54 protein-coding genes, 1 tRNA gene and 1 pseudogene (1 of these 56 running past the window's edge) are annotated in these 56,522 nt (G+C 67.5%); 16 read left to right on the top strand and 40 right to left on the bottom strand.

The window, feature by feature from the left end; genetic code table 11:
• Window positions 1–207: the final stretch of a histidinol-phosphatase gene (hisN, locus tag QQS52_RS09870; RefSeq protein WP_472773691.1), read on the top strand. The gene continues 576 nt to the left of window position 1, outside the view; the window shows 207 of its 783 coding nt (coding positions 577–783); its start codon lies beyond the left edge, outside the window; it ends in the stop codon at window positions 205–207.
• 126 nt (window positions 208–333) lie between these two features.
• Here the strand turns inward: hisN and QQS52_RS09865 are convergent, their stop codons facing one another.
• The 3 genes from QQS52_RS09865 to QQS52_RS09855 all read right to left on the bottom strand — a co-directional run bounded on the left by QQS52_RS09865 (window position 334) and on the right by QQS52_RS09855 (window position 2,968).
• Window positions 334–1,479 (bottom strand): S1 family peptidase, encoded by a 1,146-nt coding sequence (locus QQS52_RS09865; RefSeq protein WP_472773690.1) that lies wholly within the window; start codon window positions 1,477–1,479, stop codon window positions 334–336.
• 154 nt (window positions 1,480–1,633) lie between these two features.
• Window positions 1,634–2,518 carry a hypothetical protein gene (locus tag QQS52_RS09860; protein ID WP_472773689.1) on the bottom strand — a complete coding sequence of 295 codons (885 nt, stop codon included), beginning with the start codon at window positions 2,516–2,518 and terminating at the stop codon, window positions 1,634–1,636.
• The gene (locus QQS52_RS09855) at window positions 2,519–2,968 is read right to left on the bottom strand and encodes a hypothetical protein (RefSeq protein WP_472773688.1); all 450 of its coding nucleotides are present in this window, start codon (window positions 2,966–2,968) and stop codon (window positions 2,519–2,521) included.
• Between the two features lie 110 nt (window positions 2,969–3,078).
• Here QQS52_RS09855 and QQS52_RS09850 point away from each other — a divergent pair, with 110 nt between their 5' ends.
• Entirely contained in the window at window positions 3,079–3,597 is a 519-nt protein-coding gene (locus tag QQS52_RS09850; protein ID WP_472773687.1) for a M20/M25/M40 family metallo-hydrolase, read from the top strand.
• A gap of 30 nt (window positions 3,598–3,627) precedes the next feature.
• Entirely contained in the window at window positions 3,628–3,963 is a 336-nt protein-coding gene (locus QQS52_RS09845; RefSeq protein ID WP_472773686.1) for a hypothetical protein, read from the top strand.
• Here the strand turns inward: QQS52_RS09845 and galK are convergent.
• From galK to QQS52_RS09800, 9 genes and pseudogenes are all read right to left on the bottom strand, one after another.
• Complete coding sequence (gene galK / locus QQS52_RS09840; RefSeq protein ID WP_472773685.1) at window positions 3,960–5,213, bottom strand: galactokinase; 1,254 nt, start codon at window positions 5,211–5,213, stop codon at window positions 3,960–3,962. The genes QQS52_RS09845 and galK overlap by 4 nt on opposite strands.
• Window positions 5,206–6,339, bottom strand: a complete 1,134-nt coding sequence (gene galT / locus QQS52_RS09835; RefSeq protein WP_472773684.1) for a galactose-1-phosphate uridylyltransferase — start codon at window positions 6,337–6,339, stop codon at window positions 5,206–5,208. The genes galK and galT overlap by 8 nt, the downstream gene beginning before the upstream one ends.
• A 73-nt stretch (window positions 6,340–6,412) precedes the next feature.
• Window positions 6,413–6,724: a hypothetical protein gene (locus tag QQS52_RS09830; protein WP_296204054.1), complete on the bottom strand. Its 312-nt coding sequence runs from the start codon at window positions 6,722–6,724 to the stop codon at window positions 6,413–6,415.
• A gap of 23 nt (window positions 6,725–6,747) precedes the next feature.
• A complete protein-coding gene (locus tag QQS52_RS09825; protein WP_472773707.1) occupies window positions 6,748–8,400 on the bottom strand; it encodes a sodium:solute symporter family protein in 1,653 nt (550 codons plus the stop codon).
• 28 nt (window positions 8,401–8,428) lie between these two features.
• Complete coding sequence (locus tag QQS52_RS09820; RefSeq protein WP_472773683.1) at window positions 8,429–9,445, bottom strand: aldose epimerase family protein; 1,017 nt, start codon at window positions 9,443–9,445, stop codon at window positions 8,429–8,431.
• A gap of 180 nt (window positions 9,446–9,625) precedes the next feature.
• Entirely contained in the window at window positions 9,626–9,880 is a 255-nt protein-coding gene (locus QQS52_RS09815; RefSeq protein WP_472773682.1) for an ATP-binding cassette domain-containing protein, read from the bottom strand.
• Window positions 9,881–10,062: 182 nt separating this feature from the next.
• Window positions 10,063–10,338, bottom strand: a pseudogene (locus QQS52_RS09810) (ABC transporter permease); the annotation flags it as partial.
• A gap of 152 nt (window positions 10,339–10,490) precedes the next feature.
• Window positions 10,491–10,567 (bottom strand) — tRNA-Met (locus QQS52_RS09805).
• A gap of 172 nt (window positions 10,568–10,739) precedes the next feature.
• Window positions 10,740–13,712, bottom strand: a complete 2,973-nt coding sequence (locus tag QQS52_RS09800) for a UPF0182 family protein (RefSeq protein WP_472773681.1) — start codon at window positions 13,710–13,712, stop codon at window positions 10,740–10,742.
• Window positions 13,713–13,835: 123 nt separating this feature from the next.
• Between QQS52_RS09800 and QQS52_RS09795 the strand changes: the two genes are divergently transcribed.
• Window positions 13,836–14,375, top strand: coding sequence for a PPA1309 family protein (locus tag QQS52_RS09795; RefSeq protein ID WP_472773680.1), 540 nt, complete (start codon window positions 13,836–13,838; stop codon window positions 14,373–14,375).
• Between the two features lie 77 nt (window positions 14,376–14,452).
• Window positions 14,453–15,115 (top strand): beta-N-acetylglucosaminidase, encoded by a 663-nt coding sequence (locus QQS52_RS09790; RefSeq protein ID WP_472773679.1) that lies wholly within the window; start codon window positions 14,453–14,455, stop codon window positions 15,113–15,115.
• 50 nt (window positions 15,116–15,165) lie between these two features.
• Here the strand turns inward: QQS52_RS09790 and QQS52_RS09785 are convergent, their stop codons facing one another.
• Window positions 15,166–16,236 (bottom strand): YlbL family protein, encoded by a 1,071-nt coding sequence (locus QQS52_RS09785; RefSeq protein ID WP_472773678.1) that lies wholly within the window; start codon window positions 16,234–16,236, stop codon window positions 15,166–15,168.
• A gap of 81 nt (window positions 16,237–16,317) precedes the next feature.
• Between QQS52_RS09785 and QQS52_RS09780 the strand changes: the two genes are divergently transcribed.
• Window positions 16,318–17,805: a zinc-dependent metalloprotease gene (locus tag QQS52_RS09780; protein ID WP_472773677.1), complete on the top strand. Its 1,488-nt coding sequence runs from the start codon at window positions 16,318–16,320 to the stop codon at window positions 17,803–17,805.
• A gap of 37 nt (window positions 17,806–17,842) precedes the next feature.
• Here QQS52_RS09780 and QQS52_RS09775 read toward each other — a convergent pair whose 3' ends face one another.
• Window positions 17,843–18,394: a M48 metallopeptidase family protein gene (locus tag QQS52_RS09775; RefSeq protein ID WP_472773676.1), complete on the bottom strand. Its 552-nt coding sequence runs from the start codon at window positions 18,392–18,394 to the stop codon at window positions 17,843–17,845.
• A 114-nt stretch (window positions 18,395–18,508) separates the two neighbouring features.
• Between QQS52_RS09775 and QQS52_RS09770 the strand changes: the two genes are divergently transcribed.
• The gene (locus tag QQS52_RS09770) at window positions 18,509–19,423 is read left to right on the top strand and encodes a hypothetical protein (protein WP_472773675.1); all 915 of its coding nucleotides are present in this window, start codon (window positions 18,509–18,511) and stop codon (window positions 19,421–19,423) included.
• A 47-nt stretch (window positions 19,424–19,470) separates the two neighbouring features.
• Here the strand turns inward: QQS52_RS09770 and QQS52_RS09765 are convergent, their stop codons facing one another.
• From QQS52_RS09765 to QQS52_RS09730, 8 genes are all read right to left on the bottom strand, one after another.
• Window positions 19,471–21,546: an ATP-dependent helicase gene (locus QQS52_RS09765; protein WP_472773674.1), complete on the bottom strand. Its 2,076-nt coding sequence runs from the start codon at window positions 21,544–21,546 to the stop codon at window positions 19,471–19,473.
• Window positions 21,530–22,267, bottom strand: a complete 738-nt coding sequence (locus tag QQS52_RS09760; RefSeq protein ID WP_472773673.1) for an NAD(+) diphosphatase — start codon at window positions 22,265–22,267, stop codon at window positions 21,530–21,532. The genes QQS52_RS09765 and QQS52_RS09760 overlap by 17 nt, the downstream gene beginning before the upstream one ends.
• Window positions 22,267–23,379, bottom strand: coding sequence for a potassium channel family protein (locus QQS52_RS09755; protein WP_472773672.1), 1,113 nt, complete (start codon window positions 23,377–23,379; stop codon window positions 22,267–22,269). The genes QQS52_RS09760 and QQS52_RS09755 overlap by 1 nt, the downstream gene beginning before the upstream one ends.
• Before the next feature lie 125 nt (window positions 23,380–23,504).
• Complete coding sequence (locus QQS52_RS09750; RefSeq protein WP_472773671.1) at window positions 23,505–26,789, bottom strand: ATP-dependent helicase; 3,285 nt, start codon at window positions 26,787–26,789, stop codon at window positions 23,505–23,507.
• On the bottom strand, window positions 26,776–30,006 hold the full coding sequence (locus QQS52_RS09745; protein WP_472773670.1) for a PD-(D/E)XK nuclease family protein: 3,231 nt from the start codon (window positions 30,004–30,006) through the stop codon (window positions 26,776–26,778). The genes QQS52_RS09750 and QQS52_RS09745 overlap by 14 nt, the downstream gene beginning before the upstream one ends.
• Before the next feature lie 3 nt (window positions 30,007–30,009).
• On the bottom strand, window positions 30,010–30,786 hold the full coding sequence (locus QQS52_RS09740; RefSeq protein WP_472773706.1) for a TIGR02569 family protein: 777 nt from the start codon (window positions 30,784–30,786) through the stop codon (window positions 30,010–30,012).
• Between the two features lie 65 nt (window positions 30,787–30,851).
• Window positions 30,852–31,916, bottom strand: coding sequence for a DUF3152 domain-containing protein (locus QQS52_RS09735; RefSeq protein ID WP_472773669.1), 1,065 nt, complete (start codon window positions 31,914–31,916; stop codon window positions 30,852–30,854).
• Window positions 31,917–31,996: 80 nt separating this feature from the next.
• Complete coding sequence (locus QQS52_RS09730; protein ID WP_472773668.1) at window positions 31,997–32,221, bottom strand: DUF3107 domain-containing protein; 225 nt, start codon at window positions 32,219–32,221, stop codon at window positions 31,997–31,999.
• A gap of 129 nt (window positions 32,222–32,350) precedes the next feature.
• On the opposite strand from QQS52_RS09730, the gene QQS52_RS09725 reads away from it, so the two are divergent.
• Window positions 32,351–33,697 (top strand): DEAD/DEAH box helicase, encoded by a 1,347-nt coding sequence (locus tag QQS52_RS09725; protein WP_472773667.1) that lies wholly within the window; start codon window positions 32,351–32,353, stop codon window positions 33,695–33,697.
• Window positions 33,694–34,947: an Rv3212 family protein gene (locus QQS52_RS09720; RefSeq protein ID WP_472773666.1), complete on the top strand. Its 1,254-nt coding sequence runs from the start codon at window positions 33,694–33,696 to the stop codon at window positions 34,945–34,947. The genes QQS52_RS09725 and QQS52_RS09720 overlap by 4 nt, the downstream gene beginning before the upstream one ends.
• Before the next feature lie 42 nt (window positions 34,948–34,989).
• On the opposite strand, the gene QQS52_RS09715 is transcribed toward QQS52_RS09720, so the two are convergent.
• A complete protein-coding gene (locus QQS52_RS09715) occupies window positions 34,990–35,463 on the bottom strand; it encodes a hypothetical protein (RefSeq protein ID WP_472773665.1) in 474 nt (157 codons plus the stop codon).
• Between the two features lie 602 nt (window positions 35,464–36,065).
• Here QQS52_RS09715 and QQS52_RS09710 point away from each other — a divergent pair.
• Complete coding sequence (locus QQS52_RS09710) at window positions 36,066–36,326, top strand: WhiB family transcriptional regulator (protein WP_070769720.1); 261 nt, start codon at window positions 36,066–36,068, stop codon at window positions 36,324–36,326.
• An 84-nt stretch (window positions 36,327–36,410) separates the two neighbouring features.
• The gene (locus QQS52_RS09705; protein ID WP_100227335.1) at window positions 36,411–36,485 is read left to right on the top strand and encodes a 50S ribosomal protein bL37; all 75 of its coding nucleotides are present in this window, start codon (window positions 36,411–36,413) and stop codon (window positions 36,483–36,485) included.
• 145 nt (window positions 36,486–36,630) lie between these two features.
• Here QQS52_RS09705 and QQS52_RS09700 read toward each other — a convergent pair whose 3' ends face one another.
• The 3 genes from QQS52_RS09700 to QQS52_RS09690 are packed head-to-tail and all read right to left on the bottom strand — an operon-like array spanning window position 36,631 to window position 38,195.
• Window positions 36,631–36,897 (bottom strand): anti-sigma factor, encoded by a 267-nt coding sequence (locus QQS52_RS09700; RefSeq protein ID WP_472773664.1) that lies wholly within the window; start codon window positions 36,895–36,897, stop codon window positions 36,631–36,633.
• Window positions 36,894–37,481 carry a sigma-70 family RNA polymerase sigma factor gene (locus tag QQS52_RS09695; RefSeq protein WP_070769718.1) on the bottom strand — a complete coding sequence of 196 codons (588 nt, stop codon included), beginning with the start codon at window positions 37,479–37,481 and terminating at the stop codon, window positions 36,894–36,896. The genes QQS52_RS09700 and QQS52_RS09695 overlap by 4 nt, the downstream gene beginning before the upstream one ends.
• Window positions 37,482–37,520: 39 nt before the next feature.
• A complete protein-coding gene (locus QQS52_RS09690; RefSeq protein ID WP_472773663.1) occupies window positions 37,521–38,195 on the bottom strand; it encodes an SOS response-associated peptidase in 675 nt (224 codons plus the stop codon).
• A gap of 20 nt (window positions 38,196–38,215) precedes the next feature.
• On the opposite strand from QQS52_RS09690, the gene aroA reads away from it, so the two are divergent.
• Both aroA and rsgA read left to right on the top strand, forming a co-directional pair.
• The gene (aroA, locus tag QQS52_RS09685) at window positions 38,216–39,508 is read left to right on the top strand and encodes a 3-phosphoshikimate 1-carboxyvinyltransferase (protein ID WP_472773662.1); all 1,293 of its coding nucleotides are present in this window, start codon (window positions 38,216–38,218) and stop codon (window positions 39,506–39,508) included.
• Window positions 39,501–40,508 (top strand): ribosome small subunit-dependent GTPase A, encoded by a 1,008-nt coding sequence (gene rsgA / locus QQS52_RS09680; RefSeq protein ID WP_472773661.1) that lies wholly within the window; start codon window positions 39,501–39,503, stop codon window positions 40,506–40,508. Before aroA ends, rsgA begins: the two co-directional genes overlap by 8 nt.
• Window positions 40,509–40,529: 21 nt before the next feature.
• Here rsgA and QQS52_RS09675 read toward each other — a convergent pair whose 3' ends face one another.
• Both QQS52_RS09675 and QQS52_RS09670 read right to left on the bottom strand, forming a co-directional pair.
• On the bottom strand, window positions 40,530–41,045 hold the full coding sequence (locus QQS52_RS09675; protein WP_472773660.1) for a DUF6912 family protein: 516 nt from the start codon (window positions 41,043–41,045) through the stop codon (window positions 40,530–40,532).
• A 1-nt stretch (window position 41,046) separates the two neighbouring features.
• Window positions 41,047–41,457, bottom strand: a complete 411-nt coding sequence (locus tag QQS52_RS09670; protein WP_070769713.1) for an HAD-IA family hydrolase — start codon at window positions 41,455–41,457, stop codon at window positions 41,047–41,049.
• Between the two features lie 153 nt (window positions 41,458–41,610).
• Here QQS52_RS09670 and QQS52_RS09665 point away from each other — a divergent pair, with 153 nt between their 5' ends.
• The gene (locus QQS52_RS09665) at window positions 41,611–41,991 is read left to right on the top strand and encodes a hypothetical protein (RefSeq protein ID WP_070769712.1); all 381 of its coding nucleotides are present in this window, start codon (window positions 41,611–41,613) and stop codon (window positions 41,989–41,991) included.
• 1 nt (window position 41,992) lies between these two features.
• On the opposite strand, the gene QQS52_RS09660 is transcribed toward QQS52_RS09665, so the two are convergent.
• The 10 genes from QQS52_RS09660 to QQS52_RS09615 form a co-directional block, all read right to left on the bottom strand.
• Window positions 41,993–42,397, bottom strand: a complete 405-nt coding sequence (locus QQS52_RS09660; protein WP_472773659.1) for a hypothetical protein — start codon at window positions 42,395–42,397, stop codon at window positions 41,993–41,995.
• A gap of 91 nt (window positions 42,398–42,488) precedes the next feature.
• Window positions 42,489–42,953, bottom strand: a complete 465-nt coding sequence (locus tag QQS52_RS09655; RefSeq protein ID WP_472773658.1) for a hypothetical protein — start codon at window positions 42,951–42,953, stop codon at window positions 42,489–42,491.
• 35 nt (window positions 42,954–42,988) lie between these two features.
• Window positions 42,989–45,544 (bottom strand): preprotein translocase subunit SecA, encoded by a 2,556-nt coding sequence (gene secA / locus QQS52_RS09650; protein ID WP_472773657.1) that lies wholly within the window; start codon window positions 45,542–45,544, stop codon window positions 42,989–42,991.
• Between the two features lie 155 nt (window positions 45,545–45,699).
• The gene (gene hpf / locus QQS52_RS09645; protein ID WP_296203981.1) at window positions 45,700–46,377 is read right to left on the bottom strand and encodes a ribosome hibernation-promoting factor, HPF/YfiA family; all 678 of its coding nucleotides are present in this window, start codon (window positions 46,375–46,377) and stop codon (window positions 45,700–45,702) included.
• A 227-nt stretch (window positions 46,378–46,604) separates the two neighbouring features.
• Complete coding sequence (locus QQS52_RS09640; protein ID WP_472773656.1) at window positions 46,605–47,261, bottom strand: ComF family protein; 657 nt, start codon at window positions 47,259–47,261, stop codon at window positions 46,605–46,607.
• A 10-nt stretch (window positions 47,262–47,271) separates the two neighbouring features.
• On the bottom strand, window positions 47,272–49,026 hold the full coding sequence (lpqB, locus tag QQS52_RS09635; RefSeq protein WP_472773655.1) for an MtrAB system accessory lipoprotein LpqB: 1,755 nt from the start codon (window positions 49,024–49,026) through the stop codon (window positions 47,272–47,274).
• Window positions 49,023–50,621: an MtrAB system histidine kinase MtrB gene (mtrB, locus tag QQS52_RS09630; RefSeq protein WP_472773705.1), complete on the bottom strand. Its 1,599-nt coding sequence runs from the start codon at window positions 50,619–50,621 to the stop codon at window positions 49,023–49,025. Before mtrB ends, lpqB begins: the two co-directional genes overlap by 4 nt.
• A gap of 75 nt (window positions 50,622–50,696) precedes the next feature.
• Window positions 50,697–51,401 carry an MtrAB system response regulator MtrA gene (gene mtrA / locus QQS52_RS09625; protein WP_472773654.1) on the bottom strand — a complete coding sequence of 235 codons (705 nt, stop codon included), beginning with the start codon at window positions 51,399–51,401 and terminating at the stop codon, window positions 50,697–50,699.
• Window positions 51,401–52,018, bottom strand: coding sequence for a dTMP kinase (locus QQS52_RS09620; RefSeq protein ID WP_472773653.1), 618 nt, complete (start codon window positions 52,016–52,018; stop codon window positions 51,401–51,403). The genes mtrA and QQS52_RS09620 overlap by 1 nt, the downstream gene beginning before the upstream one ends.
• 21 nt (window positions 52,019–52,039) lie before the next feature.
• Complete coding sequence (locus tag QQS52_RS09615; protein WP_070767965.1) at window positions 52,040–52,405, bottom strand: DUF4259 domain-containing protein; 366 nt, start codon at window positions 52,403–52,405, stop codon at window positions 52,040–52,042.
• A 115-nt stretch (window positions 52,406–52,520) separates the two neighbouring features.
• On the opposite strand from QQS52_RS09615, the gene QQS52_RS09610 reads away from it, so the two are divergent.
• Window positions 52,521–53,270, top strand: coding sequence for a hypothetical protein (locus QQS52_RS09610; RefSeq protein ID WP_472773652.1), 750 nt, complete (start codon window positions 52,521–52,523; stop codon window positions 53,268–53,270).
• A gap of 60 nt (window positions 53,271–53,330) precedes the next feature.
• On the opposite strand, the gene manA is transcribed toward QQS52_RS09610, so the two are convergent.
• Both manA and QQS52_RS09600 read right to left on the bottom strand, forming a co-directional pair.
• The gene (manA, locus tag QQS52_RS09605; RefSeq protein ID WP_472773651.1) at window positions 53,331–54,542 is read right to left on the bottom strand and encodes a mannose-6-phosphate isomerase, class I; all 1,212 of its coding nucleotides are present in this window, start codon (window positions 54,540–54,542) and stop codon (window positions 53,331–53,333) included.
• Between the two features lie 21 nt (window positions 54,543–54,563).
• Window positions 54,564–55,502, bottom strand: a complete 939-nt coding sequence (locus QQS52_RS09600; protein WP_472773650.1) for a hypothetical protein — start codon at window positions 55,500–55,502, stop codon at window positions 54,564–54,566.
• Between the two features lie 42 nt (window positions 55,503–55,544).
• Between QQS52_RS09600 and cobA the strand changes: the two genes are divergently transcribed.
• The gene (cobA, locus tag QQS52_RS09595) at window positions 55,545–56,297 is read left to right on the top strand and encodes a uroporphyrinogen-III C-methyltransferase (RefSeq protein WP_472773649.1); all 753 of its coding nucleotides are present in this window, start codon (window positions 55,545–55,547) and stop codon (window positions 56,295–56,297) included.
• The last annotated feature ends 225 nt before the right edge of the window (window positions 56,298–56,522 follow it).

Here is a 56,522-nt window from a genome sequence, read left to right as displayed (position 1 = left end):
AACTACTGCCTCGTGGCCGAGGGCGCGGTGGATATCGCCGCCGAGCCGGAGGTCTCCCTGTGGGACCTGGCCGCCCCCTGCCTGCTGGTCACCGAGGCCGGCGGCAACTTCACCAGTATCGAGGGCACCAACGGCCCGAATAACGGCTCCGCGCTGGCCACCAACGGCCACCTGCACAAGAAGGCGCTGGGTTACCTGGCCCCCTAAGCGCGGGCCCGCCGCCCCCTGAAACCTAAAAACCTACGACAAGGTCCCCGCCTGAAAATCAGGCGGGGACCTTGTCTGTTTTAGTAAGCGGCTAACCGAGGCGCCGGTTGCTTGCCACGCGCGGTCTTAGTTCTCCGGGAGGCTAAAGCCAGCGCCCACGCCACCGCGACGGTTCAGATCCACCAGGATGGCATCCATGTTGGTCACCGCGGTCGGCACGTGCACGGCACCCTGCAGCGGGGTGCGGCAGGCACCGTTAAAGCCCGGCGGGTTGATGCCGCCGGTGACGGAACCAACCAGGCGGCCGCGGTTGAACAGCGGCGCACCGGAGTCGCCCTGCATGGCGCAGACCTGGGTGAACTGGTACTGCGGGATGGTCGTCAGGGTCATACCGCAGGTATCCCCGGTGGCCACGCCGCGCTTACAGCTGATGTCACCCGGCTTGACGTTGCCGCCCAGGCGGTTGGCGGTCACGCCGTTGTAGGTGCGGGAGACTTCCGCGTTGGCGCCGAACTCCACGACGGAGTAATCCAGCTCGGCGTTCTTGTCCACGATGGTACCCGACGGGCCGACCTGCCAGGAGTCGGCCGAAGCCACGGACTGCCCCACCTCACCGCAGTGGCCGGCGGTCAGACCGACCTTGCGGCCGGTGTTGTCCGTGCCGGCGGCGGTCAGGGTGCACATCGACTCATCGTTGACGTAGATGGGAGTGCCCGGCCCGTAGAGGGACTTGCCCTCGGTCAGGGCGGCGTTGGACTCCTCCGGCACCTGCGGGGCGTCGAAGTAGGAGCCCGGCACGCGGTGCAGGATGAAGTCCTTGGTGGGCTTGCCAGCCATCACCTTGGAGAACATATCGTTGCGCCACTGGTAGTTCGGGTCAACGTTCTGGGGCTTGAACTCGGGCTGCGTTGCCTGCCGGACGGTCTCCTCGAGCCCAATCGGGTTCGGGTTGGTCGCCGGCGCATCAGCGTAGTCGTGCGTTTGGGGTGCGGTCGCCACGGCTGCTGCCTGGTCTGCCGCTTGTTGGGCCTGCGGGGCCTGCGTCAGGTGTTGGTTGACAGCCTCGGTGACGGCATCAGTCACCTGCGGGTCTACCTCCGGGGTGGAAATTCCCCAGTCGGCCAGATCCGAGCGGACCTGGTCCACAGCCGCCGCGGCATCAAAGCCGGGCTGGGGCGCTTCCTGCGCTCCGGCGGCTGGGGCCGCAAAGAAAAACGCACCTGCGAAAGCCGAGCCCACCAGGACTTTCTTTAGGTGCGGAATGCGAAGCATATACAGCCTTCTTTCACGTCGTAGATCATTAGGACCCCTTAATCTTGGCACGTAAATTAGTTATAAACACCCCCTTTCCCACACTGTTTCCAAGCCGTTATAGTTTCCAATTCGCGACCTCGACTTTCCTTGCTGGCCCCTCCGGGCGCGTTACCTAGCCACCCCCAACGGAGGGTGACCGGGTTTCATCCTCGGTGGAATCCCAGCGGCGCTTTTCCGCTTCCGACTTGCGGTGATTGCGCACGGCCATAAAGCCCAGGACCACGGCGATGACCAGCGGCACCCACACCTTCGTGTACTCTAGGAGGAACGCTAGCCAGGCCGGGATGGTCAAATCTGGGAAGGGGATATCCCAGTCCGGCCACGTGGGCACCGGCAGGGTGATGTCGGGAAGATCCGGCACCGGCAGGGCAATCGCCGGCAGCTGCCAGTCGGGAAGCTCCCAGTCCGGCAGCAGGTCGAGCAGCCAGCCGATGAGCCGGCTGACCAGCGGACCCAAAACGATGACCGCGATGGCCCAGCCGCTCTTGCCCAGCCCGCCCAGCATGGGATAAAGCACCCGCTTGAAGGAGCTTTCCTCCATCTCTCGGGCCCGCTTCTCCCCGCGGCTGCCCGGCGGCGGAGTGAACTCGACAACCTGCTTGCCCTCGCGGAACTCCACGGCCCTGAGCTCGTCAAAGAAATTGGCGGAGATCTTTACGCACGGTTTCCCGTCCATGGCCGCCAGGTTTCCCGCGGGCTCGGAGTCCCAGCCCAGCTTCTTGCTCAGCGGGATCTTACCGCTTTGCACACTGCGCACTCGCCGGCGCACCTCCCCGCCCACGGTGAGCTGCAGGCGCACCGGCGGGTTTTCCACGAAGGTCTGTAGCCTCTCTTTGGCCCCGGCGTCAACGGGCAGCGAAGTGCCGTTCGCCACCTCACCGGTCTCATCGTCCCGCTCGGCGGGCCAGTCCGGGTAGCGCTCGATAAACTCCGCGTCAAAGCCGCATTCGACGGTGATTCGCCCGTGGGTGGGGTGCTCTAGCATCCAGGTTTCCACCTATTCCTCCTCCTCCCAGGCAGTCATGGCGCCCTCCTTGTCTGCGATCGCGGCGCCGACAAAGGCCAAGATGACTATGACCGGCAGGTAAATCCAGGTACCGGGGTTGAAGTACATCTTCATCGCGAGGAAGTACGCCACCCCAACCAGGATGGGAAAGGAATAGGTAAACCGGAACACCCGGGCATCGACTGCCCCGCCGACCAGGGCCACGGCCAGCAGGAAGACCAGGATCCCCCACCCTGGCACACAGGTGTGGAGAAGCGGCGGACCGGCCACGATGAGCAGCCCGACGCCTACCAGCACGACCCACCCGGCCCCGCCCCGGCGCGACTTGGGCTTTTCCGGCTGGGCCGCCGGCCGGGCCACCTGTGGCCCCTGCCCGGCGCGGCGGGGGTCCTTCGGTGGGGCCCACTGACTGTCTTCCCGATTATCTTCCGGTCTGTTCATAGCGCACACACTATTCGATGCTCCACGCGCTGTCCTCCTCCCCTCGGAGGACTTGTACCCCGAGGCAGGAGGGCGGCGCGGTCGACGCGAAAACCTTTATCATGTACGCCATGACAACTAGCGGAACTGTACCGGAGAACCTGCAGGTACTCTTTGCCGCCATGGACGCCACGCGCGCCGAGCGCGAGGAGCTCTACACCTGGTTCCACCAGCACCCGGAGCTGTCCATGCAGGAAGAGCCCACGGCCGCGCGGATCGAAGAAGAGCTGCGCGCCTACGGCTGCAAGGTTATAAGCCTCGCCGGCACCGGCCGGGTGGGCATTGTGCGCAACGGCGACGGCCCGACGGTGCTGTTCCGGGCCGACATGGACGCCCTGCCCATCGCGGAGGACTCCGGCCTCGAGTACGCGGTCGCCAAGAAGCGCGGGCTCATGCACGCCTGTGGGCACGTCTTCCACACCGCCCGCCTGCTGGGGGCTACCCGCGCCTATGCCGAACACCCCGAGACCTGGTCGGGCACGCTCATCGCCTTGTTCCAGCCGGGGGAGGAGGCCGGCGGCGGCGCGCAGAAGATGGTCGACGACGGGCTGGCAGACATGATCCCGCAACCGGACGTGGCCCTGGCCTAGCACGTCGGCCCGTTCGCCCCGGATTACGCGATGACCACCCGCCCCGGCGCGCTCATGGCGGAGGCCACCACCACGCGAGTGGTGGACTTTTTCACCGAGCTCTTCGGCGCCGACGCCGTCTACGGCAACATGGCGCCGCTGACCGGCTCGGAAGACTTCCCCATCATCCCGCACGCTTTGTCCGTGCCCTACTGCTACTGGGGCTCGGGCGGTTTCCCGAAGATGGAAGGAGCCCCGCCAACCACTCCCCGGCGTTTAACCTGGCGCTGCAGCCGACTCCGGATACCGGCACCCGCTACGCCATCGCCGGTATCGTCCTCTGGCTCGCCCAGGCGCGGGACTAGCCCGGCGCTTACTGGCGCCTAGCGCAGGCGGCGGGCGCCGGCGCCGGGCTCGGCCAGCAGGAAGGACGGCTCCGGGAAGCCGGCATCGGCAGCCGCCGCGGCGATGGCATGGGCGGTCGTGTCCACCTCGTCACGCGGGATGAGCGCGATCACCGCGCCCCCGAAGCCGCCGCCGGTCATGCGCGCGCCCACCTCGCCGGCCGCGCTAAAGGCCTGGTCGAGCTCCTTGGTGGTCACCTCGTACTGATCGCGCAGGCTCACGTGGGAATCGCGCATAAGCGCCCGGAAGGTGTCGAAATCACCGTCCTGCAGGGCGCGGGCGGCTTCCAGGGTGCGCTGTGTTTCCTCGACCACGTGCGCCACGCGGCGAGCCACGAGAGCCGGGTCGGCGCTGTTCCCAGCCGCGTTGTCGGCGGCCCAGGCGCGGGCGGCGGCCACAGCATCTCCCGTGGCGGCCTGGATGTCGCGAATCGTTCCGTTGTCACTGGGCGCTAGGGCGCGCTGCACGTCGTCGATAAGCCCGCGGCGGGAGGCGTACTGCCCGTCGCTCAAGGTGTGCGGGGCGTTCGTGTCCGCGATAAGCAGTACCAGGCCGCACGCCTTGATGTCGAAGGGCACTCGCTCCACCGCGCCGGTGGAAAAGTCCAGAACCAGGGCCTTGCCGCGGGTGCACAGCAGGCTCGCGTTTTGGTCCAGCCCGCCGGTGGACGCACCCACCACCTCGTTTTCTGCGCGGATGCAGGCCTGTGCCAGCTCCTTGCGCGCCGCGTCGTCGGGCTGGCGGCCCGTGGCCAGCTCGTAGGCCGCCACGGCCACGGAACACTCCAGCGCCGCGGAGCTGGACAGGCCCGAGCCCACTGGGACGTCGGAGACGACCGCGATGTCGAGGCCCGCGCACTCGGCAATCGCGCCGGATTCCAGCCCCGCCCAGACGGTGCCGGCGATATAACCGGCCCAGCTCGCCGGGTTGCCGGGGCCGACCTGCGCCAGCGGGATCGCACACCGCGCCGGTTCGTCCTGGCCCGGCTGCGCGGAGACCATGCGCAGCTGCCCGTCGGTCCGCGGCGCCACCGCCACGGCGGTGTTGTGCTCCAGCGCGAACGGGATGGAAGCTCCGCCGGCATAGTCGATGTGCTCGCCGATGAGGTTGACCCGCCCCGGCGCGGCCCATACCCCGGCCGGCGCGGCGGAAAACTCCGCGGCGAAGAGGGCCTCGGCGGCATCGGCCAGCGCGGCGTCGCTGCGGCTCGGCAGCCAGTTGAGCTTAGTCACGCGGCCAGACCTCCTGGAAGCGGGCGGCGATAGCCTCCGGCGTGGTGTCATTGATCCACACTCCCTGCGCGGATTCGGAGCCAGCCAAAAACTTCATGCGGTTCGGCGAGCGCATGAGCGAGAACAGCTGCAGGTGCATGCGCACGGTGCCGCGGCCGGCCGGGTCCACCGGCGCCAGGTTCCAGCCGGCGATGTACGGGGTCCGCTCGACGCCCTCGAAGAACTCATCCACCGCGGTATACAGCTTCTTGAGCAACGCGGCCAGGTCGTCGCGCTGGGCGTCGTTGAGATCCCGGAAGTCCCGGGCCGGGGTGTTGGGCATGACCATCGCCTCGACCGGCCACTTGGCCGCGGCCGGGACGAAGGCGGTGAAGTGCTCGGTTTCCGCGATGATCCGGGTGCCGGCGGCGCGCTCGCGCTCTAGCACGTCGGCGAAGAGATCCCCGCCGGTATCTTTTCGGTACTCCCGCGAGCGGTTAACCATCGCCTTCAGCCGGGGCGAGAGGAACGGGTAGGAATAGATCTGCCCGTGCGGATGCTGGAGGGTCACGCCGATTTCCTCCCCGCGGTTTTCAAACGGGAAGACCTGCTGGACCCCCTCGATGGCGGCCAACGCCTCCGTCCGGTGGGCCCAGGCCTCAATGACAGTGCGGATGCGGCCAACCGGCAGGTCCTTAAAGGAGGTGTGCGCGTCCTCGGTGAAGCAGACCACCTCGCAGCGCGCGTGGGCCGGCCGGCGCGGGACCAGGCCCATCGAGTCCACGTCGTACTCAAAATCCGGGCCGGCCTCCGCGGCCAGGGAGAAGGACGGGAAGCGGTTTTCAAAGACCACGACGTCGTAGGTCGGCGACGGGACCTCCGTGGGCAGGCCGCCCGGGCGCGACGGCGCCAGCGGGTTCTCGTTGGCCGGCGGCATGAACGTGCGGCTCATGCGGTGGGCGGCGAAGGCGACCCAGTCCCCGGTCAGCGGGTCCCGGCGCATCTCCGAGGTTGGCTGCACCTGCGGCAAGTCGCGCGGGTCGGTCAACACGCGCTCGCCCTCGGCGTGCGGGCGGTCATCGAAATAGAAGATGTCTCGGCCGTCTGCCAGCTGGGCTTGCGTGACTGAAACATGTGCTTCGGACATGCGTCGTTCTCCTGACGTTTCCTAAATAAATGCTGCCGCCGGCGGGAGGCTATCGCCCCGCCGGGATCAGTATCTAGTGCTTCGGGTGAGGTTCTGCTTCCACGGCGGATTCAGCCGCGGCCGCGTCGCTTACCACGATAGGCCGCAGCTTAGCCCAGGCGGCAAAGACCACGGCGGTGGCAAGCAGCGCGAGCCCGGTCCACAGGTTGTCCGTAGCGGCCTTAAGCGCCCCGGTTTCCGGATCGATGCCCGGGTCGAGGAAGAAGTAGCAGCCGAGGAGCACCACGCCGTAGATTCCGAGCAGGGCCGCGATCACGTTGCGCAGGTCGAAGGCGCCGGTAGGCGAGGTGGAGTCAGGTTTCTGGGTCACGGGTGAAGAAGTCATGATGAGTTACTCCCCTTCCCTTTCTAGGCGAAGATGACGTTGAGGACGATGACGAGGACCAGGCAGATGATCCCCAGTGGCACGGTGCGCTGGTACCACGGCAGGGAGGCCTCCGTGTAGTCCTCGAAGTGGCCCTTGGGCGTGACGGAGCTGACGAAGCCGACCAGCTCGTGGTCCGGCTTCGGAGTGGTAAACAGGGTGACCACCACGGAGACAATGATATCGGTGGCAAAGGCGATACCGGCGGCAACGAAGGCGGTGCCCTGGCCGGGTAGGTTGAACAGCGTGGCGCTCGCGTCGGTGAAGTTGGCGGTGTACCAGTAGCCGATGGCGGCCAGCGTGCCGGCAGTCAGTCCGGACCAGCCGGCGTGCGGGGTCATCCGCTTCCAGAACATGCCCAGGATGAACGTGGCAAACAACGGCGCGTTGAAGAAACCGAAGAGTGTTTGCAGGTAGTCCATGATGTTGCCGAAGTTGCGCGCCAGCAGCGCGGTGAACATCGCGATGATGGTCGCGCCCACGGTCGCCCAGCGGCCGAACCGCAGGTAGTAATCGTCCGACCGGTCCTTGACCACGTAGGTCTGCCAGATGTCGTAGGAGATGACGGTGTTGAACGCGGAGATATTCGCGGCCATGCCCGCCATGAACGAGGCCAGCAGGCCGGCGATGGCCACGCCCAGCAGGCCGTTGGGCAGCAGGTCGCGCATGAGCAACAGGATGGCGTCGTTCGGCTCGGCGGTGCCTTCCACCAGGTCGGCGACCAGCACGGAGGCGACCATGCCGGGGATGACCACCAGGAAGGGGATGAACATCTTCGGGAAGGCGCCGATAATCGGCGTCTTGCGGGCGGCGGAGATGGAGTCCGAGGCCATGGCGCGCTGGACCTCGACGAAGTTAGTGGTCCAGTAGCCGAACGAGAGCACGAAGCCCAGGCCCAGCACGATACCGACCACGGACCAGAACGGCGAGTCGAAGCCGGAGATGTCCGTGCCCGGCCAGGTGTGGAAGTGGGATTCCTGCGCCACGGCGTCCTTGAGACCCTGCCAGCCGCCCACGCGGTTCAGGCCGATGATGGTCAGCGGCGCCAGGGTGGCGACGATGACGAAGAACTGCAGGACCTCGTTGTAGATCGCGGCGGACAGCCCGCCCAGGGAGATATACGACAGTACGATGATGCCGGCGATCACCAGGGCCACCCACTGCGGCCAGCCCAGCAGGGCCTCCACGATGGTGGCCAGCAGGTAGAGGTTCACGCCGGCGATGAGCAGCTGCGCGAGCGCAAAGGAGATGGCGTTGACCAGGTGCGCGCCCCTGCCGAAGCGCTTGCGCATGAACTCCGGCACGGAGCGGACCTTGGAGCCGTAGTAGAAGGGCATCATGACGATGCCCAGGAATACCATCGCCGGGACCGCGCCGATCCAGAAGTAGTGCATGGTCTGGAAGCCGTATTCCACGCCGTTGGCGGACATGCCGATGATTTCCACCGCGCCCAGGTTCGCGGAGACGAACGCGAGGCCGGTCACCCACGCGGGCAGGCCACGCCCGGAGAGGAAGAAGTCGATTGAGGAGGACACGCGGGCCTTGGCGGCCCAGCCGATGCCCAGCACGAACGCGAAGTAGACGGCCACCAAGAGGTAGTCGACCCACGAGGCGTCGAGGCGTAGTGCTTGCTGCACACTATCCATAATGTTGCCTTTCTGTCTGTTAAAAAGCTCTGATACGCAGCGCGAAGCTCGCCGGGGCGCCCGGTCGCAGCGTGGTGATATCGCATCCACTGGCCAGCGCGTTCGGCGGCGCGCTCATGGGTTCTACCGCCAGCGCCCGGCGCGGCGGTCCGCTAGGGTCGCCACCGGTGCGGTAATCCGGGAAGTCAGGCGCCGTATAGACTTGGACCCAGCGCATGCCGGGCTGGCTCCCCGGCGCGGGGTCGAGCTGGACGCCGTGACCGTCGGGGCGGGTCAGGCGCGCTACCGGGTGCGCGCCGCGGAAGCAGTGGTCGAGCCACACCTTCCCGGACTCATCCCGGCAGGTACCCGGCGCGCCCGCCGCGGCCAGCGGCACGCCGCTAGCGACGCCGGGGAGTACCTCCTCGGCCGGCCGCAGCTCCCCGCAGGGCAAATTGCGGCTGCCCAGCGGGAGGTTGTCTTCAACCGCCAGCTGAAGGCGGCAGTCATCGATAGCGTCACCGCCGGCCGAAAGGTAGGTGTGTACGCCCAGCGCGAAGGGCGCGGGGCAACCGTCAGTCTCCGCCCGGTATTCGGCAGCAAGGCCGCCTGTACCCAGCCGGTAGGTAGCGGTTAGCCGAATCTGCCACGGCCAGCCGGGCCGCGGACCGATGTCGGTGCGCAGCCGCAACGCCGTGCCCTCGCCCGCGACCCCGTCCGAATCCCCGTCCAAGGCCCCATCCGCGACCCATTCGCATTCCCAGAGGCGCTCGTGCACGAAGCCGTGGATGGCGTTGTTACTCTCCGGCTCGGTAATGGGCAGCTGGTACTGCTGGCCCTCCCAGCCAAACCGGCCGTCTTCGATGCGGTTCGGCCAGGGCGCTAGCACCACCCCGCACGCGGCGGGCGCGTCTGCGCCGTCCGGGTAGGTTTCCACCAAGTCGCGGTCGTTATAGGTCAGCGCTTTGATGCCGCCGCCTACTCCTGCAATCTCCGCGCGGTAGTCACCGGCGACGAGCGCGTATACCGGGTGATTCCCAATAGCCGAGTCCGACATGTACCTCACCTTGGCCTTTAAGGCCTAGCCTTCAGGGAGCACGCGCCTATGTGCACGTGCTGCGCGAATTTTTATACGCGCCACCTACTTACGCTATAACTGGGCGGAATATCCACGCAAACGATTGCAATGTGATTTGGGATTCCCTACCCCCAGCGGACTACCCTGTCCGATCCGGTCTTAGCGCACCAGCGCGGTCGCCATCGCGTGCAGGGCGGCTATCGCCTGCGCCTGGATGCCCGGGTCATCTGCCTGCTCGGCTGCGCGCAGGATAGCGGCGTTCAGCAGGGTGGATTTTCCGGAGCCGGATGGCCCCACCACCGCGACGAATTCCCCGGGCGCCACGCTCATGCTCACCCGGTCGAGCGCAGTGACTTGCGAGTCGCCGTCGCTGTAGCTCACGGTGACGTCAGTTAATTCCAGTGCGGGGCTCATCGATTCTCTCCTAGGGCTGCGAGCGGGTTGGTTCGGGTAACGCGCACGACCGCGACGATCGCGCCGATTAGGTCGGCGATAAAGAGCAGCGCTCCCCCGCCGAGGACAGAGCCCAGCTCCGTGGCGTACGGCATGGTCGGGGCGCCGACCTCTGGCTTCCCGCTGAGCTCCGGCAGACCCTCCGGGGCCAGGAAGGAGTCCGGCTCCACGCCAAACAGCGTGAGGTCAGCCGCCTTACCGTCCTGGTTGTGGGCGTTGACGATGGCCAGCCCCATTGGGGCCGCCTCCGTCACGCCGTCGATGCCGGCCATCGTCTTCAGCCCGGATACACCATCATTGACCAGCCCCGCCGTCAGGCCGGAGATAATCACGACGAGCATCGACATGAGCGCCAAGACAACGCCCAGCAAAAGAAAACGTGTGCGCGCGAAAAGCATTTCGCGCCAAGCAAGGTACATGGTTCAATTTCCTGAGTAGCCGACAACAACCAGCGGCTTTGCCGCTCCCCAGAGCCTTTAGCAACACAGTGTTTCCATCATGGCGACAGGGTGTCGCCTAACGCGGGGGATCGAAAAAGCCCCCTCCGAAGAGGGGGCTAATCGTAAGAAGATGGTAGCGGGGGCAGGATTCGAACCTACGACCTCTGGGTTATGAGCCCAGCGAGCTACCGAGCTGCTCCACCCCGCGTCGAGATGACTTCTAACATCTGCGCCTGCCACAGTGGGTTTTTATTGTGTCCCCTCTGTGTCGGCGACTCTTGTAACTATACAGACAGTAGTGCGCCCACCCAAATCCCCAGCGCACCCGGCATATCGTCCGGGGTGCGGGGACCGGGTGGCCGCGGTCGCCTAGCACCTAGTTACTGTTTCTCGGCGTCCTGGTAGCGCTTGACGGCCTCGTCCAGCTTGTCGAGGGCCCGGCCGTACTCCTCGTGGGAGCCGCCGCGGGCGTCCTCGATACCCTTGAGGGCGTCGTTGATGCCGGAGATGGCATCGCCAGCAGCGCTATCCGCCGGGGCGCTGGCCGGGTCAGAGGCGGAAGCCTCCTGGTCCTTGTCGTCGCCGGAACTATCAGCGTCCGACTTGTCGCCTGCGCCACCACGGCCATCGACTTCCTCGATGTCCTGGGCGGCCTCCGGGTCGATGCCGACCTGTTCCAGGGCCTCACTAATCGTCGGGGCGTAGCCCACGCGGCCCTTGTAGGAAATCAGCACACGCAACAGCTTCGGGAACGCGGATTCCTGATCCGCGCGCTTGGAGTAGATCGGCTCCAGGTAGAGGATCTCTCCCCCACCGACCGGCAGGGCCAGCAGGTTGCCGTTCTCCAGCTCGTTGGTGCCCTCCCACAGGGAGCGGTCGCGGGCAACCTGGTCAGAGGACATCATCGCGTCCTGGGCCTGCTTCGGGCCCTGGGTCTGCGTATCTGTCGGCAGGACGCGCACGGTGATCTTGCCGTAGTTCTGCGGGTCGGAGGTCGCTGTCATGTGCGCCGAGAGGAACTGGCGGCGCAGGCCACGGTAGGTGGTGGTCAACTGGAAGCTGGCTTCCTCCGACTGCGGATCACGGGCCATCACGTAGTACGGCGGCTGATCCTTGGCCTGGGCGCCCTCCGCCGCGGACGGGTCTTCCGGCACGGACCAGAAGGCGTCGTTGTTGAAGAACACGCCCGGGTCATCGACGTGGTAGCGGGCCAGCATGTCGCGCTGGACCTTGAACATGTCCTCCGGGTAGCGGAAGTGCTCGCGCAGCTCGTCGGAGATCTCCGACTCCGGCTTCACGACGTCTGGGAAGACACCCTCCCAGGCCTTCAGGACCGGGTCCTCGGTGTCGAACTCGTAGAGGTCCACGGTGCCGTCGTAGGCATCCACCACGGCCTTGACCGAGTTACGGATGTAGCCGACCTGGTCGTTGATGAGACGCTGGGTGGTCCCGTCCGGGTTCAGCGCGTCCTGGGTGGTCTCCGACAGGGTGGTGCGCTGCGAGTACGGCAAGGCCTCCAGCGTGGTGTAGCCGTCCACAATCCACTTGATCTTGCCGTCGATAACGGCCGGGTAGGTCGAGGAGTCCGTGGTCAGCCACGGCGCGACCTTCTCCACGCGCTCGCGCGGATCGCGGTCGTAGAGGATCTTCGACTCGGAGCCCACGCGGTCGGAAAGCAGGAAGTTCAGCTCGCGGTACTTCGCCGCGTAGATGGTGCGGTCGACGATGTTGCCGATGTCGACGCCGCCCTGGCCGTCGTAGGTGAAGGTGCTGGAGTCCGTGTCGTACTCGACCGAGCGATCGCCGGTCTGGCCGACGATGGCGTAGTCTAGGCCGTCGTCCGCGGAAGCGATGACCGGGCCGTAGTAGACGCGCGGCTGCTGGACGTTGATGCCCAGCTCCTCCTCGGCGTCACGGACCTCACCCTCGCGCTCCTCCTCGGCCTCCTTGGTATCCAGCTCGGAGACCGTGAATACCGGGAAACCACCGCGGGAGGAGCCGGCGTCGCGGGCGACCTCATCGACCTTGTTGGCCTCGGCCGCGATGAAGCCGTTGCCGTGGGTGTAGACCGTGTGGCGGTTCAGCCAGTCCTGCTGGTTTTCCTGCAGGGCGTTCGGGTCCAGCTCACGGGCGGCGACCACGAAGTCGCGCAGCTGCCCGTCCACCTCGTAGCGGTCCATGGCCAGGGTCTCCGGGAAGCCGTAGAAGTTCTTCAGCTGCTGCATCTGGGTGAAGGTCTCACTCAAGATGTCCGGATCCAGAAGACGCAGGTTGTTGATGGTCTCCTCGTCCTTGGCCACCTTGGCGTCCGGGACCTCCTCGGCGCCCCAGTTTTCGACGTAGTCAACGTCATCATCCGTAATCCCGTAGGCAAAGCGCGTGGACGCGATGTTGCGCTCGATGGATTCGGCTTCCTTCATCTGCCGGTTCGGCTGGACGGAGAACTGCTCCATCAGCAGCGGCCAGCCGTTGCCAATGACCAGGGAGGACACCAGCATCAGCACCACGGCCAGGCCGGGGATGCGCAGGTCCTTGATCACCACGGCGGCGAAGAAGGCGATGGCGACGAAGACGCCGATGACCATGAGGATGATCTTCGCCGGCAGGTAGGCGTTGATATCGGTGTAGGAGGCACCGGTAAACAGCTCGTTGGTATTGGTCAGCAGGTCGTAACGGTCCAGCCAGTAGCCGGCGACCTGCAGCAGCATCCAGACGCCGGCGGTCACGGCCAACTGGACGCGGGCCGGCTTGGAGACCTGGCCCTTCACGCCCGCGGCCTGGTTGCCGAAGCGGATGCCACCCAGCACGTAGTGGCCGATGAGAGCGATCAGGAAGGCCACCACGGCGAGCACGCTCAGCGAGCTGACCACCAGGCGGACAACCGGCAGGGTGAAGGCGTAGAAGCCCAGGTCGTGGTGGAACTGGGGATCCTGCACGCCGAAGTCGTTGCCGTTGAAGAACAACAGCACGATCCGCCAGGAGCCCTGGAGGATGAAGCCCGCAGCCAGGCCGATCAGGATGGGCAGGAACTTCAGGACCGTGTTCATGGTCTTTTCGATCGACTGCCGGTACTGGTAGACCGGGGAATTCAGGTCCCCCATGTCCGCGTCCAGGCTGTCGGGCCTGCCCCGCCAAACGAAGTGGGCTGCCAGGGCCACCACCAGGGCGGAAAAGACCGCCGCGACTAGGAAGAGGACGATGCGGGCGATGATGGCCGTGGTGAAGACGCCGCGGTAGTCAATCGCGCCGAACCACTTCCAGTCCGTGTAGAGCCCGACGAAAATCGGGCCCACGATGACGAGGATCGCAATGATGCCCACGATCCAGCCCAGCACGCGCGGCGGGCGCTTCATAGGGGCAGCGGGTTGGGATAGGTTTGAAACCAACGCCAGCTCCAATCAATTATCGTGCGAATATAGAAAGTTATAGGCTTCCAGTTTAAGCAAGCACTAAAGTGACAACGAATAAGGATGTTCATGAGTTCCCCCAGCAATTCCCAGCCAGCTCTTAACAAGGCCATGCGGGAGGCCGTCGAGTTTGTCCACGCCGAAGGGTGGGACGCCGCCCCTACCCTTTTCGCCCTCGTGCCCACGGATTTAGTGGCCGCGCAGCTCGACGACTTGGGAGCTCAGGACGACGCCCCGCTGACGCTCATCGTGCAAGATAACCTTCCCGAAAACTTGGAGCCGGGTTCGGAGGAGCTGGCCGACTACGTCTCCCGGCTGGCGTGGCCGCACGACGTGGAAGGCGTGGTCCTGGCCCAGGAGATCAAGTTCCGAGACGCCGCCGCGGGGGCAGACGCCCCGGCCCGCCCGGCGCGGCTGTATTCCGGCGTGCTGCGCGAGGAGGGCGTGGAGCTGACCCTGCTGCAGCTGCGCCCCACCGAAGAGGAGTTAGAAATCGCCGGCCCCTTCGCCCAAGACGATATCCAACTGCGCGGGGGCCCCGACGTGGCGCCGGGGGTGCTCGCGGCCCTGCGCTATGGCTTGGAGCAGGACCCGGATGAGGTAGTTTAAGCTGTAAGAAACGAGGCTACGGTTTATCCAGCCCCGCTTGGTCCCCTATCGCGATGTTCTTTGAGGAGATTGATCCCGTGCGTCTTGCCAACCGTTTCCACCGGGCGAGCCTGGCCGCCGCTACCGGACTGTGCGCGCTGAGCCTGGCCGCCTGTGGCCAGCCAGAAGAGGATCCCCAACCGGATCCCTCCCCGGCCGCCAGCGAAACGGACAAGGCCCCGGAGACCGAGACCTCCGAAGCAAAGGAGTCCACCGAGTCTTCGGCTCCGGCCACCAGCACCGCGGAATCCGCTTTGAAGTCCGCCACCGATGTGTCGGAGCCAGCCGATAGTTCGGCCGCCAAGTCCTCGCAAGCCGCCGGCGACGAAAAGCTGGAGGAGACCGTCGCTCAGGTCTACGAGATCTTCTCCAGCCTGGCGCCGCGCTCCCTGTTCGCCCAGTTCGATAGCTGCGATGACGTGGGCATGCGAGACTCCTACAACTGCACCGGCGCCGAGATCGGCTCCATCCAGTTCTACAAGTCCTCCTCCCAGGCCGCCCAGGCCACCCAGGTCCTGACCGGCCTGCGCAACGGGCACGTAGTCAAAGACGAGGGCGACATCCTGGTCGGCTGGTCCACCCTGGGCACCGACACCATCCTGTCCGTCGTGGACAACGACAAGGGTCTGGTCATGAAGCAACTGGCCCCCTCCGACGTGGAAGAGCCCGAGGAGCTCTTCGAGGAGATGGGCGTCCTCTAAACCGCCCCCGCCGCGGGAGCACCCGCGGCCTTCGCTCTGCCTGCCCGGCGCTACTGCGCCGGGCAGGTTTTCACGTCGCGCCCGGCGTCGAAGTCATCCATGGCCGCGATGGCATCATCCAGCGTGTCGACGCTGGCGATCACCATCTCGCCGTGGTCGCGGCTGGTGGCCTCCGCGCAGTTCGCGGAAGGAGCAAGGAATAGCTCGGCGCCGGCCTCTTCGGCCGCGTCCACCTTGTGCACGATCCCGCCGATGGGCCCGACCTTCGCGTCCGGGCCGATGGTGCCGGTTCCGGCCACGAAGTGCCCGCCGGTCAGGTCCCCGGGCGAGAGCTTGTCGATGACGGCGAGGCTGAACATCATGCCGGCCGACGGGCCGCCGATATCCTGCAGGTTGTAGTTGACCTTGATGTCCTCCGCCGGCTGGGTGGTCATCAAAATTCCTAGCAGCGGGACGTCCTCGTCGTGCGGGGAAGCACCCAGCGTTACTCTTTCTTCGCGTTCCTTACCGTCGCGCTCGACGGTCAGGGTGACTTCGTCGCCCGGCGCGTGGGACTGGATGCGCTTTTGCAGCTCCTGCGGCTCCCCGACTGCATCCCCGTCCATCGCCTTGATCACGTCCTCGCGCTCCAGGGCGCCCTGGGCCGCGGAGTCCTCGGTCAGATCCGCGACGACGATTTCTACCGGCTTGTCCAGGTAGTCCATGGCCGCGATCGTGGCGGCGGACTCGGAGTCGGTGAACGCCCGCTTGTTAGCCTCTTCCATCTGCTCCGGCGACATATTCTTCGGGATGACCGTCTCGATGGGCACGATGGTGTCATCGCTGGTCAGCCAGCGGCCCAGCATCTGCATCAGGCTCATCTGCGTGCGCACCGAGACGGTGGTCATGTTCAGGTGCCCGGCCGGACTATCGGTGTTCGGGGCGTCGACCTCGACGACGGGCTTGCCGTCGACCTCGTCCAGGGTGTTCACGGTCGGCCCGGGCCCCTCGGCCGCATAAGGCACCGCGAGGTTGATATCGGTTCCGGGGATTTCGGTGACACTGACCGCGGCGCCGAGCAGGACCACCGGGATTGCGCCCCACACGAGCGTGCGCCGGCGGCGCGAGGATGAAGAGGTCATGGCCACACAGCCTACCGTGTTCGCTATCAGCGTTTAAGTTGGCATGGTGGCAGCCTTAGCGCGAACGGTAGATTAGGGACTATGACTAACGGATTCGGCTTTTCTTTCCCCAATAATGATGATGACGACGATAACAACGATCGCCGCGACCAGAACCCGTTTGGCGCCTTCGGATTTAGCGGAGCCGGGGGCGGCGGATTAGGAGATATGCTCAACCAGTTCGGGCAGATGCTGTCCGGCATGGGCTCGTCTATGAACTCGCCGGAAAACTCCGGCCCAGTCAATTACACCATGGCCGAGCGTATCGCCCGCCAGCAGATTTCCAGCGACAAGCCCGTCGGCGACAAGGACACCCAGGCCGTCGAGCAGTCCCTGCGCCTGGCCGAGCTGTGGCTGGATGATTCCACGGACCTGCCGACCGCTAGCTCCACCGTGGCGGCGTGGAATTCCACCGAGTGGTTAGAAAACACCCTGCCCATGTGGAAGCGCATGGTCACTCCCGTGGCCGAGCACATGAACGAGGCGCAATTAGAGTCCATGCCGGAGCAGGCCCGGGAGATGATGGGCCCGCTGTCGCAGATGATGAACCAGATGTCAGGCATGAACTTCGGCATGCAGCTCGGCCGCGCGCTGGGCGACCTGGCCCAGCAGGCACTGACCGGCTCCGACTTCGGCCTGCCCGTCGCCCCGTCCGGGGTGACCGCCATGCTGCCGCACAACATCCAGCACATCGCGCGCGACCTGGACATCCCGGCCCAGGAGGTCATGGTCTACATCGCGGCCCGGGAGGCCGCCCGCCAGCGACTGTTTACCCACGTGCCGTGGCTGGTCGAACGCCTGGTTTCCTCCGTGGAGGAATACGCCCTGGGACTGGTCATTGACACCTCCCACATCGAGGAGGCCACCCGCGAGCTCAACCTGGAATCCGGAGATCCGCAGGCCATCCAGGACGCGATGAGCAAGCTGCAGGGCATGGATCTGTCCCCGCGCATTTCCTCGCGCAACGCCGCGGCCGTCTCCCGCCTGGAGACGCTGCTGGCCCTGGTCGAGGGCTGGGTCGAGCACGTCGTCACCGAGGCCATGCAGGACCGCATCCCGTCGACCTCGGCGATGAACGAGGCCTGGGCCCGCCGGCGCACCTCCGGCGGCTCCGCCGAGAAGGCGTTTTCCCGCGTGGTCGGCATCGAGCTGGCCGCCCCGAAGGTCCGGGAGGCCGCCGAGCTGTGGCGCCGCTCCACCGTGGCCGTGGGCGTGACCAAGCGCGACGGCGCCTGGGAGCACCCCGACCTGCTGCCCACCGCTGAGCAGCTGGACAACCCGGCCTCCTTCATCGACGCCCTGCTGGACGACGCCCCGAGCGACGACTTCGATGCCGAGTTCGCCAAGCTGGAAGAGATGCTGCGCAATGAGGACACCAAAGACGAGTCCGGCGACGCCGAGTCCGCTGAGGGCAAGTCCGACGCCGACAAGTCCGCCGACGGTGAATCCGCCGAGGACGACACCGAAAACGGGTATAGCGAGGACAACGGCGAAGACAAAGGCGAGGACGACGCCCCGAAGAACGACTAAGCCGGCGTAGGCCACCCGGACTGACCCGCGGTGGCTCTTAGTTTTCGTTTATACCGCCAGCCCCGCCACCGAAGCGCTGATAGGCCTCCAAATAGCCTTGCGCGCGCTCGGCGTACGGGGCTTTGTTGGCCCACATCCAGAACGCTTTCCCGTGGTTGGGGATGAAGGTGTGCACCAGTTCGTGGATGATGACCGAGTCCAGCACATATTCCGGCACCCGCTGCAGCCGGTGGGAGATCCGAATGGCGCCCGTGGTCAGGGTGCAACTGCCCCAGCGGGTGTTCTGGTTGGTCACCCAGCGGATAGAGCCGACCCGCGCCTGGCCGTACAGGTAAGTCTGGTTGAGGTACTCGGCGCGCTCGGCCAGCTTTTCGTCGCTGGCGTGCGGGGAGGCCTCCTTCTTGGCCAGCTGCCGGCGCATATCGGCCACGGCCTTGTCCTCCTGGACCTGCGACATCCAGGCCGGGATCCGAACTTGGAGGACGCCATCCACCACTCGGGCCTCGACGGTGCGCTTGCGCCGGGCCGAGCGGATAACCCGCACCGGCATGGTGGCGGCTGGCTCCCCCGGCTGCTGTGGTCTCGACATGACAGCCCATCCTAGCTGTGTTCCAATGAGGACACGTGCTCAAGGCCCATGCCGCCAGGGGCGCTACTCAAAGGGGTGAAGAGACGCCATCACGGCGAGGGGGAAAATCCGCAGGTGGATAACGAAGACACGACTAACGCCAAGTCTGATGAGGGCACGGCCTTTTTCGCCGAGCCGGAGGACACAGACCCGCCGGCCGGAGCGGGTGAGAGCTTCCGCTTCGCGCCCGGGGTGGGGTTTTATGCGCGGGATGCGGGCACGCTGCAGTTCGGGCTGGATGCCACCCGCGCCGGCCTGATTGGCACCGGCCAGCCCATGCGCCTGGCCCGTGCGCTGGCTAACCTCCCGGCTCCCTTCACGCGCGCCGACTGGGAGGACCTGGCAGGCCTGCCGCCGAGTGCCTCCCGCAGCCTGCTGGACGACCTGCTCAAATACGGCATCGTGCGCACCCAGGGGCTCGGCCCGGCGGTGGTGGTACTCGGCCGCACGCGGCTGGCCGGGCTGGTCACGGAGACGCTGCGCGAGCACGGGTGCCGGGTGCGCAACCCCTTCGACCGGGAGACGATGAGCTCCTACCTGGCGCACACCGCCCCGCACACCCCCATCGTGCTCGTCGACGAGCTGGCCGAGGCCCTCTACTGGGCGCCCCTGCTGGCCCGGTACCGCGCCAAGGCCTTTACCTGGTTGCCGATCAGCGCCATCGACTCCCGCGGGATCATCGGGCCGCTGCACTACCGCGGCGAAGGACCCTGCCCGCTGTGCTTCGACCTCGTGCGCAGCGACATGGACCCGTCCTGGCCCACCGTCATCGCCCAGTACGGGCAGCACACCAAGGCCCACGACTTCGCCGTCTACCACGCCATCGCCGCCCACACGCTGGTGGCAGTCGGCGCGGTCACCGGCACCCCTACCCCGCCGGGGGTTCCCGCCGCCCGGGCCGTGCCCGGAGCGCTCATCGACGTGGACGTCTACGGGCAGACCACGCACCGCATCCTCGAGCCGCACCCGCACTGCCCCGCCTGCTTCTAGTGTGCTGTGTTAGCTCGCGAGCGGTGTTTTGCTCGCGTGCGTGCTGCTTAGCCGGCCACGTGGCTAGAGACCAGGCTCAAGATTTCCGCGCCGAATTTTTCCATCTTGCTCGGCCCCACGCCGGAGACGCTGAGCAGCGCGGCCTCGTCCGTGGGCAGTTGCTCCGCGATGGCCAGCAGCGTGGCGTCGGAGAAAATCACGTACGCCGGCACCTGGGCCTCGGCCGCGACGTCCTTGCGCCAGGCTCGCAGGCGGGCAAAGAGCTCTTCGTCGACATCGGAGGCACAGAACTCGTGGCGGCCCAGCGACTTCTCCGCCGGGGTGGCCAGCGGGCGCCCGCACACGCGGCAGGACGAGCGGCGCCGGGATCTCCGCGACGGCGCGTTAGCGGTCTGGTCCTGGACCATTCCGTCCAAAAATCGGGTGCGCTCCCGGCTGGCGCGGGCTCCGGTGGTCTTCGCGCGCGCCCAGGAGCACAGCAGGTGTTCGCGGGCGCGGGTGATGCCGACGTAGAACACCCGGCGCTCTTCCTCGATGTCCTCGGCGTTGCCAGACTTGATGGCGTGGTTGAGCGGCAACAGCTTTTCGCTCAACCCCACCAAGAAGACCGCGTCCCACTCCAGGCCCTTGGCGGCGTGGAAGGTGGCCAGGGTAACGCCCTCCATCACCGGGTTCTGCTTGTTGCGGGCGCGCTCCTGCAGCTGGGCGACCACCCCGGGCAGGTCGATGCCAGGGCGGTTGTCCACCAGCTGCCGGATGAGATCCACCAGGGCGCTTAGAGACTGCCAGCGTTCCCGGGCCTGGGCGCCGTCGGGCTCGCGCTCGGAAAGCCCCAGCGGCGCGAAGGCGGCCCGGGCCACCGCCACCGGGTCGGCCGGCAGATCGTCGCGGCGGGTCGCGCGCACCAGCTCGCGCACACCTTCGCGGATTTCGGCGCGGGTGAAAAAACCCTCCCCACCGCGGACCTGGTAGACCACCCCGGCATCCGCCAGCGCCTGCTCGAAGGGCTCCGACTGGGAGTTGATGCGGTAGAGCACCGCTATCTCCTTGGCGGGCACGCCGTCGTTCAGCAGGCTTAGGATTTTGCCGGCGACCTCCTGGGCCTCGGTCTCCTCCGACTCGTAGTCCTGGAACTGCGGCTTCGGGCCGGGCTCGCGCATGCCCTGTAGCTCCAGGCGGGTGCCCGCGGCCCTCCCGCTGGCCTGGGCGATGACCCGGTTAGCCAGGTCGGTAACCTGCGGCGTCGAGCGGTAGTCGCGCTGCAGCTTGACCACCGTGGCGTTCGGGTACTTGCGCGAGAAGTTCAGCAGGTTGTCCGGGCTCGCGCCGGTAAAGGAATAAATGGTCTGGTTGGCGTCGCCAACCACCGTGAGATCGTCGCGCTCGCCCATCCAGGCGTCCAGCACTCGCTGCTGCAGCGGGGTGACGTCCTGGTACTCGTCCACCACGAAGCTGCGGTACTGCGAGCGGAACTCCTCCGCCACCGCCGGGACGTTTTCCAGCGCCCCGGCCACGTGCAGCAGCAGGTCCTCAAAGTCCAGCAGGACGCCGTCCGGGCGGGTCTTGAGGTCCTCGTAGGCCTGGTAGACCGCCGCGACCTTATCCGGGCTCACCGGGGCCTTGCGGCCCAGCTTGGCGATGTTTTCGGCGTACGTGCCCGGGGTGAGGAGGCAAGACTTGGCCCACTTGATCTCTTCTTTGAGATCCCCCACGGTCTCCTTGGTGTTTTCCACGCCCGCCCGGTTGACGGCCCGCCCGACCAGGGAGAACTGCTTGTCCACCATGGCCCAGGGCAGGTCCCCAGCCACCTGTGGCCAGAAGTATTTCAGCTGCCGGCGGGCCGCGGAGTGGAAGGTACGCGCCTGCACGCCGCCGACGCCCATGGACTCGAGCCGGTCGCGCATCTCCCCGGCGGCCTTGGTGGTAAAAGACACCGCCAGCACGCGCTGCGGGCTGACGAAGCCCTGTTCCACCAGGTGCGCGATCCGGTAGGTGATGGTGCGGGTCTTGCCGGTGCCGGCGCCGGCCAGGATGCACACCGGCCCGCGCGGGGCGGTGGCCGCGACCCGCTGGTCCTCGTCCAGCTGGCTGAGGTCGAGACTGAACTTAGCGTCTGGTGCCACGGGCGTACCACTCCATCATCATCGTGTGTGCAATAGAACCTGGCGCGGCCAGCGGCAACGACAGCACCTGGTCCCGCCCGACCCAGCGGATTTCGGCCAGCTCCCCGTCGGTCGCAGCCGCCGGGTCGGGTTCCGGGTGCGCGGCGATGGCGCTGAAGCCCACCATCAGTGAGCCGCTGGCCGGCCACGGCTGGGATCCCCAATAGGTTATCTTATGCAGCCGACGGCCGGTCTCCTCCCACGCCTCCCTTTCGAAGGCGTGTTCTAGGCTCTCGCCGACGTCGACGTAGCCCGCGATAAGCGAGAAATACCCCGGGCGCAGCCGGTTGCGGGCGAGAAGGATCTCCTCCTTTAACGGGTGGTGCACCATCCCGATGACCGCCGGATCTAAGCGCGGGTAGACCGTCTGCGTGTCCTCACCCGGCGCGCGCCCGGCGATTCCCCCGGCGCCGAATTCCAGCTCCTGCCCGCTGCGCGGGTGGAAGCGGAACTCGCGGCGGTAGCGCAGCAGACCAATCGCGCGCAGCGCCCACTGAATATCCCGGCGGATTTCTTGGTCGACCTCTGGGTTGCGGGCCAGGGCGGCGAGCTCGCGCGGGCCCAGCCAGCCCGCTGCCCCGGGGATGGTCTCTACCGCGGCCGCCGGCGGGGCATCGTTTACCACCGGCAGCCCGTCGCCGCTGGCGGGGACCTGCCCGCGCGCGGAGACGTAGATAAGCACTAGTCGTTATCCTCCGTGACCTCGGCGGGTTCTTCCGTGTCGTGCTTGATGTAGAGAAGGCGGTCGCCGGGCCGCAGGGCGTTCGCGTCGGCGGTGTCCACGCGGTGGATCTCGTTGTCGCGCAGCACGGCCAGCACGATGTCCATGATGTGGCGCGGGTTGGAGCCGACCTCGTATTCGCGCACGGGGCGCTCGGCCACGGAAAAGCCCTCGTTCGGGGAGAGCAGGTCCTCCATCATGGACACCACCGTCGGGGTGACGGTGGCCAGCCCCAGCAGGCGTCCGGCGGTCTCGGCGGAGGTGACCACGGAATCCGCGCCGGACTGGCGCAGCAGGTGGCGGTTTTCGGACTCGCGCACCGAGGCCACGATCTTGGCGTGCGGGGACAGCTCGCGCACCGAGAGGGTGCACAGCACGGCGGTGTCATCCGTGGACGGGGTGACCACCACGGACTTGGCGTGTTCCACGCCCGCGATTTTCAGAACGTCCTGACGGGTGCCGTTGCCGTAGATGGTGACCAGCCCGTGGTGCTCCGCGTGGGAAAGCGCCGCGCGGTTGGTGTCGATGACCACGATGTGGGAGGCCGGGACATCGTCGGCCAGCAGGGCCGCGACGGCCCCGGCACCTTTGGTGCCGTAGCCGATGACGACGGTGTGGTTATGCAACTTTTTCCTCCAACGCTGGATTTCGTAGGTCTTTCGAGTCTTTTCTGTCAGCACCGACAAGGTCGCGCCGACCAACAAGACCAGGAAGATCAGGCGGGCCGGGGTAATGAGAACGAGGTTTAAGAAGCGGGACTCCGGGCTGACCGGCACGATATCGCCGTAACCCACGGTGGTCAGCGACACGGCCGAATAATACGCCGCGTCCAAAAGCGACATGTTCTCCTCGCTGTAACCGTCCCGGCCGAAGTAGACCACCAGGGCCACAAAGACCACGATAACCAGCGCGAGAACAATGCGCCGCATCAGCTGCTTCCACGGGTTGGTCTCATCCTTGCGGGGCACACGGATGATGTCGATGAGGCCGTGCGCCGGCAGCGCGGACAGCTCGTGTCCGGGGTGGAACCGCTGGGTGATACGCCGCTTGAAGCGGCGCGCGGGAGTCGGCATGAGCTCGACGGCCTCCTTCGTGTGTCAAACCGGTGCGCGGGCGGGGAACTGACCTTCCCCACGCATTGCAATACCCTACTGCGATTGCAGCAATATTACCGAACTTCCGCGGCGACCACCCGCCCTCACTCGGGGTGCACCGCCCCGCTGAGCAGCCGTGCCAGGGCCGGCCCGTCCGGCAGGTGGCGCGGTTCCAGCGTGTAGTTATCCGCCACGTAGTGGAAGGCCGCGCGCACGCTGTGCGCCCCGGTCAGCCGGCGCCAAGCCTCGGCGTAGACCGCCAGCTGGATCTGGGCGGCCTGCATGTCCGCGCCCTGCGGCGGCCGGCCCGTCTTCCAGTCCACCACCAGCCAGCCGCCGTCCGGGGCGCGGAAGACCGCGTCGATGCGCCCGCGCACCACCGCGCTACCGATGGTGACCTCGAACGGCACCTCCACGTGTTCCGGGGTGCGGTTGGCCCAGTCGCTGTCTAGGAACTTCTCCTTTAGTGTGACCAGGTCCGCGGCCGGCACCGGCTCATCGATGCCGGGCAGCTCGTCCTCGCTCAGCAGCGCCTGGCCGCCGAAGCGCTCCTCCAGCCAGGCGTGGAAGGCGGTGCCGCGCTTGGCATAAGAATTCGGCTTGAACGGCACCGGGCGGCGCTGGCGGCGGGCGAACTGCACGGGATCCGCGCGCAGGGCCACCAGGTCCGAGGCGGTCAGCTCGCCCGGCAGGGTCACTTCCACCACGGGTGCTTGCAGCCCGCGGTATTCCTCGATGAGCGCGCTGGCTTCCGCCTCCCACTGGGCGAAGGCCTCGCCTTCGCCCAGCTCCGGTAGCTTCTCCATGGCCGCGGCCACCCGCCGCGCGCCGTCCTGGGCGCCCGGGCGCTGCGGCAGGACCGGGAAGCCGGCCTCCGGGGACTGCTCGGCGTCGGTGTCTTCGAAGCCTTCGTCCCAGTGCACGACCGCGTCCGGGAACTTATCCCGCAGCAGCTCCAGCTGCTCGTAGACGCCCTCCTCGCGCTTGCCGGTAAAGCTGCCGGTGACGGTCAGCGTGGATTCGCTGCGCGTCATGGCCACGTAGAACAGGCGCGCCGCCTCCTGGGCCAGGTGCTCTTTCTTTTCCTGCTTGTAGGCCTCGCAGCCCTTCTCGAAGTCGCTGCGGGTAGCCTCCTTCACCTCGCCCTTGGCGTTCGGCTCCGGCTCGACGACCTCGATGTAGTCGTTGTCGCCGGGTACGATGGCCGCCTGGGACAGGAAGGTCCCGCCGCGGGTCTGGTAGGAGGACTTGTCCGCGCGCACCACGCACACGTGCTCCCACTCCAGGCCCTTGGCCTTGTGCGCGGTCAGGATCTGCACCCGGTTGTTGACCTTCGGGACCTCCCCCGGCTCCAGCGCGTTCTCGTGCTCCTTGGCCAGCTCCAGGTAGTCCAGCAGCGCGCCGAGGCCGTCGACCGGCAGGGATTCCACCACGGCGGCGAAGGCGTCCAGGTGTGTGGCCCCGCCCGCGGTGCCGCGGGCCAGGACCTCGGCGCGCAGGTTGAACACCGCCTCGATGTCGGCGAAGAGATCACCCAGCGGCTTGGCCAGGCTATAGGTGCGCAGGTAGCGCAGCCGGGAGGACAGTTCCTCGATGCGTGCGAGCCCCTCCGGGGTGTAGCGCTCGCGCTCACCTAGGTCCGCGACCGCATCCGCCAGGCCCAGCACCTGCTCCGGCGCCTGGGCCGTGATGTCGTCCAGCTCCGCGCGCAGCACCGCCTCCGGATCGCTGGGATTAAGTGGCTCCTCCGGCGCCTGGCCTGCTGGTTGCTCTGTGTGTTGGTCGGTGTGTTGTTCGGTGGTCTGGGCCGGGTCCTCCTCGCCGGGGTGGCGCAGGCGGCCGGCCAGGTTGGCGGCGCGCTTGCCCAGGGACTGGATGTCTTTAAGTCCGATGCCGCAGGCGGGCCCGGCCAGCACGCGCAGGGCCGCGGTGTTGTTCTGCGGCCGGATGAGCATGGTGGCCAGCGCCACCAGGTCCTGGATTTCCGGCTCGAAGAGCAGCCCGCCCAGGCCGGCGATTTCGTAGGGCACCCCGGCTTCCTCCAGGGCGCGGGCCACGGGTTGGGCCTGCTTGTTGGTGCGCACCAGCACCGCGGCGCTGAAGTCCCGCTCTTCTTCTTGGGCCGCCGCGTATTTCTCGCGCAGGTGCCCGGCCACGAACTCCATCTCGGCGTCCGCGTTGGCGAAAAAGCCTAGGGAAACCTCGCCTTCGCCGGCGTGATCGTGGGCGCGCAGCGGGTCCACCGGCCGCGGGCCGCCGGCGAAGACGCCGTCGGCCACGGCGTTGGCCATCTCCAGCACCTTGCGCGGGTTGCGCCAGGAGATGGTCAGCTGGTCCTTGTCCGCGGGCTCGCCGCCAACTTTCGGGAAGTCCGTGACGAAAGCCGCAAGGTTCTCCGCGGTGGCCCCGCGCCAGCCGTAGATGGACTGCATGGGGTCGCCCACCGCCGTCACGGACAGGCCCGGGTGGGGCTCGCCGCCAAACAGCGCGCGCAGCAGCACGCGCTGGGAGTGGGAGGTGTCCTGGTACTCGTCCAGCAGCACCACCCGGAAGCGGGAGCGCTGGGCCGCGCCGACCGTCGGGTGCGCGGCGGCCAGCTTCGCGGCCACGGCCATCTGTTCACCGAAGGTGACCACGGCCTGGTCCCGCTGCGCTTGCTGCAGGGCCTCGACCAGCTCCAGGTAATCCACGCGCACCTGCTGGGTGTCCAGGTAGCCCTGGAGTTTCTTGGAATACTCGCCCTTGGTGCGCGGGCCCTTGGGCAGGTCGTCGACCTCGGCGCGGAAGTCCCTGGCGTGCTGGCGGATATCGTCCGGGTCCGCCAGCACGTTGTCCATGGCGGAGACCATATTGACCAGCTGCTCCGTGACGGTGCCGACCTGGCTGGTGCTGGATAGGCGACCGGTGTAGTTGGTGACCACCTCGTGGGCCAGGGCGAAGCGCTCGGCGTCGGTGATAATCCGCGCGCCCGGCTCCACCGGCACTAGCAGCCCGTATTCGCGGACCAGGTCTCCGGCGTAGGAGTCGTAGGTGGCCACCTTCGGCGCGATGGTCTCCAGGGCGTCGGCCACCGGCGAGCCTGGCGGGAACATGCCGGTCTCCCGCAGCTGCACCAGCGCCCGGCGGATGCGGTTTTCCAACTGCAGCGCGGCTTTCCTAGTAAAGGTCAGGCCCAGGATTTCCTCGGGGCGGACCACCCCGTTGGCCACCAGGGAGACCACCCGGGAGGCCATGGTTTCCGTCTTGCCGGCTCCGGCGCCGGCGACCACCAGCTTCGGCCCCAGGGGGCTGTCGATGACCTGGGCCTGCTCCGGGCTGGGCGGGAATTTCTTGCCCAGCGACGCGGCGAGCACGTCCGGGCTCAGGTGGGGGTAATTAGCCTTCGACATCGGTGGTCATCCTTCCTTCCGGCTGCACCGGGCAGATGGGCTTAATCCGGCAGAACGTACAACTATCACTAATGCGGGCGGTCACGGTCGGCCCGCGCTGCTCGGCCACCAGGTCGGGCAGCTGCGCGGCGAATTCCTCCAGGGCCTCTTCTCCCCAGGCGCTCTGGTAGCGGCCCGGCACCGACTTGTTCGACGAGGCCGGGTAGAACAGCACCCCGCCCTCGCGCGGCAGGCCGTTGCCGCTGGTGACCTTGACCCCGCTGGGGTTGCGCGCGCTGGTGTCCTCGGTGACCACCTCGCCCTGGGACAGGGCCAGCTGGTAGGTGGCTAGCTGCGGGTTGTCCTCCGCGGCCTGGACCGAGGGCACGGAGCTGCCCGTCTTGAGATCCACCACGCGGTAGCCTTCGGCGGATTTGTCCAGACGGTCGATGCGCCCGGAGATGCGCACGCCGTTGTCCAGCCGAACGTCGACGGGCACCTCGGTGCCCACGGCCGTGAAGTTTACGTTCGCCTCCGCGACCCAGTTCTGGGTGCGCTGCAGCAGCTCCGCGAAGGACTCCGCCTCCGAGGCGCGCTTCCAGGCCGGCGAGTTCTGGATGCTGCTAAAGGCCGCCAGCGACAGCTCGTGGGCCAGGGCGGGGATAAGCCCCCGGCCGATGGCCTCCAGGAAGGCGTGCGCCAGGCTGCCGCGCAGCATGGCCATCTGGTTGTCGGGCTCTTCCTCCAGGTTGGACAGCACCGCGTGCAACGGGCACTGCATGAGCGCTTCCACCTTGGACGGCGACAGCGCCGGCCGCGGGTCAAGCTCTGGGCTGCTGGCCACCTCCCGGGCGGCCCACCACTGCTGCGGCTCGGCGCCCGGGACCCCGGCCGCGGCCAGCCGCGCCAGCTGCCGGGCGGCCTGCTCGCGGGCGAGCTCGGTCTGCTCGGCGTCGCTGACTACCCGTCGCAGTGCCGCCACGAAGACGGGCACGGACAGCACCGAGACCTGCAGCGGATCCACCTCCGCTCCGCCGGCCTGCCCCGGCGCACTCGGTGCCTGGGTTCTGGTGGGCAGGGCGCTGGGTACCGGTTGCGGATGGGTCTCGGCGGCCGGCTCTGGCACGGTCAGGCCCAGCTCCTTGGGCCACACGCTCGCGCGCAGGCGCCGGGTGGCCGCGCGGCGGGCGAACAGCGCCGGGAAGTTGATGGCCGGGGTCGCGAAATCCGCGATGAACCGGGAGGGCTCCTGGACCTGTTCGGCATCGGGGGCATCGATAGCCACGACCAGCAGGCGTGCGGTGTGCCGGGTGGTGGCCACGTGGAAGAGGCGGCGCTCCTCGTGCAGGCGCTCGCGCAGGTGGCTGACCGGCACGTCCGGGTCGATGCCCTCGTCCACCAGATCGACCAGGTCCGCCTGGTCGAAGATGCTACCGGTCTCCCCCAGCGACGGCCACTCGGTCTCTTGGGCGCCGACCACGACCACGGTGTCGAACTCGCGGCCCACCGCGCCGTGGGCGGTCAGGATGTTGACCGCCTGCGGGGTGGCGTTGCGCCTGTCGCGCACGCCGGTGGGCAGTTCCTGCTCCGTGATGTGGCGGACGAAGGTCTTAAGGCCGGCGCCCGGGTAGCGCTCCACGAAGTCGCCGGCGGCGTCGAAGAGCGCCATCATGGCATCCAGGTCCCGGTCCGCCTGGGAGCCGGTCGCGCCGCCGCGCAGGGCGGCCGCCTGCAGGCGCTCGGCCAGGCCCGTGGCGTTCCACATGGCCCACAGGATCTCCTCCACGCTGGCGCCAGCCTGGGCCTGCTCCACGCCCGCGCCCAGCACGCCGCGCACACGCTCCAGCACGACGACTTCCCGCTCGGTCAGCAGGTCGTCGAAGTCCGGCAGCGGGCCGGTGATGAGCTCCCGCAGGGTTTCCAGGCCGCGCTGGGCGGGATTCCAGCGCCGCAGGCCGCGGATGAGCCGGCGCAGGGTGACCGGGTCCGCGCCGCCAATGGGCCCGGTCATGAGCTCTTCCAGCTGCGCGGTGCGCAGGGGCTGGTAGACCGCCTCGAGCGCTTGGACCATGGCGGCGACGAGGCGCTGCTCGGACAACACCACGTCCGTGGGGTTGAGGTGCACGGGCACGCCGGCGGCCAATAGGCCCCGGCGCAGCGGGGTGATATCCGCGACCGAGCGCACGATGACGGCGATATCGCTCCACGCCACCCCGTCGCTTAGGTGGCGGCGGCGGATGGCGTCGGCCACGGAGGCCTGCAGCTGGGCCGCGGTGGACACGATGTCCAGGCAGGCCGGCTTCGGCTGCCGCTGCGAGGCGCCCAGGTCGATCCGGTGCTCGGCGTCCAGCTCGTCGAAAAAGCGGGTATTAGCGCCGCGGAAGGCGAAGACCGCCTGCTCCGGGTCGCCGCCCACCACGGCCAGTTTCGCCTGGGCGATGATAAGTTCCAGCAGCTCGCCGGAGGCCGGCGCCAAAAGCTGCGCGTCATCGACTACGATGGTGTGCCATTGGCCGAAATCCAGCTGCCCAGCGCGCAGGAGCACCTGGCTGACCAGCTCCGCGGCCGAGTAGGAATGCGCGCCGCTGAGCGCCATGACCCGTTCGTATTCCTCCAGGAAGTCCCCGGCAGCAGTCCACATGGGGCGGGAGTGTTCGCGGCCTTTCCGGCGCAGGGATTCCGGCGACTGGCCGCGCTCGATGGCGCGCAGCAAAAAGTCGCGCAGCTGCCGGGCAAAGCCCACCATGCCCAGCGCCGGGCGGATCTCTTCCGGCCAGCTAGCCCCGCCGGCGGCGGCGTGGCCTTCCAGCAGCTCGCGGATGACGGCGTCTTGTTCCGCGCCGGTGATAAGGCGCAGGTCTTCGTCGCTGGCCTGGCGCAGGAGCGAAAAGGCCAGCGAGTGCACCGAACGCACGAGCGCCGCCGAGGAGGCGTAGTCGCCCAGGTGCGCGGAGATTTCGCGCCGCAGCGCCGCCGCGGATTCCTTGGAGGAGCTGACCACCAGCACCCCGGCCGGGTCCGCCCCGCCGCGCAGCACGTTGAGGACGGTGTCCACCAGAAAGCTGCTCACCCCGGCCCCGGCCCGGCCGGTCACCTTCCATATCCCCCGCTCCGGCAGGGGGTGCGGCCACGCGCGGGTGCCTTCGGGCTTCTCACCGGCCACGAGGCGCACCTCGGGCGAGGGCGGGAGGACTACGCCGCTGCGGGCGGTGTCATGGGGGTCATAACGTCCTGTCATGCCCTAAAGTTTGGCACACACGCGGGACACGAGCATCTGCTCCACCCGCTGGATCTCCGAACGTACGTTCACGCGCGAATCCTCGTGCAGGGAGTTCACGTGGCGGCGGTAGGCCGCCGCGCGCAGCAGCAACTGGTCCAGGCCCTCGAGGTGGTCGAAGCGGTCGCAGATGGCGTCGTCCACGGCGCGGTTAACCAGCCCGTCGACAATCACCAGGGCCGCCGTGTAGCCCTTCGGCCGGGGCGCGGCGGTGGGCACCACCTCCACGATGGCCGGCGGGTTGTGGCCGGAATACAGGGTGGTGGCCAGAAGGTCCGCGTGCCCGACCACGCGGGGCAGGCCGGAAAGGTCCGCGTAGTACTCGCTGGTTTCCTCCCAGGCCGCGCGCTCGGCCTGGGCGAAGACGTCCGTGCGGCTTTCCGCGGTGCCGGCGAAAGGCACCGAGTACTCCGCCAGCGCGGCCTCTAAGCGCCCGGCCAGCAGCGCCGTCTCGTCGACGCGCTTTTCTAGGTCCCCGGCCACGAACTGTGTGGCCTTCCAGCCGGCCACGGTGTAGCGCCCGTCCGTGGTCAGCAACGGGCGGGCCACCCGCGCCCCCCGCACACTCAACTTTTCGCGCACCCGGGCCGACCAGGTGGCCGTGGCCGGTGCGACGGCGTAGACCACATCACCCACCCGCAGGCCGTTGTCCCAGGCATACCCCAGCTGCTCGGGCTGACCCACGGCCGGACGGCCGCTGCTGCGGAATGCGCTTAAGACATGCTCCGGAGGGTTAGAAATCACGTCCGGCTCCTTCACTCGGTTCGGTTTGGGGTTAGGTCTCTAGTTGAGGTTTTGAGGTGTATTTAGTCGTTGCGGGCTTTGCCGTGGCCCGGGTCGTGGGGATCCTCCACGCCGGGGACCGGGTAGGGCCACGGGTTCGGCTCGCAGGTCACATCCTCGTCCGGGTAGACCTCGTCCGGGGCCTCGGCGTGCAGAGCCTTGTTGTTGAGCGAGATGGTCTGCTGCATCATCACCGGCGCCAGCTTGCCCTCGCCGCCGCAGGCCTGGTGCTCGGCGTAGCCGATGGCGTGGCCGAACTCGTGGTTGATGAGGTACTGGCGGTAGTTGCCCACATCGCCTTCGAAGGCGCGGGAGCCGCGCACCCAGCGCGACTCGTTGACCACCACGGTCGAGTCCCCGGTAATCGTGGTGTGGCAGGAGGTCTCCATGCCCAGCTGCGCGCCGCACAGCTCGGCGGTGGTCTCCAGGGAGGTCAGCCGGAAGCGGGTGTCCGGGTCCTCGTCGGCGCCCACGTGGACGAACTTGAAGGCCGGGTCGTTGGTCCAGCCGCGCGGGTCGGACAGGGTGGCGTCCACCATGCTGGCAAAGGCGGCGTCGCCGCCGTAGCTGGAGGTATCGATGCCATTTTCAATCTCCACCGAGTAGCGCACGGTACGCACCTCGCCCTGCCCCACCTCGAGCCCGGGCGTGCCGACCTCGCGGTAGGTGTCGTCCCCGGCGCGGGTGAACTCCCCGCCCGGCGGCAGCTGGTCGATAGCGCCTTGGACGTCGCCGGCGTCCGCCGGGTCCGGGCCTACGGCCGTGGCGTCATGGTCGGCCGCCGCGCTGTCTTGCTTCTGGGCGCGCGGGGAGCCGGCTTCCTCAGCGGTCTCACCGGGGCCGGTGAAGATGTCGATGAGCACCCAGATGGTGATGATCGCCAGGACCGGGATGGCCACCACCCGCCACCAGCCGTAGTCCGCGGCGAAGCGCTGCACCGCCCCGCCGGCGCCCGCGCCGTTGTGCGCGGCGGAATGGCGGGTGTTTTCCGGCACACCAGAATCCCCGGCCCAGCTGCGCTGGTCGTCCTCACCGCGCGGCTCGGCGCGGCGGTGGTGCCGGGGTTGTGGAAATTCCGAATTCTCCATGGCCCTTTAGGTTACCCGGTGCCCGCCGGCGCCCCGCAAGCGGGCGGCCGGGCCGAAGACCCCAGGCAGCGGTGGGAAAACTAGACGCCGGCGAAGCCGACGGCGTGCGGCTTGACCGCGCCGATTTCGACGTAGACCACGCGGTCGGTGCGCACCAGGTACTTGCGGCCCTTCTCATCGGCCAGCTCCAGGGTGGAGTTGTCCGCCAGGGCGGAGTTGATGCGCTGGGCCAGCTCATCCTGGGTGCCCTCCGCGTTGATGACCAATTCCCGGGCCGTGTCCGCGAAACCAAACTTGATATCCATGGGTGAAAACCTGCCTTTCTGCGTCTTCATCGTCTCTGGCGTACCGCGATACACCAATTCCTACTGTTTGAGCGCGAAGCCAAACAATCTAATGGCCCCCACTATAACCGTGCCGGTTAGTATCGAGGTGTGTCTGACTCGCAAACGCCTTCCACCGTACCGCCGACCCCGACGTTTTTTCGCCTAGGTGTGGCCGCCGAGATCTGCGATGCCCTGGCCGCCCAGGGTATTACCCACACCTTCGCCATTCAGGAGCTCACCCTGCCGCTGGCGCTCAAGGGCGCCGACATCATCGGCCAGGCGCGCACCGGCATGGGCAAGACCTTGGGCTTCGGGGTTCCCCTGCTCGACCGGGTCTTCGACGACGCGGCCCTGCCGGAGTGCGACGGCACCCCGCACGCCCTCATCGTGGTGCCCACCCGCGAGCTGGCCCACCAGGTCGGCGACGACCTGCGGGCGGCGGCGGCCAACCTGCCGCTGCGCGTGGTCACGGTCTTCGGCGGGCGGCCCTATGCCGAGCAGATCTCCGAGCTGGAACGCGGCGCGGACGTCGTGGTCGGCACCCCGGGCCGGCTGCTGGATCTGCACGCCCAGCACCACCTGCGTTTGGACGCGGTGGCCATCCTGGTCCTGGATGAGGCCGACGAGATGCTGGACCTGGGCTTTTTGCCCGATATTGAGAAGCTCGCCGCCGCGGTGGCCGGCAGCCTGCAGCAGACGATGTTGTTCTCGGCCACCATGCCGGGTGCCATCTTGTCGCTGGCCCGCGGCTTCATGGACAAGCCGGTGCACATCCGCGCCGAGTCCGGCGAGGCCGACCAGACCCACGCCTCGACGAAGAAGATCTCCTTCTTGGCCCACCGCATGGACAAGCTGGCCGTGCTCTCCCGCGCGCTGCAGGCCCGCGGGCGGGGCCGGACCATCATCTTTACCCGCACCAAGCGCTCGGCCGCCCAGGTGGCCGAGGACCTGGCCCAGCGCGGCTTCGCCGTGGCCGCCGTGCACGGGGACATGGGCCAGGCCGCCCGCGAGCGCTCGCTGGAGGCCTTCCGCTCCGGCGCGGTCTCCACGCTGGTGGCCACGGACGTGGCCGCGCGGGGCATCGATATCGATGATGTCACCCACGTCATCAACTACCAGGTCCCGAACGATCCGCAGACGTTTATCCACCGCATCGGCCGCACCGGGCGCGCCGGCCACACCGGCACGGCCGTCACCCTGGTCGGCTACGACGAGCAGGCTAAGTGGGAGGCTATCGATGCCGAGCTGGACCTGGGCCAGCACGACCTGCCCACCTGGTTCAGCACCTCCCCGGAGCTGGCCGAGGCCCTGGACTTCCCGGAAGACGCCGAGGAGTCGGTCGGCCCGGCCCGCGCCGTGGTGGGCGGGGACCGCAAGCGGCCCGGGCGCGAGCGCCGCTCCGGGCGCCCCCGCCGCCCCCGGTCCGCGCCTCAAGCACGGGGCCGGAAGCGATGAGCCGCGCGGTGATGCTGCGCGCTTCCCGCCGCGACTGGGTGCTCACCGCGGTCATCGCAGTAGTCTGCGTCGTCGCGGTGGTCGGCGCCTATTTTTCCGGCTCCCTAAGGGCCGCGGACCTGCACCCGGCCGACCAGCCGGTCCCGGAGGCCCCCGCCACGCTGGCGGAGATCCCCGCGCAGTTAGCCCCGGCCTTCGAGCTAGCCAACGGCGCCGCCCCGCAGACCTCGGCCGGGGTCCAACCCATCGCCACCAACGGGCTCATCATCGCCGCCGACGGGGACACCGTCCGCGCCGTCGATACCGAAGGCCACGAGGTCTGGTCCTATACCCGCACCGATGCCCCACTGTGCAGCCTGGCCACCGCCTGGGACAAGGTCGTGGCCACCTACCGCACCTCGGTCGGCTGCGGCGACACCGTGGCTATCGATGCCACCACGGGCCAGTACTCGGACACCCGCAGCGCGCTGAATTCTGAGGAGACCGTGCCGGTCAGCTCCAACGACCGGGTGGGCACCGCCTCAACCGACCGCGTCGAGCTGTGGCGCTCCGACATGGTGCGCACGGTGGAATACGGCGAGATCCCCGCCCCGCAGGAGGCCCACACGCAGCCGCACCCGGAGTGCACCATCAACTCCGCGCTGACCCGCACCGAGCTGCTGGTCGTCTCGGAGACCTGCCCGGACGCCGCCGACCGCGACTTCCTGCGCTTCCAGACCACGGAGCCGGAGGATTCCCGCACCCCGGACGTTAACGCCACCGCCGAGGTCGAGGCCGCCTCCGCCCGGCTGGTCGCCGTCGGCCAGTCCGCGGCCACCGTCTACGCGGAAGGTGACACCCCCGAGCTCATCTCCTTTAGCGACGACGGCACCGTCACGCACCGCCAGGCCGTCCCCTCCTCGCCGGCCGTGAGCAACTCCCCCACGCTGTTTCAGCCCGCCACCGCGGACCTGCCGCACCACATGACGTGGTTCGACGGCGCCCGCCTGTACCTTTTCAGCCCCAACGAGCTCAAGGTCACCCGCGTTTTCGACGGCGCGCTCGGCACCGGTGCGGCCATCGGCGACCGCCTGCTGGTGCCCACCGCAGACGGTATTGCCGTCTACGACTGGAAGACCGGCCAGACGGAGCGCACCGTGCCGGTCGACCGCGGCTCCTACCGCGGCCCAGTCCACCTCACCGTCGCCGGCACCAACCTGGTCGAGGCCCGCGGCGGGCAGTTGGTGGCCCTGCAGGCCGCGCCGGCCTAGCTGCCTGGGCCTGCTCTGGCTACGCGGGCCTGAAAGCCCGCCCTAGAAGTTCTGCTGGAACCATTCCTGCGAGATGGGGTTGACCATCAGCAGGTAGATGCCCGCCAGGGCGGATACCAGCGTGGCGATGCCGAGGGCGATGGCCCCGCCGGAGAACATCTGGAAGGAGCTGGCGGCCAGGATGAACTGCACCAGCAGCACCGCGCCGCGCCCCCACCGGCGGCCACGGGTCATGGCGATAGCGCCCACGATGACGAAGCCGAAGACGATGAAGATGAAGATCGCGGTGCCCAGGCCCAGATAGTCGGTCGCGGCGGTCTCGGAGACCAGCGACGGGTTTTCCGGGTGGGTGGCTTCGTGCACGATCAAAAAGATGCCGAAGATGATGACGGCGATGGACTGGACGATGCCGATCCCGGCCCCCAGGCGGACCGTGGCTGGGGCGCCCAGCCCACCGGCGCGGCCGGCCGAGTAGCCGGCGGCTGAAGCAGCGGATGTCGATTTCTTAGAGCTCACGGCGCTTAGTCTACGTTTTCCCGCCCGCGCGCCTCCACTCGCCATAGCCTCCGAAGCTTAAAGGCGGGTTTACCCGCCGTAATGTTAAACGCGTTGTCTAGGGGACTGAGCGGGCGCCCGGTCCACCGCGCTCGGGTGTGGTCCGCCGGCCCGGATTTGACCTAGTCATACCTTAGGTATTTGACAGACAAACGCTGTCTGTGCAGGCCAGCGCGTTACTAGTACCTGTCAGCTGCCTAAAATTCGGAGAAAGCTTCCCAATCCACCGAGATATAATTCGGTGATATTGACCACAATTTAGCCTTTAACCCTAGCGAAGTCTTTGTAAACGTGTCATTATCTTCAGGTAGCAAAAAAGACGAGCTGCTTAACCAGCTCCAAACTCTGCACCAACGCAGAGTGAACGCCAGGTAAACCATGGCGGCAAGCGGAGGCCTGACCTCGAGACCAGACACCCCGCGTTGCAGACCGGTCCTGGCACGCAAACCCCATGACATTAGGGCTTGGCTCTGATTTTCGGTGCGCCATTTGCGGTGACTCCCGAATTCGGCTCCAAGTACCGGTGTTAAACGCTGTCGAAAATTTGTTAGGAGATATCAATCATGGATTGGCGCCACGAAGCAATTTGCCGCGACGAGGACCCCGAGCTGTTCTTCCCGGTCGGTAACTCCGGCCCCGCCCTCACCCAGATCGCCAAGGCCAAGCTGGTCTGCAACCGCTGCCCCGTTTCCTCCCAGTGCCTGAAGTGGGCCCTGGAGTCCGGCCAGGACGCCGGCGTGTGGGGCGGCCTGTCCGAGGAGGAGCGCCGCGCCCTGAAGCGCCGCCGCAACCGCGGCCGCGGACGCGCCCGCGTCTCCGCCTAAGGTAGGGCAATTTCGCCCCCGGCGTTGCCTGCCGCTACAGTTATTACCAGTTCATCTAACCGCTCTCTGCAAAGGAGTACCACCATGAGCAAGCGTGGCCGTAAGCGTAAGGATCGCCGGAAGAAGTCCGCTAACCGCGGCAAGCGTCCTAACGCATAATCACAGCTAAAAACACCGAGCCCGCCGCAGCGGGGATAACGCCTCGAAGCGTTAAACCCCGCCGCGGCGGGCTTGTTGTGTCTTGGCCTCCCCCGCCGTGTTTACCGGGACCCGGAGAAGAGCCGGCGTGGGAAGGCTGTGTTATTTACTGGTAGCGGATGGAGCGGATCTGGACGGTGATCCGCTGCCGCAAGGTCTCCGGGGCGTGGGTGGCTTTGTCGCAGGTGCGCACCAGGCGGCGCACGATCTGCTCGGTCTCCAGGCGCTCCATACACACGTTGCACTCGGCTATGCGCGCCTCAACGGCCGCGCGCTGCTGCGGGCTCAGCGACTCGTCCAGCAGCCGGCACAGCAGCGCCTCTATCTCCTGCGAAGAACAGTCACAAGCCCCGCGGTGGTTGCAGTTGCTCACTTGTCTGCCTCCATATCTGGGTGGTTGAGCCCAATGCCTTGCTCACGTGCTACATCCTTCAACGCTTTTCGCAGTAGTTTTCTTCCCCGGTGCAGCCGTGACATGACCGTGCCTAAGGGGATATCCATCACTTCCGCGACTTCCTTGTAGGCCAGCCCCACCACGTCGGAGTAGTAGACCACCATGCGGTAGTCCTCCGGCAGGTCGTTCATCGCCTCCGAAATCGTCGTGTCCGGCATGGCCTTGAGCGCGGCGACCTCCGCGGACTCCAGGCCCGTCGAGTCGTGCCCGGAGGTCGTGTACAGCTGGAAGTCGGTCAGCTCGTCCGCCGAGGACTGCGTGGGGCGGCGCTGCGCCTTGCGATAAGAGTTGATGTACGTGTTGGTCATGATCCGGTACAGCCACGCTTTCAGGTTGGTGCCCTGCTTGAAGGAATCGAAGTTCTTATACGCCTTCAGGTAGGTCTCCTGGATCAGGTCCTCGGCGTCTTGCGGATTGCGCGTCATGCGCATCGCTCCCCCGTAGAGCTGGTCTAGAAGCGGCATGGCCTGTTCCTCGAACGAGGCGGCCCAGTCTTGTGCCATTAACGTACTCCTTTAAATGAGCTTTCTGCCATAACCATCCTAGGCCCCGGCGCCTTGGGGTAGAAGTTCCGGGTAATCGTTGCGTATATTGCCCACTTCCTTGGCCGCTTGGTCCACCTGCCACCCGGTCACCGGGCTGGGGTGCAAAAGCTCGGCGGCCTCCTCCGGGGTGCCTTCTGCCCACTGCCGGATTTCCTCGGGCGCCAAAAAGCGCGGCAGACGGTCGTGCAGCCAAGCCATCTCCTCGGTCGACGCGGTGGTCACGATGGTCGCCGAGAGCTGGTCCAGCCCCGTGGCCCACAGGCCGGCCGCCCACATCATCTGGCCGTCACCCAGGCGCACGTAGTAGGGTATCTTGCCGGTGCCGTCGTCGTGCCACTCGTAGTAGCCGTCCATGGGGATGAGGCAGCGCCCGGAGCCGGCCCGGCCGGCGAAGGCGTCCCGGAACGACGGTTTCTTCTGCACCGTATCCGCGCGGGCGTTAAACAGCGGCGGGCCGTCTAAGTCCTTCTTCCAATGCGGCAGCAGGGCCCAGCGCCCCGGATCCACCTGTGCGTAGGCCTCCTGGATGCGCACCACGGGCACCTTCTGGGTCGGAGCGATGTTGTACCGCGGCCCCGGCAGGCCGGTGGGCGCAGAAACTTCCTCGATTCCCTCCAGCGCACCGACAGAATCGAGCAACGACTCGCTGAACAAGACAAAACGACCACACATGAACCTCTATTATGGCCTATATGGCAGATTTTTGGTTAGCCCCGCATCCCACCGGCCCCCTGCGCTGGGAGCAGCGCGTGCCCGGGTCCAAGTCCATGACCAACCGGGCCCTGGTCCTGGCCGCGCTTGCCGATGCCCCCTCCGTCATCACCCAGGCACTCATCGCCCGGGACACCGAGCTGATGATTGCCGCCCTGCGCGAGCTCGGCGCCGAGATCGAAGTCGAGGACGCCACCACCGGCCCAGAGATCCACGTGGCCCCGGGTCAGCTGCGCGGCGGGCACATCGACTGCGGCCTGGCCGGCACCCTGATGCGCTTCTTGCCGCCGGTGGCGGCCCTGGCCGGCGAGCCGGTCGCCTTCGACGGCGACGAGCAGGCCCGCGTACGCCCCATGGGCGCTATCTTGGGCGCCCTGCGCGACTTGGGGGTGACGGTCGACGCCGAAGGCGACAGTCTGCCGTTTAGCATCTCCACCTCTAACACCCCAGCCGGTGGCGAGGTCACCATCGACGCCTCGCAATCCTCCCAGTTCGTCTCCGGCCTCCTGCTAGCCGCCCCGCGTTTCGAAAAAGGCATCACCGTCCACCACGTCGGCGGCGCCATCCCCTCGCGCCCACACATCGAGATGACTCTGGCCATGCTGCGCGAGGCCGGCGTGACCGTCGACGAGGACGGGAACAGCTGGACCGTGCACCCCGGCCCCATCAACGGCCGCGAGTGGAGCATCGAGCCGGATCTCTCCAACGCCGCCCCGTTCCTGGCCGCCGCGGCGGTGGCCGGCGGGCGCGTGACCGTGCGCGACTGGCCGGCCGTGACCACCCAGGCCGGGGATCTCATCCGCGACGTGCTTTTCCGCATGTCCGTCACCATCGAGCAGGCCCACGGGCAGGTCACCGTCGTGGGCTCTCCAGGCGCCCGCCTGCGCGGCATCGACTACGACATGTCCGCCCTCGGCGAGCTGACCCCCACCGTGGCCGCGCTCTGCGCGCTGGCCGATAGCCCCTCCCGGCTAACCGGCATCGCCCACCTACGCGGCCACGAGACCGACCGGCTCAGCGCCTTGGCCACGGAGCTCAACGGCCTGGGCGGCGACGTCCACGAGCTGCCCGACGGGCTGGAAATCACCCCGGCGCCCCTGCACGCGGGCCGCTGGCACACCTACGCCGACCACCGCATGGCCACCGCCGGGGCCATCCTGGGCCTGGCCGTCGAGGGCATCGAGGTCGAAGACATCGCCACCACCGCGAAGACCCTCCCCGGCTTCGCCGAGCTCTGGGAGACCATGGTCTCCGAAGGCAGCGCGCATGCCTAGGCGCCACTACGACGAGTCCGACGTCCACGTCCGGCCCGGCAAGGGCTCGCGCCCGCGCACCAAGGACCGCCCCAAGCACAAAGACGCCAAGTTCGGCATGGTCATCACCAAGGACCGCGGCCGCTGGGGCGTGGCCCTCGACGACGGCCCCGTGGTCACCTGCATGCGCGCCCGCGAGCTGGGCCGCACCGCCATCGAGGTCGGCGACCGCGTCGGCGTCGTGGGGGACACTTCGGGCCGCAAGGGCACGCTCGCGCGCATAGTCAAGCTCGCCGAGCGCACCTCCGTGCTGCGCCGCACCGCCGACGACACCGACCCCTACGAGCGGATCGTGGTGGCCAACGCCGACCAGATGCTGATTGTCACCGCGGTAGCCGATCCGCCGCCGCGCTCCGGCTTCGTCGAGCGCGCCCTCGTGGCCGCCTTCGTGGGCAATATCCACCCCATCCTGTGCCTGACCAAGACGGACCTGGCCGACCCGGCGCCCTTCGCCGCGGAATTCGCCGACCTCGACATCAGCGTGGTCTACGCCGGTCTCGACGACGGCCTGGAGCAGGTCAGCGACGCGATCTCCGAGCACATCACCGCGCTCATCGGACACTCCGGGGTGGGCAAGTCCACGCTGGTCAACCGGCTGGTCCCGGACGCGGACCGGGAGACCGGCGAGGTCTCCGCCGTGGGCAAGGGCCGGCACACCTCCACCCAGTCCGTCGCGCTGCCGCTGCCCGGCAATAACGGCTGGATCATCGACACCCCCGGCATCCGTTCCTTCGGGCTCGCGCACGTCGATGCCGACACCGTCTTAGGCGTCTTCGAGGACTTAGCCGAGGCCACCGAGTCCTGCCCGCGCGGGTGCACGCACGCCGGTCCCCCGGCCGATCCCGAGTGCGGGCTCGACGTTCCCGCGCTCATCCCCCCGGATTCGGCCTCGGCCCGGCGCGCGGCCGCGGTGCGCAAGCTGCTGGCCGCGCTGCGCACCAACGTCGACTGGGAAAACTAGCCCAGTCCGAGCCGCTGCCGCCTAGAGCAGCTCCACCAGGAAGGGCAGCTCGGTCGGGTCGTAGAAGGCCATGAAATTATCGAGAGCGTCGCCGACGGCCAGCTCCGCGTCCTCGTCGCCCAGGTCCGCGGTGTCGATGGCCTCGATGGCCTTGGCGGTAGCGGCCTCGGACTCTTCAATGTCGACGTGGATGGCGGCCAGCTGCTCGGTGGTAACCAGCGCCGGTTCCAGCTTCACCACGGGCTCGCCCATCTCCGGCTGCGGGATGACCGCCTCGGCGGGCACGTCCACGGAGATGACCACGCGCCGGTGGGGGAAGTGCTCCTCGTCGCCGATGGCCAGCAGCCGCAGCGACGCCATGGAGGCCTCCAGGAAGGCCGAGTAGGCGATCTCTTCCTCGTCGCCGGCGGTGTAGAACTCACGCAGGGCGTCGGTGACCATAAAGCCCCAACCCGAGCGGGCGTGCAGCTGGCCGGTCTCCTTCAGCTCTGTGAGCATGGCAAAGGTGGCCGGCAGGTAGACGCGACAATCAGACATCTTAGAACTCGCCCTCGATGTCGAAAACGGCCTGGATCTCAATGCTGGTGCGGTCGAAGACCGTGTACAGCATGCCCAGCAGGCCGAACTCCACCGACGCCTTGACGTTGACGATGTTGTCGTCCACGAAGACGCAGTCGTTGACCGGCAGGTCGAGGGCGTCGGCTGCCGCCTGGAAGGCCGCGAGCTCTGGCTTCTCCGCCCCGATCTCGCCGGAGAGCATGACCGCGTCCACAATGCCGCGGTACTCCCACTCCCGGATTGCCTCGGCGCCGGGGCCGCCCGGGTCGTTGGACAGGATGGCCGTCGCCACGCCCTGGGCCTTGGCTGCGGCCAGGAGGTTGCGCCAGCGCTTCACGTCTTCGTCGGTGCCGTCGAGCACGCCGACGTAGTCCACAATCAAACCACGCATGAGTTCTCTTTCTTCTCGCTTCGGGTTTTATTTCCCTCTAACCCCGCAGATTATAGCGAAGAGGCAATTCGCGCGCCTCCACCCCTTTCAGCAAGCTCACAGCTTCCGAGCCTCGCCCTGCACACCGCCCCGGTGCGTGCCAGAATACGGCCTATGTACGCCCCCATTCCCGGATTCGCCCACCTGCAGCTGTACGTGCCGGCAGACCCGATTTCCTACGACCGGCAGCCCACGCCCATGGACGAGGAGGTTAAGGAGCGAGCCCAGACGCTTATCCGCCAGGTCATCGAGACCGCCGCCGGTCGCCGCCCGCTCAGCCACGTGCGCTCCGAACGCTTCCCGCCGCGGCTGGCCAACCACTTATCCGCCTGGCTGCGCACGCGCGGGTTCAGCCTGCCGGCGCGCCACGATCTGGTCGCCGTGCACGCGCACGCCAACGGGGAGTTCTACGGCACCGCCACCATCGGCGTCACGCAGCACGCGTTCACCGGTTCCTACGAGCAGCACCGGCTCGTGTCCTTCCGGCTGCTCTAGCCTAGAGCGAGCCCAAAAACATCAGGACCTGCGTCCAGTCCACGGAAGACCACGCGGCTGCCGATGCCCCCACCGCTACCAGGATCCCGCCCAGCGCGGCGCCGATGCCCCACACGGGCGCCCCGGCGTCGGCATCGCTAGCAGCGCCGCCAGCGGCGCCGTGGTCGTTTTCGGTACCGTCCGTGCCCGGCGCGGCAGTATCCTCGGCCGGCCGCGCTGCGGCACCGCCTTCTGCCCGGCCTGCCTGGCCGGCTTGGCCCGGTTCTGCCTCGACGCGCTCGAGCCACTCGCCTACCGTTTCCTGCCCGCCGCTTAGTGCGGTGCGGGATTCGTAGCTATCGGCGCGGTAGTTTTCCGTCGGCGCGGCGCTCGCCCCCGTCGGCGCGCCCAGCAACGCTGCGGTCACCAAAGCCGACAGGGAAGCTAGACGGCTTCGGCGGCGCGGCGTTCGCATAAAAACTCCAGTCGATTAGTAAGTACTTATCAAGGACTTAAGCCTACCTCAAGCCGGCCGGCGACGCAGAATTTCCGTGCTCCGCGCGGCGGCGGGCCCAGAACACGAGACCGACTACCACGCCTATGCCCACCACCAGACCGGTGTTGAGCAGCATGAGGCCGACCGGCCACATGCCGGTCGAGTCGCTGAGCCCCGCCTGCACGGACCAGGCGAAGCCAAACCCCAGCGTCGGACCCGTCACCGCGCCCAGCGCGCCGGCGCCGGTGCGGGGAACGCGCCAAGCCACCACGGCGGTCAGCGCCACTATGGCGATGGCTGCCACGGCAATTTGCCACGCGGCATAGTGGGTGTGGTTGCCCCAACCCAGGCTCAGCAGCCAGGCACCGACGCCCCCGACGAAGCCGGCAGCGACCCCCTCCCCGACCCGGGCCCGCCAGACAGAAAAAATGGCGGCAGCCACCAACAGGACGCTAAACAGCGCCCAGGTCAAGGTGACTGCCACCATGGGAAACCTGCTTTCCTAGCGGGGTTTAGGCCGCTTTAGGCCTCGGAAGTCGATCCCGACTCGGCGTTTTCCTCCTCGGTCGCGAACTGCTTGCGCAGCAGGAAGAGCTGGCGGACGGTCTCTTCCTTGATGCCTTCGTTCATGGCCCGGAACATGTCGCCGCCCTCCTTCTGGTACTCGACCAGCGGGTCGCGCTGCGCCATCGCACGCAGGCCGATGCCCTCCTTCAGGTAGTCCATCTCGTAGAGGTGCTCGCGCCACTTCTGGTCGATGATCGGCAGGATGACCATGCGCTCGGTGTTGCGCATCTGCTTCTCGCCGCCGATGGCGGAGATCTTCTCCTCCAGCTCGTCGTACTGGTGCTGGGCGTCGTCGGTCAGGGCGTCGCGCAGCTGCTCCGCACTCAGCTCGCCCGGCGATCCGTACTCGGAGCCGTCCACCAGCTCCGCGGAGGACACCGACGGGCCGTAGAGGGAGTCCAGGGCCTGCCAGAGCTTGTCCAGGTCCCAGTCCTCGACGTAGCCGGCGGCGGTGGCGGCGGCCACGTAGTCCGAGACCGTGTCATCAATCATGGAGCGGATGTTGTCCTTGATGTCGCCGGCGTCCAAGATCTTGTAGCGCTCGCCGTAGACGACCTTGCGCTGCTCGTTGAGTACCTCGTCGTACTTCAGGACGTTCTTGCGCATTTCGAAGTTCTGGTTTTCCACCTGGGCCTGCGCGCCCTTGATGGAGTTGGAGACCATCTTGGCCTCGATCGGGACATCGTCCGGCACGTTCAGCCGGTTCATCATGTTTTCCATGGACTGGCCCACAAAGCGCACCATGAGCTCGTCGCGCATGGACAGGTAGAAGCGGGTCTCGCCCGGATCGCCCTGGCGGCCGGTACGGCCACGCAGCTGGTTATCGATACGGCGCGACTCGTGGCGTTCGGTACCGACCACGTAGAGGCCGCCGGCCTCGCGCACCTCGTCGCCCAGGCGCTTGGAGCGCTCCTTCTCCTCCTCGATGTGGTTATCCCAGGCTTCCTGGTACTTCTCCTCATCCTCGAAGGGGTCCAGGCCCTGCTCGCGCAGCTTCATGTCCAAGATGACCTCGGGATTACCGCCCAGCACGATGTCGGTACCGCGGCCGGCCATGTTGGTGGCGACGGTGACCTGGCCTGGGCGGCCGGCGCGGGCGATGATGTTGCCCTCTTCCTCGTGGTGCTTGGCGTTGAGCACGGTGTGCTGGATGCCGCGCTTGTCCAGCAGCTGCGAAAGGTACTCGGAGCGCTCCACGGAGGTGGTGCCCACCAGCACCGGCTGCTTGTTCTGCACGTGCTCGGCGATGTCGTCGACCACCGCGGCGAACTTGGCCTCCTGCGTCTTGTAGATACGGTCGGAGTGGTCTGCACGCTGGTTCGGCTTGTTGGTCGGGATCGGCACCACGTCGAGGCCGTAGATGGAGTGCAGCTCGGCGGCCTCGGTCTCAGCGGTACCGGTCATGCCGGAAATCTTGTCGTAGAGACGGAAGTAGTTCTGCAGCGTGACCGTGGCCAGCGTCTGGTTCTCGTTTTTGATCTCGACGTTTTCCTTGGCCTCAATGGCCTGGTGCATGCCCTCGTTGTATCGGCGGCCCGCCAGCACGCGGCCGGTGAACGAGTCGACGATCATGACCTCACCGTTGCGCACGATGTAGTCCTTGTCGCGCGTGAACAGCTCCTTGGCCTTCAGCGCGTTGTTGAGGTAGGACACCAGCTGCGAGTGCTCCGGGGCGTACAGGTTATCGATTCCCAGCTGGTCCTCGACGTATTCCACGCCCTCTTCCAGCACGCCGACGGTACGCTTTTTGTGGTCGACCTCGTAGTGGATGCCCTCGCGCATGCGCGGGGCCAGCTGCGCGAAGACCCCGTAGAACTGGGAGGAGCCGTCCACCGGGCCGGAGATGATGAGCGGGGTGCGGGCCTCGTCGATGAGGATGGAGTCCACCTCGTCCACGATGCAGAAGTTGTGGCCGCGCTGGACGATGTCGTTCAGGCTGCGCACCATGTTGTCGCGCAGGTAGTCAAAACCCAGCTCGTTGTTGGTGCCGTAGGTGATGTCGCAGGCGTAGGCTTCCTTGCGCGCCGGCGGGCGCATCTCGGACAGGATGACGCCCACGGACAGGCCCAGCCAGCGGTGGACACGGCCCATCATCTCCGCGTCGCGCTTGGCCAGGTAGTCGTTGACCGTGACGATGTGCACGCCCTTGCCCTCGAGGGCGTTGAGGTAGGCCGGCAGCAGCGAGGTCAGGGTCTTGCCCTCACCGGTTTTCATCTCGGCGACGTTGCCGAAGTGCAGGGCCGCGCCACCCATCAGCTGGACGCGGAAGTGCTTTTGCTGGAGCACGCGCCAGGCCGCCTCGCGGACGGTGGCGAAGGCCTCCAGCAGGATGTCGTTGAGTTCCTCGCCGTCGGCGAGGCGCTGCTTGAATTCGTCGGTCTTGGCCTTGAGCTCGTCGTCGCTGAGGGCGGCGTACTCATCCTCCAGGGCAATGACACGGTCGGCCATCTTTTCCAGACGCTTGACGGTGCGCCCTTCGCCGGCACGCAGCAGCTTCGAAAGTCCTAACACGTAGTAGTTTCCTTCTTTGTCGCGACACGTAAACTAGTTAACTCCGTGCCATTGTACCCACCAACGGCGCTTCCACTGTCTCCGCCCTGGCCCAAAACGACACGAAAAAGCGCCCAGTGCCCGGCGGGCGGGCAGCTGGGCGCAGGGCGGGCTAGCTAGCTGTTAGCCTGCACACCCTCGGCGTCCTCGGTCAGGGTGATAAGACCGTAGTCGAAGGCGTGGCGGCGGTAGACGACCGCCGGCTGCTGGGTCTCGGAGTTGATGAATAGGTAGAAATCGTGGCCCACCAGCTCCATCTCGCTGAGCGCGTCATCCACAGTCATCGGGTTAGCCGGGTGCTCCTTGGTACGCACGATCTGGCCCGGGCGCTGCTCCTCGATAGAATCCGCATACGGATCGACGTAGCGATCTTCCTTCGCCGGCGCGGCCTTGCGCTCGGCCTCGGCCTCGGCGACCATCTCCGCGGCGATCTCGCCGGTGCCCTTCTGGGCGCGGTGGCCGGACTTGACGTTCTCGCGACGGACCTTCACCTTGCGCAGGGAACGCTCCATCTTGGCCAGGGCGGTCTCCAGGGCAGCGTAGAAGGAGTCTTCCTTAGCCTCCGCGCGGGCGATATGACCCTTGCCGGTGGCGGTGATCTGGATGCGGTCCGACTGGGAGTCACGGCGCGGGTTCGGCTCGTGCTGCAGCTCGACGTGGAAGAAGGTCAGCGTCGGATCCAGCCGCTCGATTTTGGCCAGCTTGCCGGAGACGCGCTCCTGGAAGTGTTCCGGCACCTCCACGTTGCGCCCCGTAATGGTTACCTGTGCGTTGGTGGCCTGTGGCTCGGTCATTGACTTGCCTCCCTAGATTTGGCTGGGGGCGCGCAATCCCGGCGCCCCCAGGGGACTATTGGACTCGTCCTGCTGAGATCACCGCCCCGGGCCTCCACCGGCGGAAACCGTGTGAATCCGGAGGCTAAAACCTCAACCTGTGACACCCCTCATCATACCAGTGGTCATAACCATTCCCCACCAAAGGTTGGAATTACATTTCTGTTTACCCCCACGCAGATCCCCCTCTAGGCGTCCGCCAGCACCAGTCCCGCCCGCACCAGCGCGCCGGCCGCGCGCAGCTTGTCGGCGGTGTTGATCAGCGTGGCACCCGTGGTCACCACGTCGTCGACCACGACGGTGGCCCGGCCCACCAGCCGCGGGTCGGCATCGACAGCCACGGCGTCGCGCATATTCGCCCACCGCAGGTCCGCGTTCAGCCGCGACTGGTCGGCCACGCCGCGGCGCAGGCGCGCACAGTTGACCACGGTCAGCGGCAGGCCATCGCCGAGCAAGCGGGCCGCATGCTGGCACATGTGCAGCACCGGGTCCCCGCCCCGGGCCCTGGCTGACGATGCCCGCGTCGGCGCCGGCACCACCACCAGCCGCGGCGGCAGCACGCCTTGGGCCACCAGCTGCTCCAGCCCGGCGGCGATGACCGCGCCAGCATACGGGCGCACCGCCTGGTTGTGGTACTCCTTCATCTGGATGATGAGGTTGCGGCGGATCTCCGAATACGGACCCAGCGCAAAGATGGGCGGATCCAGCAGCGTGCGGCGGGTGACGCGGTGCGGCGGGGTGCGCAGGTGCTCCCGGCAGGCCACGCAAAGCACCTGGCCCGGGGCCTGGCACCCAGCACAGGCACGCGGGACCAACAGCTCCCCGACTTGCCGCCAGACCCCCATGCTAAACCGCCTAGTTGCCCACGATGGGGGCCGCGCGCACTCCCTGGAGGCCGGGAACCTCACGCCAGAACACGGAGTCGGACTCGCCGGCCGGAAGCTGCAGCAGGGCGTTGGCGTCGGTCAGGTAAACGGTTGTCGGTGAGGCCGCCACGGAGACCACCGGGGCGGTGATATTGCCGCTGGGCAGGGTGGTCAGCGAGGACCCGTCCTGCTCGATACGCCAGACCGGCGTCTCCATCGACGACGTGCCCACCACCAGCGAACCGTCCGGCTGCCAATCCAGCGACAGCGCGTTGCGGCCCAGCTCCGTGGCGAGCTCGCGCACGTTGACGATCCGGTAGTCGCCGTCGGTCTCCTGCGCCACCACGCCGGAGTAGACCGCGCCGCCGATGATGAAAGCCACCCGCGCGCCCGTCGACGACAGGCGCATGACCGAGATCTCGCCCTCGATGTAGTCCAGCGCGTCCGCGTTGATCGGCTGCTCGGTGACCTCGCCGGTAGTCGAGCGCACCACGCGGTAGATCTTCTTGCCGTCGACCGCGACCCACGCGCCCCGGCCGATACCGCCAAAGGTGGGCCGGGTGATGCTCTCGCCCTCCAAGGACTCCGCCACGTCGCCGTTCAGCGTCCCCAGCACCAGCTGGGTCTTGTCCGCGCCCTTCTTGCGCACGGCCGCGAACGTCTCCTCCGCCGAGATTTCCGCTGACTCCACGTTGCCGGCGTTCGCCGCCGGGTTGTTCAGCAGCTGCGTCTCGTTGCCGGTCAGGCGCACCACGTTGCCGTTGGTCACCGCGTACAGCGAGGTGGCGGCGTTCGTGTTCGCCTTCGGGTCGTAGTCCGCGAAGTCGTCGGTGGTCAGTTCGTCGAGGCCTTCGACCAAGGGGGCATCGTCCGCCACGACCTGGTAGGGCCCCGGGATGCCGGCCGTGGACAGGGTCCAGACCAGCTCGGCGGCGAACCGGGTGCGGTCCTCCTGGCTCATGTCCGACATGCCGGTGAAGTGGTAGACGCCGTCCTCGATGCCGCCGAAGTTGGCCTCCCGCGGCACCACCGACATCGTCGCCGGCGCCAGCTCCTCGGCCGGGCCCTGCAGCAGCAGCGTGATCAGCTCGGTGTCCAGAGACTCCTGGCCCGTGGACAGCCAGCGGCGGTCGCTTTCCAGCGCCTGGCCGGTGTGCTCGTAGAAGAACAGGGAGTGCGGCTGGTAACGGTTGCGCAGCTCCGTGCGCTCGATGACCACGACCTGCGGCAGGTCCGAAATCCGCCACTCGCCGTCCACCTGAGTCATGTGGATCTGGGCCTCGAAGTCGCCGTTTTCGGAGGAATAGGACCCGCCCTCCGAGAGCGTGCCGATGACCGAGCCGCGCACGTTGTAGCTGCGGCCGCCCTCCGTGGAGTCGGCCTCGGCGTCGGTGATGATGTCCAGTGAGTCCACGATGAGTACCTGCTGGTCCGGGTCCCAGTCCCCGGCCGCTTCCTCCGTCATAAACGAGCGCGCGGCGGAATAGTCCCCGGCCGGCAGCGCGGAGGCCGCGTAGAAGTCGCGCAGCAGAAGGTCCGGCTCCTCCCCGGCGCGCGGGCCCATGGACGGCTCCGGGGTGTCGGCCGGCTCTAAGGAATGCAGCACCTTGGGACTAGAGTTTTGCGGCAGCGTCGAGCACGCACTAAGCGTCAGCGACGCCGCGGCCAGCACGGCGACGACGGCGCGGGCCGGGCGGACCGGGCTGGCCGGGCGAGCTGAGCGCCGGTGGGTCTTGTGCATCATGGCTGGCCTTCCTTCGGGTCATTCGAGTCCTGCGGGACCGCTAGCGGCTTCGGGCCCTTCTGCCCCTGCGGCTCTGCCAGCCCCTGCGGCTGTGCCATTACCTTGGGCTCCGGCACGTACAGACCCAGCGGGGCCTCCTCCACGGCCTCGCCGGGCACGCGCGGCAGGACCAGGCGGAAGCAGGAGCCGCGGCCGAAGACACCTGTCGCATCCAGCGTACCGCTGTGCAGCACCGCGTCCTCGCGGGCGATAGCCAGTCCCAGGCCGGTCCCGCCCGAGTGGCGCTTGCGGGAGGAATCCGCGCGCCAGAAGCGGTTGAAGACCAGCTCCTCCTGACCCTCCTTCAGCCCCACGCCCTGGTCGATGACGGTCACGGCCACGGCCGTGTCGTTGGCGCCTAGGTGCACGTCCACCGGGTTGCCCTCCGAGTGATCGATGGCGTTGGCCAGCAGGTTGCGCAGGATGCGCTGAACGCGGCGGCCGTCGCCCTCGAAGCTGATGGGCTCGTCCGGCAGGTGCAGGTTGACGGCCACCCCCAGCTCGTCGGCCAGGTGATCGACCTGCCCGAAGGCGGCGGTCACACAGTTGCGCAGGTCCAGCTTGTTGGTGGACAGGTCGGCCACGCCGGCGTCGTGGCGCGAAATCTCCAGCAGGTCCGCCAGCAGCCCCTCGAAGCGGTCGAGCTCGCGGTTCATCAGCTCGCTAGCGCGGCGGGTGGAGATATCCAGGCTGTCCGCGTTCGCCGCGATCATGTCCGCGGCCATGCGCACCGTGGTCAGCGGGGTGCGCAGCTCATGCGAGACGTCGGAGGTGAACTGCCGCTGCAGGTCGCCGTACTCCTCCAGCTGCGTAATCTGCTTGGACAGCTTGTCGGCCATGTCGTTGAAGGACTGGGCCAGGCTGCCCATCTCATCCTCACCCTCGACGGCCATGCGCTCGCGCAGGTGCCCGGCCGCCAGGCGCTGGGCAATCCGGGACGCCGAGCGGATGGGCGTAATCACCTGCTGGGTGGCCAGCCAGGCGATGCCGACTAGCAGCACGATGACCACCACTGCGGCCGCCGAGAGCAGGCCGCGCATCAGCGCCAGCGTGGATTCCTCCGACTCCATGCTCATCACCAGGTAGACCTGGGTGTCCGGGATGTCGGACTCGGTGGGCGTGCCGACGATCATGGCGTTGTACTTGGTGCCATCCCCGTGGTCGATGGGCGCGTACTGGACCATCACTTGACCGTGGGAGACGCCGTTGCGCAGCTCCGTCGGGATGCGATAGCCCTCCGGCGAGGTGGTCACCGAGCCATCGGAGCCGTTGACCACGATCACCGGCTCGTAGGAGGCCTGCGTCTCGCCGCTCTGGGAGCCCAGCTGCGTCAGCGAGGCGCGCGCGGAATTAATGCGTACCTGCACCGAGTTGGCCGTGCCCGTGGCCGCGACCTGTTGCTCCACCGCGATCCGGGCGCGCTCCAGCTCCTGCAGCGCCACGTCCTGCTTCTGGTCCACCAGGCGGGAGGTCAGCACGGAGACCAGCGCGTAGGTCAAAATGACCATCACCACGGTGGCGGCCATGAAGATCAGGCCGATAACGCGCACCTGCAGGGAGGTGCGCCACCACTGGATAGCGGAGTCGCGGAATTGTCTGATGCGGTCCAGGATGGCTGTTACTCCCCCGGTTTATTCGGCGCCGGCCGGCTTGCCGGCCTTGTAGCCCACGCCGCGCACGGTCAGCACGATCTGTGGTTCCTCCGGGTCGTGTTCAATTTTGGCGCGCAGGCGCTGGACGTGGACGTTGACCAGGCGGGTATCGGAGGCGTGCCGGTAGCCCCAGACCTTCTCCAGCAGCTCCTCGCGGGTGTGCACCTGGCCCGGGCGGCGGGCCATCTCCACCAGCAGGTCAAACTCCAGCGGCGTCAGGTTCAGCTCGCGGGAAAACCCGTCCACGTTGCGGCGGGTCACGGTGTGTTCCGGCACGTCGATGACCAGGTCGCCGACCTCAATCATCTCCGTAGTCGCGGTCTCCGTGCGGCGCAGGCGGGCGCGGATGCGGGCCACCAGCTCCTTCGGCTTGAACGGCTTGGTGATGTAGTCGTCCGCGCCGGATTCTAGGCCCAGCACGACATCGACGGTGTCCGTCTTGGCGGTCAGCATGACAATCGGCACCGAGGAGATCTGGCGGATGCTGCGGCAGATGTCCACGCCGTTCATGCCCGGCAGCATGAGATCCAGCAGGATCAGATCCGGGTCGTGGCGTTGGAACATGGGCACCGCGTCGTTGCCGTCGGTCACGGCGATGGGCTCCATACCCTCAGACTCCAAAACGATGGTCAACATCTCCGAGATCGCCGGGTCGTCATCGACTACCAGGATTGTCGGTGCCACTACTTCTCCCCTACCAGTTGTCGTACAGCTTGGATAATCATATCGCTATCTGCGGTAGCTATCCAACGCCCCGCCCACTCACGGTCGGCCAGCGCGCGGTAGGCCGCCGCGGTGCGTGCCTGGAGTCCGGTGTCTTTTTCGTAGGCGTCGCGGGCCCGGGTGGCATCGTCAGCCGCGCGGCCCTGGGCCCGGGCCCCGGCCAGGTCGACGTCGGTGTCTAGGAAGACCTGCAGGTGCGGCTTCGGCAGGCCCAGCCGCTCGAATTCCAGGTGGTAGACCCAGTCGGCCACCGTCTCATCGCGCAAGCGCGCAGCCGAATACGCCGCATTCGATGCCACGTAGCGGTCCAGCACCCACACCTCCGGCGCGCGGTGGGCCGTCAGCAGCTGCTCCTTGGCGCCCCAGCGGTCCAGGGCGAACATCGTGGCCATCGCGTAGGCCGAGTCCGTCATGTCCCCCATACGGCCGTACAGCGCGTCCTGTGCCAGCTGCGCGTGGATGGAGTCGGCATACCGCGGGAAGGCCAGCGTATGGATCTCCCGGCTGATGGCCTCGCGCAGGCGGGACACCAACGTGTTCTTGCCCGCGCCATCGATGCCCTCTATGGCAATAATCACTGCAGTGCGTCACCCACTCCCTTATGCCAGGGCTTCGAGGAAGGGTTCGATGTCTGCGTCGTCGGCCTCGTCCGGGTCGGCGTTTTCCAGCAGTTCCGCGGCCTTTTCGTTGAGCTCCTCGTCGGAGCTGCCGGTCAGCGAGCGGATGAACGGGTACTCGGCCACGACGTCGCCGGCGCTAAACGGCGCGCCGGACCAGATGGCCGCGATGGTGGCTGCTGCCAGGCCGTTGGCTAGCTCCTCGTCGGTGGGCTGGGCGGAATCGGCGGCTAGGACGACGGCGTCCCGCACGGCTTCTACGACCTCCTCTTCTTCGAGGGCAGACAGCTCATCGAGAAAATCGGTGTTGCTGTCGCGGGTGAAAATCTCTTCGTCCCAGGTGCTCACTGTGATCTCCTTCGCAAGGTGAATTTGGCTCCCGCACTAGCGGAAGTCGGGTATCAGACGTTAAGGTGCATGGTACTGTTGTTATCGACTTGTTACCACGGAAGGGGACCACACGGTGAATACGGATACGCGCCGCGTCGTCATCTTCGTCGTCGTGGGCCTGCTAGTGGCCGCCGGCGTCGGGGTGAGCGTCTGGCACCTCGGTGCGCCCAAGTCCTCTTCCATGGACGATAATGCCACGCCGGTGGCCAACAAGCAGCTAACCAGCTCCGAGGAGAAGGCTACGACCTCGTCGAGCTCCGCGTCCAGCACCGCGCCCTCCAACGGCCGCGATCGTGACGACGCCAAGGACAACGACGACAACCAGCGCGCTGCCCGCGAGGACGCCAACTACTCCGCACCGCAGGCCAACGACCCGTTCCTGCCCCCCAACGCAGTGGTGGACGCCCAAACCGCGCCCGCCGCGCCGACGACGTACTATCGCCCGGACAATCTCTCCGCCTCCCAGGGCCAACAGGGGCAGCAAGGTCGGCAGAGTCAGCAGGGCCAGCAGGGCACGCAGGATTCGAGCCAGCAGGTCCAGTCGACGCAGCCGGCACAGCCCACGCAGACCACCCGCCCGGATACCAGCGAGGAGCCGTCCACGTCGAACGAGCCGCAGCCGAGCAGCCCGAACCAGCCGGAGCCGTCCCCGACGCTGCCGGGCCTGCCGGCCGAGGAGAACAACGGCCACCTGGATGTCCAGATCCCCGATCTACTGCCCGGGCCGCCGCACCACCAGGCCCCGCCGGCCGAAAAGGGGCGCGCCGAGCCCCAGGACGCGCCCGAACCCACGGAGGAAACCGCGGGCCAGGGCAACAGCTAGGCGCTGGCTGCGGCGCTCGACAGGCCGGCGCGAGGGTGTCTAGCGCTTTGGCGGCTGACGCTAGACGCTCGCGACGAAGAATTCCGCCGGGCTGTCGCCGGCTACCAAGTGGACGCGGCTATCGGCGGCCGGGGCCCAGGCGCCGCGGCCCGGGGTGAGGTTGAGGTCCCCGGCGGTGGCGCAGTCGCCGCGGGTGCACAGCACGATGGCGGGCCCGTCCAGTTCGAGGGTGGTCTGTGCACCGGCATCGAGGGCGTAGCGGCGCAGGGAGAACTCGTCGATGGGCACCGGGTAGTCGAAGACCTCGCAGCCGGCGGCCGGGCTCGCTTCCCCCGGGTGGACCTGCGGGTCGGCGGCGGCTTGGAAATCCAGCACCTTGACCAGCTCCGGCACGTCGACGTATTTGGGCGTGAGCCCGCCGCGCAGCACGTTGTCCGAGTTGGCCATCAGCTCCACGCCGAGGCCGTGGACGTAGGCGTGCAGCTGGCCGGCTGCCAAGAAGACGGCCTCGCCGGGCTGCAGCACGATGTGGTTGAGCAGCAGCGCGCCCAGCACGCCGATGTCCCCGGGGTACTGCTCGTTGATCCCCAGCACCGTGCGCACGTCGCGCACGATCCACTCCGGGGTGCCCGGGGCCGGGGCGGCAACAAGGCGCTCGCCGGCCGTCACGATGTCGGAGATGAGCTCCTTGCGCACGCCCGCCGGGATGGTGATCCAGGTGGTAAACAGCGCGCGCAGGCTGGCGCCCTCGGCGGCGGGGTCATCGTCCAGCATGGACAGGTAGCGGTCCAGGCTGGCGCAGTCCAGCGCGGCGAAGAGATCGCGCGTGCGCGCCAGCGGCCGGAAGCCCGCCATGGCGTAAAACTCGGTCAGGGCGACGATGAGCTCCGGCTTGTGGTTGTCGTCCTTGTAGTTGCGCTGCGACGAGTCCAGGGCCACGCCCTGGGCGTCTTCCCGGGCAAAGCCCTCCTCGGCCTGGGCCTTGGACGGGTGCGCCTGCAGCGAGAGGACCTCCTCGGCAGCCAGCAGCTTCAGCAGGAAGGGCAGGCGGTCGCCGTGTTCGCGGCGCACGCGCTGACCCAGGTGGGTCTCTGGGTCGCCGGCGATGACCTCGTCGAGGCGCGTTCCCTCCAGCGTCGCCGGCGCGGCTGGGTGGGCGCCGAACCAGAGCTCGGCCACGGGGTTGTCCCCCGCAGGCTGGCCCAACAGCTGCGGGATCATGGTCTTGGATCCCCACGAATAATTACGCACGGAACTATCGAGCAAATTCATGCGGTATATGAGTCCTCTTCTTCATTCATCGAAGGCGGTCGCGGCATAAGCGCGCGTTAAAAGCTGCAGCGCGCGGGAGAATTCGCTTCCCTCCACGGCGTTGACAGCCAGGCTATGGGGCAGGTTCGCCTCCTCCTGACCCCAGAAAATCACCCTCCAGGTTAGCGCACCATCTATAAAGGGATCGTAGAAGATATCGTCAGCTTGCTGTCTGCCGGCACCATCCAGGGCCTGCGGCAACTGGGCCGCCTCCACGACGGTCCCGGAACGCCCGCGGGTGGCCCAGACCGCCGCGGCTACCGATGCCACCGCCTCACTCACCGCCTGCCCCGCCGGCGCCGAGTGCATTACCCCGCTGCCTCCTGCCTGCGCGGCGAAGGCGGCCAGCTGCCGGGCCGGGTTGGTATCCGCGCTGCGGTCGGGGGCGCAGGCGGCTAGTTCGGCATCGACGGCTTCGGCGGCCTCGTCTAGTGCCTGCGGGTCGCCGCCCAGGTCCAGCCAGATCGCCCCCGCCACGCGGGCCGGGGCGGGGCCGATGATGTTAGGCAGGGCGGTGAACAAGAAGGCATCGTCAGCGACGTCGTCGGCCAGGGGCCCGGGCGGGCCGGCAAAGACCGTGGCGGCGCCACGCTGCTGGGCGGTGAGCATGGCCCGCGATGCCCACTCGCAGTCCGCGGCCTCCCCCACCGTCACCACGATGTCGAGGGTGCTGACGTAGGCCGGCAGCGCGCGGGCGACGACCACCGGGCATTGAGCCTGGGGCAGGTAGGCCTGGGCGACCGCGCGGGCGGCCGCGGCGGCGACCTGGTCGGTGGCCAGCACCACGACCGAGCGCGGGCGCAGACCGGCCAGATATTCATTCAGGCCCGCCGCCTGGCCGGCGAGCGCGCGTAATTGCGCCCCTTCGTGCGCAATGTCGAAAAAGCGCACCTGCTCCGGTGTCCACTGTGTGCTCTCCATGGTTTTCCACCTTAGTAGCGCCGGTTATACTATTTCGACATCATGACCGGAAACACTGTTTTTCATCCCGTCCAGCTCATCGGAGGAGGCCCCGGCGCCTGGGACCTCATCACCGTGCGCGGCATGCGCGCCTTGCAGGACGCCGACGTCATCCTGGCCGACCACCTCGGCCCAACCGCGCAGCTGGATAAGCTCTGCGATATCGCCAGCAAGGAGCTCATCGACGTCTCCAAGCTGCCGTACAAGCGCCAGACGTCGCAGGACAAGATCAACGAGATGCTCATCTCCCACGCCCGCGCCGGCCGCCGCGTCGCCCGGCTCAAAGGCGGGGATCCTTTCGTCTTCGGCCGCGGCTTCGAGGAGGTCCAAGCGCTGGCCGCCGCTGGCTTAAGCTGCGAGGTCATCCCCGGGGTCACCAGCGCCGTCGCCGTACCCGGGGCCGTGGGCATCCCCGTGACCCAGCGCGGGATGGTCCATGCCATGACGGTGGTCTCCGGGCACCTGCCGCCCGGCCACGAGCGCTCCCTGGTCGACTGGGAGGCGCTCGCCCGCTCCGGGGCCACCCTGGCGGTCATCATGGGCGTGCGCAACGCCGGCGCGATTGCCTCCACGCTCATCGATGCCTCCCTCCCCGCCGGCACCTCCGTCGCCGCCATCCAGGAGGGGACCCTGTCGGGCCAGCGCGTAGTGCGCACCGATCTGGCCCACTTAGGCACAATTGTCGAGGAGGAGAAAATCCAGCCGCCGGCCGTCTTCGTCATTGGAGACGTCGCGGGACTGCGCGCGGAGACCTAAGTTATCCACAGTCCCGACGCGTATAGGGACCAGCTTTGCGCCTACTTGGGCACGTTGCTCCATTTTTCGGCCTTTGGGCAGGTGGTGCCGCGACAACGGCCGTTTTCGGCCTGTGGATGCTCTGCGCAAGGCGGTTATAGTGCCCCGAGTTATCCACAGATCCGTATTTCGGCCCTTGTGGGGGTTGTCAGCCGCTTCTAGCGTGTGAGGCATGACAGCAACGAC

Source organism: Corynebacterium sp. 1103A (assembly GCF_055700955.1).
The sequence above is the reverse complement of the archived record's forward strand: the minus strand, read 5'-3'. Positions and strand labels throughout refer to the sequence as shown.

Bases quoted from the DNA above. Each gene is read 5' to 3' on its own strand.
- aroA (WP_472773662.1), top strand. From the start codon at position 38,216: ATGGCAGATTTTTGGTTAGCCCCGCATCCCACCGGCCCCCTGCGCTGG.
- QQS52_RS09755 (WP_472773672.1), bottom strand. From the start codon at position 23,379: ATGCCGACTCCCGCGCGCCGCTTCAAGCGGCGTATCACCCAGCGGTTC.
- QQS52_RS09600 (WP_472773650.1), bottom strand. From the start codon at position 55,502: ATGGAGAGCACACAGTGGACACCGGAGCAGGTGCGCTTTTTCGACATT.
- QQS52_RS09665 (WP_070769712.1), top strand. From the start codon at position 41,611: ATGTACGCCCCCATTCCCGGATTCGCCCACCTGCAGCTGTACGTGCCG.
- QQS52_RS09710 (WP_070769720.1), top strand. From the start codon at position 36,066: ATGGATTGGCGCCACGAAGCAATTTGCCGCGACGAGGACCCCGAGCTG.
- QQS52_RS09655 (WP_472773658.1), bottom strand. From the start codon at position 42,953: ATGGTGGCAGTCACCTTGACCTGGGCGCTGTTTAGCGTCCTGTTGGTG.
- QQS52_RS09730 (WP_472773668.1), bottom strand. From the start codon at position 32,221: ATGGATATCAAGTTTGGTTTCGCGGACACGGCCCGGGAATTGGTCATC.
- QQS52_RS09775 (WP_472773676.1), bottom strand. From the start codon at position 18,394: ATGTCGAGACCACAGCAGCCGGGGGAGCCAGCCGCCACCATGCCGGTG.
- QQS52_RS09745 (WP_472773670.1), bottom strand. From the start codon at position 30,006: ATGACAGGACGTTATGACCCCCATGACACCGCCCGCAGCGGCGTAGTC.
- hpf (WP_296203981.1), bottom strand. From the start codon at position 46,377: ATGACCGAGCCACAGGCCACCAACGCACAGGTAACCATTACGGGGCGC.
- QQS52_RS09690 (WP_472773663.1), bottom strand. From the start codon at position 38,195: ATGTGTGGTCGTTTTGTCTTGTTCAGCGAGTCGTTGCTCGATTCTGTC.
- rsgA (WP_472773661.1), top strand. From the start codon at position 39,501: ATGCCTAGGCGCCACTACGACGAGTCCGACGTCCACGTCCGGCCCGGC.
- QQS52_RS09855 (WP_472773688.1), bottom strand. From the start codon at position 2,968: ATGAACAGACCGGAAGATAATCGGGAAGACAGTCAGTGGGCCCCACCG.
- QQS52_RS09675 (WP_472773660.1), bottom strand. From the start codon at position 41,045: ATGTCTGATTGTCGCGTCTACCTGCCGGCCACCTTTGCCATGCTCACA.
- cobA (WP_472773649.1), top strand. From the start codon at position 55,545: ATGACCGGAAACACTGTTTTTCATCCCGTCCAGCTCATCGGAGGAGGC.
- QQS52_RS09795 (WP_472773680.1), top strand. From the start codon at position 13,836: ATGAGTTCCCCCAGCAATTCCCAGCCAGCTCTTAACAAGGCCATGCGG.
- manA (WP_472773651.1), bottom strand. From the start codon at position 54,542: ATGAATTTGCTCGATAGTTCCGTGCGTAATTATTCGTGGGGATCCAAG.
- QQS52_RS09800 (WP_472773681.1), bottom strand. From the start codon at position 13,712: ATGAAGCGCCCGCCGCGCGTGCTGGGCTGGATCGTGGGCATCATTGCG.
- QQS52_RS09815 (WP_472773682.1), bottom strand. From the start codon at position 9,880: ATGAGCCCCGCACTGGAATTAACTGACGTCACCGTGAGCTACAGCGAC.
- QQS52_RS09820 (WP_472773683.1), bottom strand. From the start codon at position 9,445: ATGTCGGACTCGGCTATTGGGAATCACCCGGTATACGCGCTCGTCGCC.
- lpqB (WP_472773655.1), bottom strand. From the start codon at position 49,026: ATGATGCACAAGACCCACCGGCGCTCAGCTCGCCCGGCCAGCCCGGTC.
- QQS52_RS09780 (WP_472773677.1), top strand. From the start codon at position 16,318: ATGACTAACGGATTCGGCTTTTCTTTCCCCAATAATGATGATGACGAC.
- QQS52_RS09735 (WP_472773669.1), bottom strand. From the start codon at position 31,916: ATGGAGAATTCGGAATTTCCACAACCCCGGCACCACCGCCGCGCCGAG.
- QQS52_RS09720 (WP_472773666.1), top strand. From the start codon at position 33,694: ATGAGCCGCGCGGTGATGCTGCGCGCTTCCCGCCGCGACTGGGTGCTC.
- QQS52_RS09640 (WP_472773656.1), bottom strand. From the start codon at position 47,261: ATGGGGGTCTGGCGGCAAGTCGGGGAGCTGTTGGTCCCGCGTGCCTGT.
- QQS52_RS09830 (WP_296204054.1), bottom strand. From the start codon at position 6,724: ATGACTTCTTCACCCGTGACCCAGAAACCTGACTCCACCTCGCCTACC.
- galT (WP_472773684.1), bottom strand. From the start codon at position 6,339: ATGTCCGAAGCACATGTTTCAGTCACGCAAGCCCAGCTGGCAGACGGC.
- QQS52_RS09850 (WP_472773687.1), top strand. From the start codon at position 3,079: ATGACAACTAGCGGAACTGTACCGGAGAACCTGCAGGTACTCTTTGCC.
- QQS52_RS09750 (WP_472773671.1), bottom strand. From the start codon at position 26,789: ATGTCGAAGGCTAATTACCCCCACCTGAGCCCGGACGTGCTCGCCGCG.
- QQS52_RS09695 (WP_070769718.1), bottom strand. From the start codon at position 37,481: ATGGCACAAGACTGGGCCGCCTCGTTCGAGGAACAGGCCATGCCGCTT.
- QQS52_RS09845 (WP_472773686.1), top strand. From the start codon at position 3,628: ATGACCACCCGCCCCGGCGCGCTCATGGCGGAGGCCACCACCACGCGA.
- QQS52_RS09865 (WP_472773690.1), bottom strand. From the start codon at position 1,479: ATGCTTCGCATTCCGCACCTAAAGAAAGTCCTGGTGGGCTCGGCTTTC.
- QQS52_RS09670 (WP_070769713.1), bottom strand. From the start codon at position 41,457: ATGCGTGGTTTGATTGTGGACTACGTCGGCGTGCTCGACGGCACCGAC.
- QQS52_RS09785 (WP_472773678.1), bottom strand. From the start codon at position 16,236: ATGACCTCTTCATCCTCGCGCCGCCGGCGCACGCTCGTGTGGGGCGCA.